This window comes from Halosegnis longus (genome assembly GCF_009663395.1).
In the GTDB taxonomy this organism is placed as follows: domain Archaea; phylum Halobacteriota; class Halobacteria; order Halobacteriales; family Haloarculaceae; genus Halosegnis; species Halosegnis longus.
On sequence record NZ_QKNW01000001.1, the window covers coordinates 1490668 to 1545051 of the forward strand.

Annotated in this window: 61 protein-coding genes, 1 tRNA gene and 1 pseudogene (2 of these 63 cut by a window edge); 33 read left to right on the plus strand and 30 right to left on the minus strand. The window is 67.0% G+C overall.

The features are described 5' to 3' along the window. Positions 1 to 416, plus strand: the end of a protein-coding gene (locus DM818_RS08080) for an MBL fold metallo-hydrolase (RefSeq protein ID WP_075937241.1). It extends 496 nt beyond the left edge of the window; the window shows 416 of its 912 coding nt (coding positions 497-912); its start codon lies beyond the left edge, outside the window; the stop codon is at positions 414 to 416. 58 nt (positions 417 to 474) lie between these two features. Beyond that, a complete protein-coding gene (locus DM818_RS08085; protein WP_172977334.1) occupies positions 475 to 2388 on the plus strand; it encodes a cation:proton antiporter domain-containing protein in 1914 nt (637 codons plus the stop codon). Here DM818_RS08085 and DM818_RS08090 read toward each other — a convergent pair. Then, on the minus strand, positions 2385 to 2825 hold the full coding sequence (locus DM818_RS08090) for a PaaI family thioesterase (RefSeq protein ID WP_075937239.1): 441 nt from the start codon (positions 2823 to 2825) through the stop codon (positions 2385 to 2387). The genes DM818_RS08085 and DM818_RS08090 overlap by 4 nt on opposite strands. Positions 2826 to 2904: 79 nt before the next feature. Here DM818_RS08090 and DM818_RS08095 point away from each other — a divergent pair, with 79 nt between their 5' ends. Beyond that, positions 2905 to 3264: a hypothetical protein gene (locus DM818_RS08095; RefSeq protein ID WP_075937238.1), complete on the plus strand. Its 360-nt coding sequence runs from the start codon at positions 2905 to 2907 to the stop codon at positions 3262 to 3264. Here the strand turns inward: DM818_RS08095 and DM818_RS08100 are convergent. Continuing rightward, positions 3261 to 4400, minus strand: a complete 1140-nt coding sequence (locus DM818_RS08100; RefSeq protein ID WP_075937237.1) for a thiolase family protein — start codon at positions 4398 to 4400, stop codon at positions 3261 to 3263. The two genes, DM818_RS08095 and DM818_RS08100, sit on opposite strands and share 4 nt — an antisense overlap. A gap of 152 nt (positions 4401 to 4552) precedes the next feature. Between DM818_RS08100 and DM818_RS08105 the strand changes: the two genes are divergently transcribed. Beyond that, positions 4553 to 5866: an ATP-binding protein gene (locus DM818_RS08105; protein WP_075937236.1), complete on the plus strand. Its 1314-nt coding sequence runs from the start codon at positions 4553 to 4555 to the stop codon at positions 5864 to 5866. Further along, the gene (locus DM818_RS08110; protein ID WP_075937235.1) at positions 5866 to 6684 is read left to right on the plus strand and encodes an MBL fold metallo-hydrolase; all 819 of its coding nucleotides are present in this window, start codon (positions 5866 to 5868) and stop codon (positions 6682 to 6684) included. The genes DM818_RS08105 and DM818_RS08110 overlap by 1 nt, the downstream gene beginning before the upstream one ends. On the opposite strand, the gene DM818_RS08115 is transcribed toward DM818_RS08110, so the two are convergent. After that, on the minus strand, positions 6675 to 7616 hold the full coding sequence (locus tag DM818_RS08115) for a DUF5787 family protein (protein WP_153952525.1): 942 nt from the start codon (positions 7614 to 7616) through the stop codon (positions 6675 to 6677). The genes DM818_RS08110 and DM818_RS08115 overlap by 10 nt on opposite strands. A gap of 153 nt (positions 7617 to 7769) precedes the next feature. Here DM818_RS08115 and DM818_RS08120 point away from each other — a divergent pair, with 153 nt between their 5' ends. Next, positions 7770 to 8240 carry a DUF7384 family protein gene (locus tag DM818_RS08120; protein ID WP_123124478.1) on the plus strand — a complete coding sequence of 157 codons (471 nt, stop codon included), beginning with the start codon at positions 7770 to 7772 and terminating at the stop codon, positions 8238 to 8240. Here DM818_RS08120 and DM818_RS08125 read toward each other — a convergent pair. The 11 genes from DM818_RS08125 to DM818_RS08175 form a co-directional block, all read right to left on the minus strand. Beyond that, the gene (locus DM818_RS08125) at positions 8232 to 8687 is read right to left on the minus strand and encodes a GNAT family N-acetyltransferase (protein WP_123124477.1); all 456 of its coding nucleotides are present in this window, start codon (positions 8685 to 8687) and stop codon (positions 8232 to 8234) included. The two genes, DM818_RS08120 and DM818_RS08125, sit on opposite strands and share 9 nt — an antisense overlap. 56 nt (positions 8688 to 8743) lie before the next feature. Next, positions 8744 to 9391 carry a non-canonical purine NTP pyrophosphatase gene (locus DM818_RS08130; protein WP_075937231.1) on the minus strand — a complete coding sequence of 216 codons (648 nt, stop codon included), beginning with the start codon at positions 9389 to 9391 and terminating at the stop codon, positions 8744 to 8746. A gap of 43 nt (positions 9392 to 9434) precedes the next feature. Continuing rightward, entirely contained in the window at positions 9435 to 9701 is a 267-nt protein-coding gene (locus DM818_RS08135; protein WP_075937230.1) for a DUF5808 domain-containing protein, read from the minus strand. A 39-nt stretch (positions 9702 to 9740) separates the two neighbouring features. After that, on the minus strand, positions 9741 to 11333 hold the full coding sequence (locus DM818_RS08140) for a bifunctional N(6)-L-threonylcarbamoyladenine synthase/serine/threonine protein kinase (RefSeq protein ID WP_123124476.1): 1593 nt from the start codon (positions 11331 to 11333) through the stop codon (positions 9741 to 9743). A 63-nt stretch (positions 11334 to 11396) separates the two neighbouring features. Beyond that, a complete protein-coding gene (locus DM818_RS08145) occupies positions 11397 to 11537 on the minus strand; it encodes a 30S ribosomal protein S27ae (protein WP_075937228.1) in 141 nt (46 codons plus the stop codon). Then, entirely contained in the window at positions 11537 to 11845 is a 309-nt protein-coding gene (locus DM818_RS08150; protein WP_075937227.1) for a 30S ribosomal protein S24e, read from the minus strand. Before DM818_RS08150 ends, DM818_RS08145 begins: the two co-directional genes overlap by 1 nt. 55 nt (positions 11846 to 11900) lie before the next feature. Continuing rightward, on the minus strand, positions 11901 to 12422 hold the full coding sequence (locus tag DM818_RS08155; RefSeq protein WP_172977335.1) for a GTP-dependent dephospho-CoA kinase family protein: 522 nt from the start codon (positions 12420 to 12422) through the stop codon (positions 11901 to 11903). Positions 12423 to 12430: 8 nt separating this feature from the next. Further along, positions 12431 to 12628, minus strand: a complete 198-nt coding sequence (gene spt4, locus DM818_RS08160; protein WP_075937225.1) for a transcription elongation factor subunit Spt4 — start codon at positions 12626 to 12628, stop codon at positions 12431 to 12433. Next, on the minus strand, positions 12629 to 13207 hold the full coding sequence (locus tag DM818_RS08165; RefSeq protein ID WP_075937224.1) for a DNA-directed RNA polymerase: 579 nt from the start codon (positions 13205 to 13207) through the stop codon (positions 12629 to 12631). Further along, positions 13207 to 13575: a PIN domain-containing protein gene (locus tag DM818_RS08170; protein ID WP_075937223.1), complete on the minus strand. Its 369-nt coding sequence runs from the start codon at positions 13573 to 13575 to the stop codon at positions 13207 to 13209. Before DM818_RS08170 ends, DM818_RS08165 begins: the two co-directional genes overlap by 1 nt. Next, on the minus strand, positions 13575 to 14789 hold the full coding sequence (locus tag DM818_RS08175) for a translation initiation factor IF-2 subunit gamma (protein WP_123124474.1): 1215 nt from the start codon (positions 14787 to 14789) through the stop codon (positions 13575 to 13577). Before DM818_RS08175 ends, DM818_RS08170 begins: the two co-directional genes overlap by 1 nt. A 107-nt stretch (positions 14790 to 14896) precedes the next feature. Here DM818_RS08175 and DM818_RS08180 point away from each other — a divergent pair, with 107 nt between their 5' ends. From DM818_RS08180 to DM818_RS08190, 3 genes are read left to right on the plus strand one after another with little or no spacing between them, the layout of a single operon-like run. Next, entirely contained in the window at positions 14897 to 15796 is a 900-nt protein-coding gene (locus tag DM818_RS08180) for a winged helix-turn-helix domain-containing protein (RefSeq protein ID WP_123124473.1), read from the plus strand. 38 nt (positions 15797 to 15834) lie between these two features. Then, positions 15835 to 16512, plus strand: a complete 678-nt coding sequence (locus DM818_RS08185) for a haloacid dehalogenase type II (protein ID WP_123124472.1) — start codon at positions 15835 to 15837, stop codon at positions 16510 to 16512. Positions 16513 to 16551: 39 nt separating this feature from the next. Beyond that, positions 16552 to 17868 (plus strand): aryl-sulfate sulfotransferase, encoded by a 1317-nt coding sequence (locus DM818_RS08190; protein ID WP_123124471.1) that lies wholly within the window; start codon positions 16552 to 16554, stop codon positions 17866 to 17868. 9 nt (positions 17869 to 17877) lie between these two features. On the opposite strand, the gene DM818_RS08195 is transcribed toward DM818_RS08190, so the two are convergent. Beyond that, positions 17878 to 18816, minus strand: coding sequence for an acyltransferase (locus DM818_RS08195; protein ID WP_153952526.1), 939 nt, complete (start codon positions 18814 to 18816; stop codon positions 17878 to 17880). 151 nt (positions 18817 to 18967) lie between these two features. Here DM818_RS08195 and DM818_RS08200 point away from each other — a divergent pair, with 151 nt between their 5' ends. Continuing rightward, complete coding sequence (locus DM818_RS08200) at positions 18968 to 20740, plus strand: site-2 protease family protein (protein WP_153952527.1); 1773 nt, start codon at positions 18968 to 18970, stop codon at positions 20738 to 20740. A gap of 14 nt (positions 20741 to 20754) precedes the next feature. Here the strand turns inward: DM818_RS08200 and DM818_RS08205 are convergent, their stop codons facing one another. Continuing rightward, a complete protein-coding gene (locus DM818_RS08205; protein WP_153952528.1) occupies positions 20755 to 21282 on the minus strand; it encodes a GNAT family N-acetyltransferase in 528 nt (175 codons plus the stop codon). 83 nt (positions 21283 to 21365) lie between these two features. Between DM818_RS08205 and DM818_RS08210 the strand changes: the two genes are divergently transcribed. After that, a complete protein-coding gene (locus DM818_RS08210; RefSeq protein ID WP_153952529.1) occupies positions 21366 to 23285 on the plus strand; it encodes a heme-binding protein in 1920 nt (639 codons plus the stop codon). A 23-nt stretch (positions 23286 to 23308) separates the two neighbouring features. Here DM818_RS08210 and DM818_RS08215 read toward each other — a convergent pair whose 3' ends face one another. Both DM818_RS08215 and DM818_RS15370 read right to left on the minus strand, forming a co-directional pair. Continuing rightward, positions 23309 to 24076: a glycosyltransferase gene (locus DM818_RS08215; RefSeq protein WP_153952530.1), complete on the minus strand. Its 768-nt coding sequence runs from the start codon at positions 24074 to 24076 to the stop codon at positions 23309 to 23311. Beyond that, positions 24049 to 24663, minus strand: a pseudogene (locus DM818_RS15370) (glycosyltransferase); the annotation flags it as partial. The pseudogene DM818_RS15370 and the gene DM818_RS08215, both read right to left, overlap by 28 nt. A gap of 103 nt (positions 24664 to 24766) precedes the next feature. On the opposite strand from DM818_RS15370, the gene DM818_RS08225 reads away from it, so the two are divergent. Further along, the gene (locus tag DM818_RS08225; RefSeq protein ID WP_172977302.1) at positions 24767 to 26287 is read left to right on the plus strand and encodes a glycosyltransferase family 39 protein; all 1521 of its coding nucleotides are present in this window, start codon (positions 24767 to 24769) and stop codon (positions 26285 to 26287) included. Here DM818_RS08225 and DM818_RS08230 read toward each other — a convergent pair. The 3 genes from DM818_RS08230 to pyrH are packed head-to-tail and all read right to left on the minus strand — an operon-like array spanning position 26284 to position 29703. Further along, complete coding sequence (locus tag DM818_RS08230) at positions 26284 to 27339, minus strand: aldo/keto reductase (RefSeq protein ID WP_075937212.1); 1056 nt, start codon at positions 27337 to 27339, stop codon at positions 26284 to 26286. The genes DM818_RS08225 and DM818_RS08230 overlap by 4 nt on opposite strands. 37 nt (positions 27340 to 27376) lie before the next feature. Continuing rightward, a complete protein-coding gene (gene lysS / locus DM818_RS08235) occupies positions 27377 to 29008 on the minus strand; it encodes a lysine--tRNA ligase (RefSeq protein WP_153952532.1) in 1632 nt (543 codons plus the stop codon). Continuing rightward, on the minus strand, positions 29005 to 29703 hold the full coding sequence (gene pyrH / locus DM818_RS08240; RefSeq protein WP_075937210.1) for a UMP kinase: 699 nt from the start codon (positions 29701 to 29703) through the stop codon (positions 29005 to 29007). Before pyrH ends, lysS begins: the two co-directional genes overlap by 4 nt. 420 nt (positions 29704 to 30123) lie before the next feature. Here pyrH and DM818_RS08245 point away from each other — a divergent pair, with 420 nt between their 5' ends. Next, the gene (locus DM818_RS08245) at positions 30124 to 30372 is read left to right on the plus strand and encodes a DUF7123 family protein (RefSeq protein WP_075937209.1); all 249 of its coding nucleotides are present in this window, start codon (positions 30124 to 30126) and stop codon (positions 30370 to 30372) included. A 66-nt stretch (positions 30373 to 30438) separates the two neighbouring features. Then, positions 30439 to 31605 carry a site-2 protease family protein gene (locus DM818_RS08250; RefSeq protein WP_075937208.1) on the plus strand — a complete coding sequence of 389 codons (1167 nt, stop codon included), beginning with the start codon at positions 30439 to 30441 and terminating at the stop codon, positions 31603 to 31605. Here the strand turns inward: DM818_RS08250 and thiL are convergent. Next, positions 31602 to 32462, minus strand: coding sequence for a thiamine-phosphate kinase (thiL, locus tag DM818_RS08255; RefSeq protein WP_153952533.1), 861 nt, complete (start codon positions 32460 to 32462; stop codon positions 31602 to 31604). The two genes, DM818_RS08250 and thiL, sit on opposite strands and share 4 nt — an antisense overlap. An 83-nt stretch (positions 32463 to 32545) precedes the next feature. Here thiL and DM818_RS08260 point away from each other — a divergent pair, with 83 nt between their 5' ends. From DM818_RS08260 to DM818_RS08285, 6 genes are all read left to right on the plus strand, one after another. Further along, on the plus strand, positions 32546 to 33568 hold the full coding sequence (locus DM818_RS08260; RefSeq protein WP_153952534.1) for a lysylphosphatidylglycerol synthase transmembrane domain-containing protein: 1023 nt from the start codon (positions 32546 to 32548) through the stop codon (positions 33566 to 33568). 231 nt (positions 33569 to 33799) lie between these two features. Next, positions 33800 to 34255, plus strand: coding sequence for a 30S ribosomal protein S19e (locus DM818_RS08265; protein WP_075937205.1), 456 nt, complete (start codon positions 33800 to 33802; stop codon positions 34253 to 34255). Positions 34256 to 34297: 42 nt separating this feature from the next. Beyond that, entirely contained in the window at positions 34298 to 34642 is a 345-nt protein-coding gene (locus DM818_RS08270; protein ID WP_075937204.1) for a DNA-binding protein, read from the plus strand. Continuing rightward, positions 34643 to 35236, plus strand: a complete 594-nt coding sequence (locus DM818_RS08275) for a DUF7411 family protein (protein WP_075937203.1) — start codon at positions 34643 to 34645, stop codon at positions 35234 to 35236. Next, positions 35233 to 35952 carry an Nmad3 family putative nucleotide modification protein gene (locus DM818_RS08280; RefSeq protein ID WP_075937202.1) on the plus strand — a complete coding sequence of 240 codons (720 nt, stop codon included), beginning with the start codon at positions 35233 to 35235 and terminating at the stop codon, positions 35950 to 35952. Before DM818_RS08275 ends, DM818_RS08280 begins: the two co-directional genes overlap by 4 nt. Positions 35953 to 35989: 37 nt before the next feature. Further along, a complete protein-coding gene (locus DM818_RS08285) occupies positions 35990 to 36352 on the plus strand; it encodes a cupin domain-containing protein (RefSeq protein WP_075937201.1) in 363 nt (120 codons plus the stop codon). Positions 36353 to 36382: 30 nt separating this feature from the next. Here the strand turns inward: DM818_RS08285 and DM818_RS08290 are convergent. Further along, positions 36383 to 36453, minus strand: a tRNA-Gly gene (locus DM818_RS08290). Positions 36454 to 36629: 176 nt separating this feature from the next. Here DM818_RS08290 and DM818_RS08295 point away from each other — a divergent pair. The 8 genes from DM818_RS08295 to pan2 are packed head-to-tail and all read left to right on the plus strand — an operon-like array spanning position 36630 to position 45028. Continuing rightward, the gene (locus DM818_RS08295) at positions 36630 to 37460 is read left to right on the plus strand and encodes an NAD+ synthase (RefSeq protein ID WP_075937200.1); all 831 of its coding nucleotides are present in this window, start codon (positions 36630 to 36632) and stop codon (positions 37458 to 37460) included. Positions 37461 to 37499: 39 nt separating this feature from the next. Continuing rightward, positions 37500 to 38786, plus strand: a complete 1287-nt coding sequence (locus DM818_RS08300; protein ID WP_153952535.1) for a glucose-6-phosphate isomerase — start codon at positions 37500 to 37502, stop codon at positions 38784 to 38786. Positions 38787 to 38830: 44 nt separating this feature from the next. After that, complete coding sequence (locus DM818_RS08305; protein WP_153952536.1) at positions 38831 to 39583, plus strand: CPBP family intramembrane glutamic endopeptidase; 753 nt, start codon at positions 38831 to 38833, stop codon at positions 39581 to 39583. 57 nt (positions 39584 to 39640) lie between these two features. After that, positions 39641 to 39793, plus strand: a complete 153-nt coding sequence (locus tag DM818_RS08310; protein ID WP_123124454.1) for a CopG family transcriptional regulator — start codon at positions 39641 to 39643, stop codon at positions 39791 to 39793. 45 nt (positions 39794 to 39838) lie between these two features. Continuing rightward, complete coding sequence (gene hisS / locus DM818_RS08315; protein WP_153952537.1) at positions 39839 to 41113, plus strand: histidine--tRNA ligase; 1275 nt, start codon at positions 39839 to 39841, stop codon at positions 41111 to 41113. Beyond that, a complete protein-coding gene (gene truA, locus DM818_RS08320) occupies positions 41114 to 41914 on the plus strand; it encodes a tRNA pseudouridine(38-40) synthase TruA (RefSeq protein WP_153952538.1) in 801 nt (266 codons plus the stop codon). It abuts the gene before it with no gap. A 48-nt stretch (positions 41915 to 41962) separates the two neighbouring features. Further along, complete coding sequence (gene pepF / locus DM818_RS08325; protein WP_153952539.1) at positions 41963 to 43753, plus strand: oligoendopeptidase F; 1791 nt, start codon at positions 41963 to 41965, stop codon at positions 43751 to 43753. A 57-nt stretch (positions 43754 to 43810) separates the two neighbouring features. Next, the gene (gene pan2 / locus DM818_RS08330; RefSeq protein WP_153952540.1) at positions 43811 to 45028 is read left to right on the plus strand and encodes a proteasome-activating nucleotidase Pan2; all 1218 of its coding nucleotides are present in this window, start codon (positions 43811 to 43813) and stop codon (positions 45026 to 45028) included. A 117-nt stretch (positions 45029 to 45145) separates the two neighbouring features. Here pan2 and DM818_RS08335 read toward each other — a convergent pair whose 3' ends face one another. After that, on the minus strand, positions 45146 to 45880 hold the full coding sequence (locus DM818_RS08335; protein WP_123124452.1) for a TMEM165/GDT1 family protein: 735 nt from the start codon (positions 45878 to 45880) through the stop codon (positions 45146 to 45148). Between the two features lie 118 nt (positions 45881 to 45998). Here DM818_RS08335 and DM818_RS08340 point away from each other — a divergent pair, with 118 nt between their 5' ends. Further along, complete coding sequence (locus tag DM818_RS08340; protein WP_123124451.1) at positions 45999 to 46925, plus strand: lamin tail domain-containing protein; 927 nt, start codon at positions 45999 to 46001, stop codon at positions 46923 to 46925. Here DM818_RS08340 and DM818_RS08345 read toward each other — a convergent pair. Together DM818_RS08345 and DM818_RS08350 are read right to left on the minus strand one after the other, a co-directional pair. Then, positions 46919 to 47380, minus strand: a complete 462-nt coding sequence (locus DM818_RS08345) for an NOB1 family endonuclease (protein ID WP_075937191.1) — start codon at positions 47378 to 47380, stop codon at positions 46919 to 46921. The genes DM818_RS08340 and DM818_RS08345 overlap by 7 nt on opposite strands. Next, complete coding sequence (locus tag DM818_RS08350; RefSeq protein WP_075937190.1) at positions 47381 to 47617, minus strand: PRC-barrel domain-containing protein; 237 nt, start codon at positions 47615 to 47617, stop codon at positions 47381 to 47383. Between the two features lie 116 nt (positions 47618 to 47733). On the opposite strand from DM818_RS08350, the gene DM818_RS08355 reads away from it, so the two are divergent. Together DM818_RS08355 and infB are read left to right on the plus strand one after the other, a co-directional pair. Continuing rightward, positions 47734 to 48261, plus strand: coding sequence for a plastocyanin/azurin family copper-binding protein (locus DM818_RS08355; protein WP_075937189.1), 528 nt, complete (start codon positions 47734 to 47736; stop codon positions 48259 to 48261). Between the two features lie 54 nt (positions 48262 to 48315). Next, the gene (gene infB / locus DM818_RS08360) at positions 48316 to 50121 is read left to right on the plus strand and encodes a translation initiation factor IF-2 (protein WP_075937188.1); all 1806 of its coding nucleotides are present in this window, start codon (positions 48316 to 48318) and stop codon (positions 50119 to 50121) included. A 1-nt stretch (position 50122) separates the two neighbouring features. Here the strand turns inward: infB and DM818_RS08365 are convergent, their stop codons facing one another. Then, entirely contained in the window at positions 50123 to 50446 is a 324-nt protein-coding gene (locus DM818_RS08365; RefSeq protein WP_075937187.1) for a DUF5811 family protein, read from the minus strand. 55 nt (positions 50447 to 50501) lie between these two features. After that, positions 50502 to 50981 (minus strand): pyruvoyl-dependent arginine decarboxylase, encoded by a 480-nt coding sequence (locus DM818_RS08370; RefSeq protein ID WP_075937186.1) that lies wholly within the window; start codon positions 50979 to 50981, stop codon positions 50502 to 50504. Between the two features lie 94 nt (positions 50982 to 51075). On the opposite strand from DM818_RS08370, the gene DM818_RS08375 reads away from it, so the two are divergent. Further along, the gene (locus tag DM818_RS08375; RefSeq protein ID WP_075937185.1) at positions 51076 to 51378 is read left to right on the plus strand and encodes a hypothetical protein; all 303 of its coding nucleotides are present in this window, start codon (positions 51076 to 51078) and stop codon (positions 51376 to 51378) included. 23 nt (positions 51379 to 51401) lie between these two features. On the opposite strand, the gene aceB is transcribed toward DM818_RS08375, so the two are convergent. Further along, positions 51402 to 52700 (minus strand): malate synthase AceB, encoded by a 1299-nt coding sequence (gene aceB / locus DM818_RS08380; RefSeq protein WP_075937184.1) that lies wholly within the window; start codon positions 52698 to 52700, stop codon positions 51402 to 51404. Between the two features lie 221 nt (positions 52701 to 52921). Further along, entirely contained in the window at positions 52922 to 53935 is a 1014-nt protein-coding gene (locus DM818_RS08385) for an isocitrate lyase/PEP mutase family protein (protein ID WP_075938420.1), read from the minus strand. A gap of 239 nt (positions 53936 to 54174) precedes the next feature. On the opposite strand from DM818_RS08385, the gene DM818_RS08390 reads away from it, so the two are divergent. Continuing rightward, positions 54175 to 54384, plus strand: the start of a protein-coding gene (locus DM818_RS08390; RefSeq protein WP_153952541.1) for an NAD-dependent epimerase/dehydratase family protein. 669 nt of this gene lie beyond the right edge of the window; only the first 210 of its 879 coding nucleotides appear in the window; the start codon lies at positions 54175 to 54177; its stop codon lies off the right edge, out of view.

The window sequence follows — 54384 nt, forward strand, 5'->3', positions numbered from 1 at the left end:
ACCAGTGTCTCTTCCACAGTCCGGCCGACGACGCTGTCTTCACCGCTGATGCCGCCGGCCTGTACGTGCGTCGGACGGGGGAGATTCGCCCCACATCGCCGCCGTCGAACTTCGATTTCGAGCAGTGTCTCGACGATATCGACACGATTCGCGATATCGACCCCGCCGTCCTGCTGTATCCGCACTTCGGCCCGGCCGAGACGGGCGACAATCTCGACACCTACGAGCGTGTCCTCACGGAGTGGGTTGAACGGGTCGAACAGGCCCGCGCCGAATACGATGACGACGCGGCGGTCGTGGAGGCGGTCGCCGCACGCGTCGAAGGGACGGAGCCGTGGCCCGACGAGAAGGTGTACAACGAGGCGGCGATGAACGTCCGCGGCGTCTTGGGGTATCTCGACGCCCGTGAGGAGTAACACCACCATGTCGGGGATTAATACGTAGCCCGCCGAACTGAGAGATGATGAAGGGTCTCTGATGGCTGGCGGTTCGAGTGTACTTATCGCGACCGTCGCGGCCATTATCGGGTTGGGGGTTGGCGCACAGATACTCGCAGACCGATTCCAACTGCCGAGTATCATCTTCCTTATCGCCGCCGGTCTCGCGTTGGGACCCGGTTCCGGACTCGTACTTGAGTCCGCGCTCGTGACGCGTGACTCCTTCGGGAGCGCGCTCCCGGCGATTGTCGGGCTCTCGGTTGCGATTATCGTCTTCGAGGGGGCCTTCCATCTCCACCTTGACGACCTCCGAGAGGCACCGGCCGAGAACGTCCGACTCGTCACCGTCGGCGCGCTCATCGCGCTGCTGGCGACGACCGCCGTGACGAAGTTCACCTTCGACGTGGCGTGGGATATCTCCTTCCTCATCGGAGCCTTGCTCGTCGCCACGGGACCGACGGTTATCGCACCCATCGTTCAGGTGGTGCCCGTCCGAGACCGGGTTGAGGCGGCACTCGAAACGGAGGGGATTGTCAACGACGTGACCGCGGCCATCGCCGCTGTCGCCGTCTTCAAACTCATCATGAACCCCAACGAGGGTGATTTCCTCACGCTGTTCGTCGAACGGCTCGGTATCGGCGTGGTCGTCGGTATCACGGTCGCGGCGGTGACGTGGTATCTGCTCCGCTACATCGACCTCTCGCCGGGGAACGCACCGCAGAACTCCCGGCTCCTCGTGCTTGCGGGCGCGCTCGTCGCGTACGCGGTGGCGAACTACCTCGCCGCCGAGGCGGGCGTCGCCGCGGTCGCGACCGCCGGGGTCGTCCTCGGCAACATGGACCTTCCCTACGAGGAGAACATCTCGGAGTTCAAAGGCGACGTGACGCTCGTTGTCTTATCGTTCGTCTTCATCGCGCTCGCGGCGCTGCTTGATTTCGGCCAACTCATCAGTCTCGGCTACCGGGGTGTCATCGTCGTTGTCGCCGTTGCCCTCGTCATCCGGCCGGTGCTCGTGTTCGTCTCCACCATCGGTGACCGGTTCACCACCGAGGAGAAGGTGTTCATGAGTCTGGTCGGGCCCCGCGGCATCATTCCGGCGTCGGTCGCGACGCTGTTTGCCGTCGAGATGCAGGCACGGGCGACGGAACTCCGGGAGGCGGGCATGATTGCACAGGCGGACCAACTGGCACAGGGCGCGACGCTGTTGGTCAGTGTCGTCTTCCTCGTCATCCTCGCGACGGTCGTATTCGAGGGCGGCCTCGCGCGGTATCTCGCGAACTACCTCGGGGTAATTCCAATGCGTGTACTTGTTATCGGAGGCGGACGGGTGGGTCGGACGCTCGCCGGTCGCCTCGAAGAGAGAGGAGAGAACGTCGTCATCATCGAGAACGACGAAACACAGATCGAAATTGCTCGCAACGAGGGGCACACCGTCCACATCGGTGACGGGACCGACACGGAGGTGCTCAAGAGCGCCGGCGCGGACAACGCACGAATCGTCGCCGCTGCCACCGGCGACGACGACGCGAACCTGCTTGTCGCACAGCTCGCTTCCTCGGAGTTCGGCGTGGAGACGGTCATCGCTCGCGCAAACAACCCAGACAACGTCGGTGCCTTCGAGGATTTGGGTGTCCGGACCATCTCCTCGACGCTCGCTACCGCACAGGCGCTCGACAACGCCATCGAACGGCCGGCGCTGGCCGACTGGATGGGCGAAATCGGTCGCTCCGGCGACGTACAGGAGGTGGAGGTGACGAACGAGGACCTCATCGGGCGGCCGCTGCGTGAGGTCGGCCCGGAACTGCCGTCCGGAACGCTCATCACGCTGGTCGCGCGCGACGGCGAGACGCAGGTGCCGAGCGCCGACTTCGTGCTCGAAGCGGGCGACCGCATCACCCTCATCGGGCAGAAAGAAGACGTTCGCGAGGCGATGGAGTACTGTAGCCCCTAGCTGTCGTACGGAATCTCCTCGCCGTCTCGCCACGCGTTCCCGCCTTCGCCGCCACCGGTTTTGTAGACCCCGCGAGCCTCGGCCAATTGTCGCCCCTCGCCGTCGGTGACGGTCACGTCCGCGACGGCGACGCTGCTGCCGAACCGGACGAGGTCCGCGGTCGCCTCCAGCCGGTCCCCGTCGCCGGGCGCGAGATAGTCGATGCGCATGTCGATGGTCGGGGTCGGCTTGCCGGCCCGAGAGATGACCGCGGCCCCGCCGACCGTATCCGCCAGCGTGTACGCCACGCCGCCGTGGGCGACGCCGTTGTCTGGCGAGGAGGTGTGTTCATCGCCCAATTCGATGTGGCCGGCCGCGTGGCCGTCCTCGGCGGCCGTCATCTCGATACCGACGTGTTGTGCGAAGGGCATCTGTTCGAACAGCGTCGCAACGTCCATACCCGGCGAACGGTCTACCGTGTGAGAAAGATTACGCGTCGCCCCGTGTGTTGAAGCCAACTCCGTTCGTCGCCCCGGTATGGTCGAACCTACGACGATTGCGGCGGCCGTCGGCGGACTGGTCGTGCTCGCGGGTATCGCCGCCCTGTTGGGAGGGAACGGCGACGACAAGTACGACGACCCGGAGGCACAGGCCGCCCACGAGCAGGCACAGCAACGCGACCCCAGCGACGTTGCGCCGGTCGGCAGCGAACACACGACCGTCGTCCAGGAACTCGTCGACGGCGGCGAGACCGCCCGCGTCTCGATTCAGGGGCTGTACGTCTTCGTCGAGGACATTCCGAGCGACGTTTCGAAAAACGACACCATCGATATCAAAATCACCGACCACGGTCCGGACGGCACCTCCGGCCGGGCGACGTTCCTCGGTCGGGATTAGTTCGGCAGCGAGAACTCGATTGCCGCGCCCTGTCCGAAGCCGACACACTCGGTTGCGATACCGTTCTCGGCGTCGCGCTTGTGCATCTCGTGGATGAGCGTAACGGGGAGCCGCGCGCCAGAGGCACCCAGCGGGTGCCCGAGCGCGATTGCGCCGCCGTTCACGTTGTAGATGTCCTCGTCGAAGCCGAGCTGCTGGCGACAGTACTCACACTGGGAGGCGAACGCCTCGTTCAACTCGACGAGGTCGTAATCCTCCGCGGAGGTCCCCGAGCGCTCGAACAGCTGCTCGCAGGCCGGAATCGGGCCGATACCCATAACCTCGGGGTCGACGCCGGCGACGGCGTTGTTGCCGACCTCGGCCAGAATCTCGAGGTCGTGCTCCTCGGCGAACGCGCGCGAGGTGACGAGCGTCGCGGCCGCGCCGTCCGTAATCTGGGAGGCGTTGCCCGGCGTGACGGTTCCCTCGGACTTGAACACGGTCGGCAGCTCCGAGAGCTTGTCGCGGTCGATGTCGTGGCGAATCCCTTCGTCGGTGTCCACGACGCCGTCGTCGGTCTCGATGGGAACGATTTCGTCGTCGAAGCGGCCCTCCTCGGTCGCCTCGCTGGCGCGGACGTGGCTGCGGTACGCGTAATCGTCCTGCGTTTCGCGGGACACGTCGTAGCGCTCGGCGACGGCCTCGGCGGTCATCCCCATCGAGAGGGCCGCGACGTTGTAATCGTCGTTGAGACCGGGGTGCATCTCGTTGTTCGCGCCCATCTTGACGCGGGACATGGACTCGACGCCGCCGGCGATGATGGCGTCGCGCTGGCCGGCACGAATCGCGTCCGACGCGGAGATGATCGTCTGGGCCGAGGATGCACACCACCGGTTGACGGTCGTCGCGGGGACCGACTCGCCCAGCTCGGAGAGCAGCGCGATGATGCGCGCCATGTTGTTGCCCTGCTCGGAGCGCTGCTGTGCACAGCCCCACATCAGGTCGTCGATGGTCTCGCCGTCGAGGCCGGTCTCGTCGAGTATCTCGTCGATGAGCGCCACGGAGAGGTCCTCCGGGCGCGTGTCGGCGAAGACGCCGTCCTCTTTGCCGAACGGGGTTCGGACCGCCTGCACGATGACCGGATCGCTGTCACTCATTGTACGCTAGGCGTGTGTCGCTGGCGTGGTAAAGCTATCCCGACCGTGCGACAACAACTGTAAGCGCGTCGTCGGCTGTTGTTTCCAACGGAAACAGATTCGCGCCCCGAGGACGATGCGCTTAACTGCCAGCCCGTCGTTAGTTCCGTGAGATGACCAGCCCCGAGGTCGATATCGTCGAGTTTCTTCTCACGACCCGACTGTACAACGAGCACAGCGAACTAGACGAACGCGACCTCCCTCCCAGCTACCGGCGCGTCTTCTGGTCGGAGGGTGAACTCGAGCGCCCGCTGTCGGCGACGAGCAACAACGCCGCCGCCGCGACCAACGTCGACCGCCCGTGGGAGGCCGTCTCCGGGCTGATGTTCACCGACCGCGACGATTTCTCCGGCTCCATCAGCTTCACCGACGAGGGGATGGCCGAGACGTGGCTGCTCGACCGCATCGAACCCGAGGACGTGGCCGCGAATCCGACCCTCGCGTACGTCTTCGGCGACCAGTTCGGCGTGGAGTACGAGGAGAGCCGCCAGTCGAACCGCCCGATTCACGCCGACCGCGTCTGGATCGACTCCCTGCTCGATGAGATGTTCGACGAGGACGAAGAGGAGATGCTCGACCTCGTCGACATCCGCGCGCCCGAGGAGATCGAGATGCAACTCGACGACCTCGTGTTGACCGAAGACCAGGAAGGCGAGATAGAGAAGGTCGTCAAGGCCATCGAACACCGCGATTATCTCGCCCGTATCGGGCTGCGCGAAATCGGGAAGCTGCTGTTCGTCGGTCCGCCGGGCACCGGGAAGACGAGCGTCGCCCGCGCGCTCGCTCACCAGCTCGATCTCCCGTTCGTCGAGGTGAAGCTGTCGATGATTACGAGCCAGTATCTCGGCGAGACGGCCAAAAACGTCGACAAGACGTTCGAGGTCGCAAAGCGGCTCTCGCCGTGTATCCTCTTCATGGACGAGTTCGACTTCGTCGCGAAGACGCGCTCGTCGGACGAGCACGCGGCTATCAAACGCGCCGTCAACACCCTGCTGAAATCAATCGACGAGATCTCGCTGATTCAGGACGAGGTGCTGCTCATCGGTGCGACGAACCACCCCGACCAACTCGACTCGGCGGCGTGGCGACGCTTCGACGAAATCGTCAACTTCCCGAAGCCGGACTCCGGGATGCGACGCGACATCCTCATGCTCATCACCCGAAGCATGGATATCGACGAGTTCGACCCGCAGGCAATCGCCGACATCACACAGGGGCTCACGGGAAGCGACCTCCGGCTCGTGATGCGCGAGGCCGTCCTCGATGCGCTTACCGAGGAACGCATGACGCTCACACAGGATGATCTCGAACGGGCTGTCGAAGGGTTCGAGGAGCGTGACAACCTCAAGAACATGGACATGATGTCCGACGAGACCGCGCCCGTCGCCGGCGACGGGGGCGACCACGACCACGATCACGACCACTGATGCAGGTGACCTTGCTCGGGACGGGCGACACGACGGGAACGCCGACCCCGGGCTGTGACTGTGACACCTGCGAGCGCGCCCGCGAGTTGGGCGTCGAGCGGACCCGGTTTTCGGTGCACGTCCACAACGAGGCGACCGACGAGTCGCTGCTGGTCGATATCTCGCCCGACTTCCGCCACCAGATGCTCACCAACGAGGTGGCGCTGCCGGATGCTGCCCTCGTCACCCACATCCACTTCGACCACCTCCACGGGCTGGGCAACGCCTACCGGCTGCTGTCGAGTCTCCCCGTCCACGCCGCCGCCGAGACCGACCCCGAGACGGGGGAGTCGGTCGCCGAGACCGTCGCCAGCGAGTACGACTACCTCGACGCGGTGACCGTCACCGGCCACGACACGCACGACTCCTTCGAGGTGTGTGGCTTCGAGGTGACTTTCGTCCCCGTCGTCCACCCGCCGCTGGTGTGTTACGGCGTCCGCATCGACCACGGCGACGCCTCGCTGGCTATCACCGGCGACACCAACTTCGGAATCGCGGACGCCTCACGCGAGGTGCTCCGGGGCGCGGACCTGCTGCTCGCGGACGGTATCACCCCCGCCTCGCGGTGTCAGTACCACCCGCTCGGCGGCGACCACCACGACGACGAGGGGGTCCCCCGCACGTTCGGGACGAAACACATGACAATCGAGGGCGCACGCGACCTCGCGGCGGAACTCGACGCCGACCGCTACCGCGTGCTCCACGTCTCACACTTCACGCAGGCCGAGCAAGCCTTCGAGGACCCGCTCGCCGTCGACGGCGAGCAGTATCACCTGTAGCGGTCCAAGCCGACCTGTCTGTCTCTCGCGCCCGCCGGGTCGCGAATCCACGGCGAGTGTTCTGCCCTTCGCGCGTCGATATCCACCTCGGGACCCGCACCCTCGCTCTCGCAGGCCTCCGCCGGCCGGACGAACCGCGCTTGATTGGTGCAGTAGGCCAGCCCGTCGACGCCGGCAATCGCTCGCTCCTCGACGTGCGGGCAGTCCGGGAATGGGACGCGCCACCCCTTCCCGTAGGCGCGCTCGGCGATGCGGCGGCGATACTGCTGTTTCTCCTCACTTCCGACTGGCCGAATCTCGGTGTGGCCCGGATACTGTTCTAGAATCTCGATACCCCCGCGCTTCGGGTCCAGCGGCGTCGCCTCCCGTATCGTCGCCCGGTCGCCCGTCTCGGGGTCGACGCGCCAGACGCCCACCTCCTCGGGGATGCGATTCAGGTGCGCGCCGGTGACGTGGCTGGCGGTCGCGAGCCACACCTCGTCGAAGAGGGCGAGTGACACGTCCTTGCGCAGTTGGAGTTCCAACTCGCCCGGCCGGTCGAGATCCGGCTTGTTCTCGATGCCGACGAGTCCGTCGAACCACCGGTCGGGGTAGCGTGTCGTCGCCCGGACGTACTCCTGGCCGCCGCGCCGCTCACGAGTGAGATAGCCGCAGTCGATACCCGCCTCGATTGCGCCGCGCGCGTAGCCCGACCCGCCGACGGTGTTCTGGGGTCGCTTTGCCGTCCCGGGACCGATGTCGGCCTCGAGCAGTCGGGGCGGAATCGTCTCGCTCGTGAGCCGGCGGCGGTCGTCGAACTCGGCTCCCGGCTCCACGACGACCGTATCAATCACGCGCGAGCCGTGGATGCCGCCGGCGAGCTGGCGGGCGACGAGCTTGCCGTCGCGCTCTAGCCCGGCACAGACGGCAACCTCGAAGTCGAACTCGCGCACGGTCGAGATTGGCCGCTCGCGAGCAAAAGCCCGACGGCTAAACCCCTCGCGCTCCTCGCCCGGGTATGGACTGGAGTGAGTTGTTCGCCCGCGCCGAACAGTACGATGTGACCGCCCCCGACATCGAGACGCATCTCGCCGAGCTTCGCGACGATGAGTGACGAGCCGGACCTGACGCGCATCGTCGTCGACGCCGACGTGCTCGCAGCCGACCTGCTCGTCGGCGGACACGCCCGGCTGGTCCTCGATACGATTCGGGGCCACTCGTGGCTCACGCTCGTCGTCTCCGAGCCGCTGCTGGATGACACGGAGCGACTGGTCGCGGACCTCGCGGACGCCGACCTCGCGGCCGACCACCGCGCGAAGCTCGAATCCCTCGCCGAAATCGTCGAGCATCCGGAGGGGGACCATCCCGGACTGGCTGCGGCCTATCGCGGCGAGGCGGCGCATCTCGTCACCTTCGACGACAAGCTGGCGAGCGTTGAGGCCGGCGCGGTGTTGAAACAGCACGTCACCGTGAGCGTCCGCCCTCCGAGCGCGTTCGCCCGGCTGTTCGACCCCGAAGCCCTGTGGCCCGAGGTTGGCGACGGGGAGTACCCCGGCCCGGACCGCGAGCTACAGTGATTTCTCCATCCCGACGACCTCGATGCCGCCGGGACTCGCCTCGGTCGCGCCCGCCTCGTAGCCGGCGGCCTCGTAGAACCCGACAGCGTTGAGCGACGACTGGAGAGACAGGGAGTCGACTCCCTGACCGCGTGCGTACCCCTCCAAGTGTGCGAGCAGTGCGGTCCCGACGCCGCGGCGTTCACAGTCGGGATGAACGTACACCGCTCGAATCTCGCCGGCCTCGGGAACGACTTCGCCGAAGCCACAGACGCGGTCGGTGACGGCGACGACGAAGTGACTCGCTGGGTCATCGACGGGGTAATCGTCGGGACCTCGCTCGCCGCGCTTCGCCCACGCCGCGGTCGTCGCCTCGTCGTACGCGCGCCGGCCACCGGCTTCGGCCGCGGCGGTGTGGAGTTCGGCGACCGCCGACAGCTCTGTCGGGGTCGGTGGACGCACCTGCATACCTGGTGTTTGGTCGCCGAGCGCAAAGAAAACTCGAACGCGCAGATACGACTGCGCTACCGGTCGGCGTACCAGTCCGCGAACGTCGCGAGCGCGCGGCCGCGGTGTGAGATGGCGTTCTTCTGGTCTGCGCCCATCTCCGCGAACGTCTGGCCGTCGTGTTCGAAGATGGGGTCGTAGCCGAAGCCGTCGTCGCCACGCGGCTCGACGATTCGTCCCGGGACCGAGCCGACGAACAGCTTGACCGGAAGCTCCCCCTCGGCGACGGTATCGTCGGTCGCGGCGCGGTCGCGGTCGTCGGCGGCGAGGTCCTGTCCGCGGCGCTCGCCGCGGTCCACGGGTTCGGGCGTCGCGGCGAACGGCTCGCCGTCGCAGTAGGCGAGCACACACCGGAACGCCGCCCGCGTCGCGTCCGCGTCGCGGGCAACCTCGCCGACGCGCTCGACGCCGAGCGTGTCCTCGACGTACGCCGAGTACGGTCCCGGGAAGCCGTCGAGCCCCTCGATGAACAGCCCGGCGTCGTCCACGATGACCGGCTCGCCGGCCACGCGGTAGGCCTCTCGTGCACCGGCTGCGGCGATGGGTTCGAGCTCGTCGGCCTGCGGCTCGGCGTAGTCGTAATCGAGCTGGGTCACGTCGTCGTCGAGATACGACAGCGCTTCCCGAATCTTCCCCTCGTTCGTCGTGACGTAGCGGAGGCTCACGGACGTACTGCGTCCGAAGCGAGTAAAGTCGCGTCGAACTCCGTTACTCGTCGACCAGCACTTCGACCGGCTCCTCGTCGTCGGTCTCCTCGCCGCCGCGTTCCTGCTGGTAAAACAGCGCGCCGACGAGTCCGACGACGAGCCACGACCGCCAGTTGGCCAGGTTCAGCGTGTACCCCACGCCGAACGGCTTCTCGACGAGCATTCCCTCGCCCGGCTGCCAGTAGGCCGACAGCATCCGGCCGAGCGACGGCCGCTCGAAGTTGTACGGGATTCCAAGCAGTTCGCCCGACTCAGGTGTGTCGCTCATAGTCGGCGTTCGACGCGCCGACAAAAGGAGTTACCGGTCTCACTGGTAGCGACCGCGTCCCTCCACCTCGCGCAGTTGCGCGATGACCGCGGCGTCGCCCCGCGACTCGTACCCGGCCTCGAAGGCCTCGGTCAGCCGGTCGGCGTCGTCGCTCGTCCCGGCGAGTGACCCCTCGAAGACGTGGAGGTCCATCGCGTAATCCTCGACGTGTTTCGTGTGGTAGCCGAGACCGAAGTCGATGAGGAAGACTCGCTCCTCCCCGACGCGCGCGTTCCGCGGCGTCGGGTCGCCGTGGACGAAGCCCGCATCGTGACACGCGGCGAGGTGTCGACCAACGGCCCGGACGTTCGGCTCGGTCAGCGCCTCGCGCAAATCCCGGTCGCCGACGCGCTCGAATTCGAGCACGTGGTCGGTGTCGTCCACGTCGAAGACGACGGGGGTCGGGACGCCTTCGCGGCGCGCGAGATTCGTCAGTCGCGCCTCCTGTCGCGTGCGCTCGCTCCGCAGCCGCTCGTCCAGCGTCGGGTGACGATACGCCTTGCCGACGCGTTCCTTCCTGACGCGCTCGCCCATCGTGACGACCGCCTCCGCGCCGCGAATCTCGTTCGTCGCCGGGCGCGCGACGGACACGTCGCCACCGGCGTCCCACGTCACGTTCACCTGATTCGGGCGGAAATCCGAGTCGATGGCCGACTCCGAGACCGGAATCGTGTCGCCGGCCTCGTACATCCGCGCGCCGAGGACGGCAATCATCCCAGCGTTATCCCGCAGAAATCGGGACTCGGGAGCGTGGAACGTCGCCCCTCGCGTCTCACACATCGTCGCGAGCATCTCACGCAGGCGGGCGTTCTGTCCGACGCCCCCGCCTAAGACGAGTTCCTCCGCGCCGGTCAGCGACAGCGCCCGCTCGGACACCTCCGTCAACATCGCGAAGATGGTCTCCTGCAACGAGAAACACACGTCCTCGACCGGCACGCCGTCGTCGACGGCCTGTTTCGCCGCGCTCATGATTCCCGAAAAGGAGAAATCCATCCCCTTCACGACGTACGGGAGCGGGACGTACTCGCCTGCTTTGGCTCGCTCTTCCACCTTCGGCCCGCCCGGATGCGACCAGCCGAGATGGCGGGTGAACTTGTCGATGGCGTTGCCGACGCCGGTGTCCATCGTCTCCCCGAGGATGCGGTAGCGGCCGCCCCGATAGCCGAGCAGGTGGGCGTTCGCGCCGCTGGCGTTCAGACAGACGGGCGACCGGAAGCCGGACTCGTGGCGGCCGATTTCGAGGTGGGCGATCATGTGGTTGACGCCGACGAGCGGCACGTCGAGCGAGAGCGAGAGCGCCCGCGCCGCGGTCGCGACGATACGGAGACACGGGCCGAGTCCCGGTCCCCGCGAGAAGGCGACGGCGTCGATAGCGGGCTCGCCGTCGCTAGCCATCCGTTCGGCCTGTTCGCGTGCCGTCCGGACGACGCGTGGAATCGCCTCGCGCATGTGTTCGGCGGCCTCGCGCGGGTGAATACCGCCGCTGTCTGGTTCGTAGGCGTCGGACTCGATGACGGTCTCGTCGGTCGCGGTGTCGTGGACGGCGGCGCTTGCACACCACGCGGTGCCTTCGATGCCGAGGATGCGGCTCACGGTCTCCCCGTCCGTGGACGCAGACGAGCGGAAAACGAAACGTCGGTCATGCCCGGACGGGCGTTACTCGTCGGTGTACTCGGTGTAACCGCACTTCCCACAGTGGAGTCGGTCGCCGTGGTCACCGAGGAAGGTGTCACCACACCGCGGACACTGCTGTTTGTCCGTGGTGCCGTCGTCGTTGTAGTACTCGTGGCGGGCCATCAGGCCTCGACCTCCTCGCCGTCCTCCTCGTCTTCGATTTTGTTGCGGTCGAGCATGTACTCCTGTTCGACTTCGGTGGCGACGTCCGCGTTGTCGTACACCTTCGCGTAGCCGACGGTCGTCCGCATCCCGTACTTGGTGTCGAGATTGTGGATGACGACCTCGTCGGCGTCCTTGTTGAGCGTGGCGGCGAGCGAATCACGCACGGAGAGCCGCGACGGGCTGGCCTCCTCGTGAGTCACCTCGAACCGCACGTCCGTCCGGTGCAACATGGGGTTCTCGTCTTCGGAGATAACGTCGATTTCCATGGTTCGTTGCCCGTATATCCCGCCGAAATGCGTAAAAGGATTTCGAGTCGCCGACTCAGACGCCCAGAATCTCGTACGCTCGCTCGTGGTTTCCGACGAACGAGTCGAGTAGCTCTCGCACCTGCTCGCGCAACTCCGGCGTCACCGTCGCCAGCACCATCCCCTCGTCGGGCTGGCCGTAGACGACGCTCGCCCTGTCGGGCAGGACGAGCACCGCCGGCAGCGCAGCGAGGTCCTCCTCGCCGAGCACCTCCACCAGCGTCGGGCCGTCGCGCTCGGCGGTGAGCACCTCCAGTATCGCTTCCGACAGCGCGCCGGCGGGCGATTCGAGTTCGATTCGCGCGTCGAAGCCGGTCGTCGCCTCGCGCACCGACTCGCGGACGCGTTCGCGTTTCGTCTTCCCGTCAACGAGCGCGAGCGCCGGGTAGTAGCCCGCCTCCAGCAGGTGGTAGGTGACGATGTCGCCGACCGCGACGACCGGCTCGCCGGCCGCCGCGAGCAGTTCGTCGGCGTCCTGATAGATGGGACCCAGGGGGTCTTTGAGTTCGCTGCGAAGGTCGGCCGGCAGTTCGAGCAGCACGCCCATTACCGGACTTTCAGCGCGTACTTGCCCGGCTCGGTAATCTCCATCTCGGTCGCAATCTGTGATTCTTCCGGGTGGGTGATGACGACGTAGCCCGCCCAGTCTTCCGTCAGGGAGTTCGAGCCGCAGGCCGGACACTGCTCGCCGTCCTCGACGTCGAGCACGCGGTGACAGTCACGACAGACGAGTCGTTGGGCCATCTAGTTCCCCTCTGCCCGCTCTTTGCGGTTCTCTTCGAGCCACTCGTGTTTGCCGAGTCCGACCTGCTTTGCGGTCAGCCCGATCTTCGAGTCGCGGGGGTTGCGCTCGTCGATGCTCTTGGTGACGATCCGCGTCCGAACCGCGTCGCCGACACCGAGAATGCGCCCGGAGTCGCGAGAGGCGAGCTGTTCGTTCTCGCCGTCGAAGGCGAGATACTCGTCGGAAATCTGAGAGACGTGGAGCAGCCCGTCGACCGGGCCGATGCCGACGAACGCGCCGAAGTTGACCGCCTCGACGACTTCGCCGTCGACGACCTCCTGCATCTGTGGGTCGTAGGTGATGGCCTCGAAGGTGGCCTCGTAGTAGACGCTGGGCTGGTTCGGGACGACCGCGCCGGTGCCGATGTTCGTCACGTCCGTGACGGTGACGACGGAGCCGACCTGCTCGTCCATCTTCCCCTCCAGCTTCTGCTGGAGCAGCTGTTTGATTAGTTCCGACGGTACATCCGGGGAGGAGCGGTCCGGCAGAAACTCCGGGGGCACCTCCACCGTATCCTTGAGTGTGACCTTCTTGTACATTAGTTCGTTATCGCGAGTTTATGCTCCCCGCGTAAACAGATTACGGGAACGCCAGCGTCCGCGAGCCGCTGTCGCAGTGGTTTGTCGTTCGTTACGGCGTATGCACACTCTTCTCCGAGTGCGAGCACCGCGTCGTCAGCGTACGTCTCGTCGGTAGCCACGACGGTACACCGGTCGACGAGGTCACGGCCGACGGAGGCGGCGACCCCCTCCTGTCCGTTCCCCTCGGCCAGCTTGTCGAGTTCCGCGACGACCGTCTCCGGGACGACCAGCTCGTAGTCGTCAAGCAGCCGGTCGAGCTCGTCGAACAGCCGCACGTCGCACTCGACGGGCATCATCAACGCGTTCGTGTCTACCGCGACCCGCATTATTCGAGCGTCCCGACGCCGATGAGTCGCCAGCGCGCGCCGACCCGGCGGCTGATGGCAATCTTCGCGCCCGACTCCGCACAGACGGGCCGCTGGAGCGTGACCTCGGCCTCGTCGTCGCGCGCGGAGGTGACCGAGCCGACCGTCGTGGCCGTCCCGACCGTCAACATCAGCGGCTCGTTCGTCGATATCGGCTCGATTTCGTCGTCGTCGGCGCTCACGACGCGGTCCAGCAGCTCCACGTCCATCGTGAAGCTGTCGTGGACCGGCGGCAGCGAGTCGGCCGGCCCGGCGACCTGCCCGGCCAGTCCGTCACCCTTCGTCAGCGACGGGTCCAGTCCCGTGCCGACGCCGATGAGACCGCCGGGCGTGGCGGAGTCGACGGTCGACCCGCCCGCCTGCAGCGAGCGCACCGTCGTCGCCACCGGGTCGTAGTCGCCGTCGTCCTCGCGGCCGGGGCGAATCTCGATATCCGTGTCAACGTCGAGGGTCCCCTGCGTGAGCGAGCCGCCGATGACGCCGCCGGTGAGCGTATCGAACGTCGTGCCCGGACGGTTGATGTCGAAGGAGCGAGCGACGAGCAGCCGCGGGTCCGCGTCGGGGTCGCGGTCCGGCGTCGGAATCGTCTCCTCGATGGCGTCGATGAGCACGTCGATGTTGATTTCCTGTTCTGCCGAAATCGGGACGACCGGCGCGTCCTCCGCGACGGTGCCCTCCACGAACTCCTGAATCTGCTCGTAGTTCTCGCGGGCCTGCTCGCTGTCCACGAGGTCGATCTTGTTCTGGGCGATGACGACGTTCTCGATGCCGATGATGTCGAGCGCCATCAGGTGCTCTTCGGTCTGTGCCTGTGGCACCTCCTCGTTTGCCCCCACGACGAGGACGGCCCCGTCCATAATCGAGGCACCAGAGAGCATCGTCGCCATCAGCGTCTCGTGGCCGGGCGCGTCCACGAAGGAGACGGTGCGGACGTGCTCGGTCTCGACGCCGTCCACCTCGTTCGCGACGGTGTAGCAGTCGGGAGCGTCGACGTCCGGTCGCCGCCGGAACGTCGCGTCCGCGTAGCCGAGCCGGATGGAGATTCCGCGCTTCATCTCCTCGGAGTGCTGGTCGGTCCATTCGCCGGACAGCGCCTGTACGAGCGTCGTCTTCCCGTGGTCGACGTGACCCACCAGTCCGATGTTCACCTCCGGTTGTTGATGATTTGCAGTCATTGCGTAATTGCGTAGATTTGGCTCCGTGCGACTGATAAAGCTACCGTGTCGCAGAAAGCAGCCGCGACGCAGCGAACGGTTTAGTGGCTCTCTCCCGAAGTGGACGTATGAGCGATGCCCCACCGAGCGACACGGAGTCGCTGCTCGCCTGCGAGGAGTGTCTCGCCCCCTCCGAGGCCTTTGCCGTCGTCGGCAACGAGACCCGACTCTCCATCCTCGAAGCCCTCTGGACGCTCAACCGCCCCGCCGCCTTCTCCGACATTCGCCGCGAGGTCGGCATGTCCGACTCCGCGCAGTTCAACTATCACCTCTCGAAGCTCCGCGGCCAGTTCATCCACAAGACCGAGGGCGGCTACGAGTTCCGCGCCGCCGGCCGGTCGGTCATCGCAGCCGTGCTCTCGGGCACGCTGAATCAGGACCCGACGCTGGAGCCGTTCACCGTCGCCGGCTCCTGTCTCTCGTGTGACGGCCCGCTCGAGGCCGTCTACGAGGACGAGCGCATCGAAATCCGGTGTCGCGACTGCGAGCGCAGCCACGGCGGCTACGCCTTCCCGCCCGGCGGCATCGAGGACCGCACCCGCGAGGAGCTGATGGCCGCGTTCAATCAGCGCGCCCGCCATCTCTCCTGTCTCTCGGCCGACGGCGTCTGTCCCGACTGCTCCGGGCGCATGGAGACGCATCTGACCGACGTGCGCGACACCGACGACCCCGAGCGCGTGCGCGTCGAACACGAGTGTCAGCGGTGTCACCACACCATCCGGTCGTCGGTCGGACTCGTCTTGCTCGATGACGCCCGCATCGTCTCCTTCTATCAGGCCCACGACATCGACCTGAACAGCGTCCCCTTCTGGACGCTCGACTGGTGTGTCTCCGACCGCCACACGACCGTCGAGCGCAGCGGCGACCCGTGGCGGCTCACCCTCTCGATTCCACTCGAGGACGAACAGCTCGTCTTGGACCTCGACGGCGACCTCTCCGTGCTCGCCGCCGAGCGCCGTCCCGTCTGACCCCCCACGGCTAAACCGTCGCCGGACGTCCTTGGAGTATGCTCGACACCGACCGCATCACGACGCTCACCTTCGATTCGTACAGCACCATCGTCGACGTCGGCTCCGCGGTCGACGCGCTCGACGAGTACGTCCCCAACCCCGAGCAGGTGGCAGAGCGGTGGCGCTCGCAGTCGCTCATGTACTCGGTCGTCGTCAACGACGTGGACAGCTACGAGCCGTTTTACGAGCTGAATCGCCGCGCGCTCACCTACGCGCTCGACACCGCGGGCGCGGACGTGACCGACGACGAGCGCGAGGAGATTCTGTCGGTGTACATGGACCTCCACGTCTTCTCGGACGTGCGCGCGGGCCTCGACCGGCTCACCGACGCGTACGACTGCTGGGTCGTCTCGAACGGGAATCCGGAGATGCTCGACCGGATGTTCGAGGTGGCGGACCTCCACGACCGCGTCGAGGGGTACGTCAGCGCCGACGAGGTGGAGACGTTCAAGCCGGACGGCGAACTGTACCGCCACGCCGCCGGCCGTATCGACACCCCGATCGAGGAGATCGCCCACGTCACCGCCGGCTGGTTCGACGTGGCGGGCGCGGAGGCGGCCGGGATGCAGGGCGTGTGGGTGAACCGCGACGACGGTCCCTACCCGAACGTCGGCCCGGACCCGTCGCTGGCGGTGGACTCCTTCACCGCGCTGGCCGACGAACTCGGACTGTAGAACCACCACGACTATACGTTATTCTGCGAATATCGCGGCATGGATACAGGACGCACCACCGTGCTCGTGTTGGTGGTACTGCTCTCCACGTCCCTGTTAGCAGGTGTGGCCTACAGCAGCGGGTCGGTCCAGGAGACGACGACGACCGACGAACGGTACACTCTCTTCGGCGTGCAGGCAGACGGCTGGTTCGGCTACAACAACGGTTACGCGGCCGTCGTGGACGAGTCCGGCAACACGGTCTGGAACTGGTCGGTCCCCAACTCACGGGTGTTCGACACCGAGCAGTTGGAGAACGGCAACATCCTCATCAGCGTCGCCGTCTCCGTTCCGCAGTCGGAGTGTCCCACCCACTACCAGGAGGACCAGTACGACCGGCCGTGCGTCCAGAACCGCGTCGTCGAGGTGGATTACGAGAGTAAAGACGTGGTGTGGGAGTACTCGTGGTTCGACGCCTTCCCGAACCACCACGAGGTGCACGACGCCGACCGACTCGACAGCGGCGAGACGGCCATCGCCGACATGGGGAACCACCGCGCGTTCACCGTCGACCAGTCGGGGACCATCACCTGGGAGTGGAACGCCAGCGACCACATCAGCCGCGGCACGGAGTGGTTCGACGAACACGTCCCCGAGGGGAGCGAGGAGGAGTTCGCCCGCAACGGTCCCGAGTCCGACTGGACGCACCTCAACGACATCGACCACTTGGAGAACGGGAACTTCCTGCTGTCCGTTCGCAACTACGACGTGACACTGGAGGTCGCGCGCAACGAGAGCATCGTCGAGACGTACGGCGAACCGGGCAACCACTCGATTATGAACGAACAGCACAACCCGAACCTGCTGGAGAACGCCGGGACGCTCGTGGTCGCTGACTCGGGCAACGACCGCATCGTCGAAATCAACGCGTCGACCCAGGAGGTCATCTCCGAGTACGGCTCCGTGCCCCCCGGCTCGAACGTCGGTGACCCGTCGCTCCGGTGGCCCCGCGACGCCGACCGCCTCCCGAACGGCAACACCCTCATCACGGACTCGCGGCGGTTCCGCATCCTCGAGGTCGCGCCCAACGGCACGGTCGTCTGGTCACACCTCCGCCAGGAGGAGCGCTCGCTCGTCTACGAGGCCGACCGCATCCGGCTCGACGGCGAGTATCTCCCCGAGGAGCCGTCCGTCGCGGACACCGACGGGACGCTCGTCACGCGGACGAACCGGCCGCTGACCGACCTCTACGCGACGCTCGACTCGTATCTCGCGTTCGTGCCGTTCCTGCCGACGTGGCTCGGCCCGCTCCCGCTGCTGGTCGCTATCGGTGACCTCGGCGCAGGACTGCTGCTCGTTCGGGAACTCCGGCGGTAACAGCGGTACTCAGCGTTCGCGGTGGCGGCGCGTCGGCTTCGACAGTTCTGGTGGCCGCTCGAACTCGTCGAAGGAGACGAACCCCTCCGGCAAGGTGTAATCGAGTTCGCGCGCCTCGCTGTTGTCGGTGAGCGACCCTTCCTCGAAGGTCACGTCGTCCTCGAAGCCCGGCTTCACGCGCACGGCCTTCGCCGGCTGGCCGACCGCGACGTGGTGGGCCGGGATGTCGCCCGTGACAGTCGAGCGCGCGCCAGCGACGCTGTTTTCGCCAATCTTGACGCCGGCGGTCACCATCACGTCGTAGGTGATGCGGGCGTCGTCCTCGATGACGGTGTGGTAGTTTCGGACCTCGGTCTGGTCGACGATGTCGTGGTCGTGGCTGTACACGTGCGCCCGGTCGGAGATGGAGACGCGGTCGCCGATGGTGAGTTTTCCGCGGTCGTCCAGGTGGACGTCGTCGTGGACGACCACGTTGTCGCCCATCGTGATGTTGTGGCCGTACGAGAAGGTGACGCCCTTGAAGATGCGGACGTTCTCGCCCACCTCGTCGAACAGGTGGTTCGCGAGCATCTCCCGAAAGCGGAGCGCGAAGGCGATGTTGTCGGCCATCGGCGTGGCGTCGAACTGCCGCCAGAGCCACTGGAGATGCTTCGACCGCTCGAACCGCTCTTCGTCTTTTTCGGCGTAGTACTCGCTTTCAAGCGTGGAGTTGCACGGGTCGTACCCCTGCAGGCGGACGCGCTCTGCGGCCGACACCGACTTCCCCGACTCCCAGCGCTCGTACGCCTCGCGGTCCCCGTGGAGGTCCACGAGTACGTCTTGGACGACCTCGCAGGTGCTCTCGCCGCCGTCGGTGCGCGCGGCGGTCAGCCGCTCGTCGACCTCGGTGACGAGCGCTTCGAGTCCGGCCTCGGCGTCGGGCGGGAGTCGAACGTGTCGCTTTGTCATACTCGCTCGTACCCCCGCGGTGCGTATCAGCGTTTCCGTCGGCGAACCGTTACCTCGCGGTAACCGCCCGCAGGCGACCGCTCCGGGCGGTCGCGGGTCCGCGAGCGAGAGAGCCGGAACCCTCTTGCGCCGGGCGGCCGTCCCTGAGATAATGGTGGATACGCTGACGCTCGTGCTCGCCGCCGTGCTCGGTTTCATGCTGGCCGGGTTGGGTGCGAAATCGCGCGGCCTGCTGCCGGACTGGATTCGGCTCTCCGGGCCGATCGTGACGCTCCACACCGACCGTGGGAAGGCCTTCCTCGACTGGCTCGCCCGCCCGAAGCGGTTCTGGCGCGCGTGGGGGAACCTCGGGGTCGGCGTCGCGCTCGTCGTGATGGCCGGCTCGTTCGTCCTCGTCTTGCTCGGCGGGCTTCAGGCGATTGCCAACCCGCAGCCGACACAGCTGACACAGCCGCGGAACGTCCTCGCGATTCCGGGCGTGAACGACTTCCTCCCCCTGTCTGCCGCACCCGAAATCGTCGCCGCCCTCCTCGTCGGGCTCGTCGTCCACGAGGGCGGCCACGGGCTGCTCTCTCGCGTGGAGGACATCGAGGTGGACTCGATGGGACTGGCGCTGTTCACGTTCATCCCCGTCGGCGCGTTCGTTGAACCGGACGACGAACAGCGCCGACAGTCGAGCCGCGGCGCACAGACCCGGATGTTCGCGGCCGGGGTCACAAACAACTTCGCCGTCGCCATCGTCGCCTTCGCACTCCTGTTCGGTCCGGTCGCCGGCTCCATCGCCGTCGTCTCGGGCGCACCAATCGCCGGCGCACTCCCCGGTGGCGCCGCCGCACAGGGCGGTGTCGACCGCGGCGACGTAATCACGAGCGTCGACGGGACGCCGGTGGCGAACGCCTCCGAGTTCGAAGCGCTCCTCGACGAGACCGACCGCCGAACCGTCTCCATCGCGCTCGAATCGGGTGAGACGGCGACGGTCGACCGCTCGCTCACCGTCGTCGGCGCGGCACCCACAGCACCCTTCGACATCAACACGACCATCACCGAGGTGAACGGGACGGCCGTCTACACCGAACCCGGCTTGAACGCGGCGCTTCGGGACCGAGAGGTCGCGACGCTGGCGAGTTCGACCGGCGAGACGGTCACCACCCCGATTGGCGCGTACACGAACGTTTCCGCGCCGAGCGACCCCGGGCCGTCGCCGCTTGCCGACGTGTCCGGACTCGGCGGCGAGGCGTTCATCATCACCGCCATCGACGGTGAGCGCGTCCTCGACAGCGACACCCTCGGAGCGATTCTCGACGAGACGAGCGCCGGGCAGTCGGTCTCAGTCGTCGGCTATCACGAGGGCGAGCGGCGCACCTTCGACGTGGAGCTCGCCGACCACCCGCGCGAGGACACCGGCTTCATCGGCGTCACCATCCAGCCCGGCACCACCGGGATGAGCGTGGACGACTTCGGCGTCGAGGGGTATCCGGCCGAGTTCTTCCTGACCGCAATCGGCGGCGGGAGCGGCGACGGTCTCAACGGCATCCAGCGGGCGGCGTTCACCATCAGTCTCCCCTTCGCGGCCGTGACGCTGCCGAGCATCGACCAGCCGTTCCCCGGCTTCGTCGGCATCTACGAGAACTTCTACGTCGTCGGCGACGGCCCGCTGGCGTTCCTCGGCACCGGGCCCCTCCTGCTGTTCGGGACGCTGCTGTTCTGGGTTGCGTGGATAAACGTCATCCTCGGACAGTTCAACTGCGTGCCGGCGTTCCCGCTCGACGGCGGCCACATCCTCCGCACCTCGACGCAGGCGGTCGTCTCGCGGCTCCCGCTGTCTGACAAACACGCAGCGACCCGTGCTGTCACCGTCACGATTGGGCTGGCGATGCTCGCGTCGCTGCTCGCGACCATCTTCGCGCCACAGCTCCTCGGGTAAGTGCCGTTTCGCGGCTACGACGTGAGCCACTCGTCGCTCAACAGGTCGTACCGGACCATATCCTGGTAGTCGCCCCGCTGGAAGACGGCGTCGCGGGCGACGCCCACCTTCGTGAAGCCGAGCGAGCGGAGCGTTCCGCGCGAGGGTTCGTTGTCCGCGAGTGCCTTCGCGTGAATCCGGTGGAGACCGAGGGCCGAGAAGCCGTGGTCGATGAGCAGGCTCGACGCCGCGTGGCCGTACCCCTCACCGTGGTATTCGGGAAACAGCCACGCGGCCAACTCGGCGCTGTGACGGGAGATGTCGAACAGGACGACCATCCCCGCCGGCTCGCCGTCGACACAGACGACGAGGTTCACGTTTCCGTCGCCGAGCACCGTCGACTCGTAGAAGGATTCGATATCGTCCATCGCCGACGGCGTCTCGAAGGTGAGCCACGAGCGAATCGCGGGGTTGTTGCGCGACCGGTGGAGGAGGTCGAGGTCGTCGCGTTCGAGCGTCCGCAGCGTCACGTCGTCGCCGTCGATGAACACGGGACCGGGCATACGCCTCGTGAGGGTGGTCGGTGGAAAACGATTTCGCGACGACCAACCGAACAGTCCATGAAACCCCGGACCGAATGGGAGGTATGACCCGACGTGATGCTCCCGCGACAGAGGAAGGGTGGTACGCGCTCCACGACTTCCGCCGTATCGACTGGGACGCGTGGCGCGAGGCCCCCGACCACGAACGCGACCGCGCGCTCGCCGAGGGCGTCGAGTTCCTGCGTGCCCGCGAGAACCTCTCCGACGCCGAGCAGGGCGGCTCCGCGGTGTTCACCGTCGCCGGCCACGAGGCCGACATCATGGTGTTGCATCTCCGCCCGGAGACCGAACAGCTCGACCGCATCGAGCGCGCCTTCGAACACACCGCGCTCGCCGGCTTCACCGAGCGCACCGACTCGTACGTCTCCGTCACCGAAATCTCCGGCTACGTCACCGAAGAACTGGAGGACGGCATCGAGAACATCGAGGACGACGGGACGCGCAACTACATGCTCCAGCGGCTCTACCCGTCGATTCCGGACGCCGAACACGTCTGCTTCTACCCGATGGACAAGCGCCGCGACGCCGAGTACAACTGGTATGACCTCCCGTTCGACGAGCGGGCGGACCTCATCTCTGGCCACGGCGACATCGGCCGGGAGTACGCCGGCAAGGTGACCCAGATCATCACCGGCTCGATGGGCTTCGACGACCACGAGTGGGGGGTCACCCTCTTTGCCGACGACCCGACGGAAATCAAGCACCTGCTTGCCGACATGCGGTTCGACCCCTCCTCCTCGCGGTACGCGGAGTTCGGCCGCTTCCGGTTCGGCCGCCGGTTCGCCCCCGAACATCTCCCCGAGCTGTTCGCCGGCGAGCCGCTGCCGGCGTACGGCTCCGGTGACGTGGAGACGCCGACGCCAGATGCCGAGGAATCCGACTCCGCCGCCGACACCGCGTCGACCGACGATGCAGACGACGCCGAGGACACAGACGACGCCGGCGGCCGACCCGACCCCGGCGCACCGCCACACGACGCCGCGACGACCGAGGAACTGGAAGAGGAGCTCCGCCGTCTCGGCGTCGACGCGAGCGAACACCCCGAGGCCGGCTTCGGCCTCGTCTTCTACAGCGACGAGAACGCCGAGGCGCTGGTCGACGAGGTGGACGGACTGCGAAGCAACTTCGAGCACTACGACACCCACGTCCTCACTTCCGTGCGCGCCCACGCGGGCCGGACCGCGGTCGTCTCGCTGTGGAAAAACGAGCGGGCCGCCAACACCGCCTCGGGCTTCCTCGGTGACCTCGCCGGCGTCGACGGCGACGGCATCGGCGGACAGCTGGCCGACCGCGACGCATCCGAGCGCGCCGACACGGCGGCCGCAGACGACGGCGGCGACACGACCCCGCCCGAGGTCGAGGGCACCGACGACGAGGCGGACGACGACATCCGGGGTGAACTCTCCGAGCTCGACATCTACGCGGGCAAGCCCCACGGCGAGGACGTGTACGCGATGGTGCTCTACTCCGCGGCCGACCTCGACGAGCTTCGCGAGGAGGTCGAGTCGCTTTCGGGTGGCTTCGACCGCTACGACACCCACGTCGGCACGTCGCTGTACGAGGGGACCGGAACCGACCGCGCGGCCGTCGTCTCGCTGTGGGAGACGCGCGACGCCGCCGACACCGCCGGCGACTACCTGTCTGACCTGCCGGACATCGTCGGGCGCGCCGGCGAGGAGTCCACCTTCGGCACGATGGGGATGTTCTACACCGTGAAGCCGGAACACCGCGAGGACTTCGTCGACCACTTCGGCACCGTCGGCGAGATGCTCGGCGACATGGACGGCCACATCGAGACGGACCTGATGGTGAACGTCGACGACGAGAACGACATGTTCATCGCCAGCCAGTGGGAGGACCGCGAGGACGCGATGGGCTTCTTCCGCTCTGACGCGTTCCGCGACACGGTCCAGTGGGGTCGCGACATCCTCGCAGACCGGCCGCGGCACGTCTTCTTAGCGTAACTGCGAGCGAAGCGAGCAGCTCCTCAGTCGTCTGCCGGCGCGTCGGCGCGTGTCGTCGTCACGTAGACGCTCTCGCGGTTGAAGACGAACTCGTCGAGGAACGCCGTCACGTAGACGACTCCCTGACAGAACAGGTAGCCCCACAGGGTGATCGCGGCGAGCAGTTCGGTCGGGTGGTGGCTGTAGCCGTGGCGGTGGTCGCGCACGAAGATGAGCAGCGAGGTGATGAACGGCGCGACTCCAACGAGTGTCCACAACAGCCAGTCGTACGGGAGGAAGGTTCCGCCGGTGAGCACCGTCCGGTCGAGCAACAACATCGGCGCGGCGACAATAGTGATGACGGGGACGAGCGCGTAGACGAAGGTGTACGCGGCGTCGAGACGCGCGCGCCGCGACAGCGCCGCGTCGAACGGGAGCCGCGGCAGATACCGGACGGCGACCTGCATCCAGCCGCGCGCCCACCGGGTGCGCTGGCTCCACCACGCCGACAGCGTCGCGGGGTTCTCCTCGTAGGTGACCACGTCGGGGTCGACGCGGAGGCGTTTCCCCGCCGCGTGAATCCGTGCGGACATGTCGATATCCTCGACGAGAATCTCCTCGTCGAACGCGCCGAGTTCGTCGAACAGCTCCCGGCGGAAGAAGGCCTGGCCGCCCCCGAAGATGGTGAAGCCGCCGAGCACCTCGCGGCCGAACAGTCGGCGAGTTCGGCGATGTGGCGCTCGACGGTGGCGTGGAGCGCGAGCAGCGAGTCGGTCGGGTTCGAGCCGTAACAGCGCCCCTTGACGCACCACGTGTCCTCGTCGGCGACGAAGTAGCGGACGGCGCGCTCGACGGCGTCGGGCGCGAACTCGTGGTCGGCGTCGATGCTGGCGATGACCTCACCCGTCGCGCGCTGGAGCGCGTAGTTGACGGCCTTCGCCTTCCCGCCGCCCTCCTCGTCGCGCTCGAGGGCGACGACTTCCTCGTGTTCCGCGGCGTAGCGTTCAATAATCTCCTCGGTGTCGTCGGTGGAGGCGGCCTCGTAACAGGCGACGATTTCGAGCTTCTCGGCGGGGTACTCGACGGCGAGGGCCGCATCGAGCGTGTCGGCGATGACCGGCCCCTCGTTGTACGCCGGGATGACGACGCTCACCGTCGGCGGGTCGGTGAGGTCCACGTCGGGCGGCGACGACGAGCGGAACGCGAGCAGTGCGCCCAGATGGGTGCGCCCGACCAACCCCACGAGCAGGACGAGCAACACCGTCCGGAGGGTCGTGGCGTACGTCCCCGAGACGAGCGCGGGGGCGGTGACGAGCGCGAGTCCGAGCACGGTGACCGTCCCGTACCACGCGACCGTCCGGAACGAGACCCCCGTCTCGTCTGCCGTCTTCACTTTCATTGACTCGTCTTTGCCGTTGCTGTTGAAAGTTGTGTCGGCATCGTCCGCGCGTGTCACGCCCTCTCGGGAGGTGTTTTACGCCTGCTCGCCGTCACTTCCGACAGTGGCTCGTCCCCGTCGGCTGCTCGCGCTCGTCGTCGCGCTCGCAGCGGCGCTGCGGTGGTTCGGTCTCGGCGCGGAGTCGCTGTGGATCGACGAGATAATCACCGTCCGCTTTCTCGCCGCCTACGCCCCGCTCGAACTCCTCACGGCGATTCCGAGCCAGCAGCCTCACCTCCCGACCTACTACGTCGGACTCGACCTGTGGCGCGGGCTGGTCGGCTCCGGGCCCGCAACGCTCCGCGTTCCCGCGGCGGTCGCCGGCACGCTCGCCGTCCCGGTCGCGTATCTGCTCGTCCGGCGGCTCTACGGCTCGTCCGCCGGTCTGCTCGCGGCCGCGACGCTCGCCGTCTCTCGGTATCACGTCGCCGACGCACGGGAGGTTCGGATGTACGCGTTCGTCACGCTCGGCGTGCTCGCCTCGACGTATCTGTTCGCCCGCCTCGACGAGGGGCGTCGCGCCGCCGTCGCGTATCTGGCTGTGACGCTGCTCGCGCTCTCGTTGCACCCTCTCGCCGTGTTTCTCCCCCTCGTCCACGCGACGTTTCTCGTCGTCGAACGGGTCGCCTCCACACCGTGCAGCGGATGGACCGCGCCGCGAACGTGGTGGCCGGTCGCGCTCCTCGCTCTTCCCGTCCTCGCCGTCGGCGGCTTCGGGCTCGCGAGTTTCCTCGACGGTGCGCGGCTCACCTTCGTCGCGACCCCCGGCGCGCGAGAGGTGGCCGTCGTGCTCGGCTCCTTCCTCGGTAGATGGTCGTGGCCGTGGAACGCCCTCGTCGGCGTCGGCTGTGGCCTGCTCGCCCTGTTCGGACTGTGGCGCGGCCGCCGCGAACCGGCGACCAGACTGCTCGCCTGCTGGCTCGCCGTCCCGCTCGCCGGCCTGCTCGCGGTCTCGTATCTCGCGACGCCGGTCCTGTTCGACCGGTACGCAATCGTCGCCGCGCCGGCGCTTCCCTTCCTCGTGGTTCGTGGCGTCCTCGCGCTCGACGTGCCAGACGCGACCGATACGCCCGATACGCGTCTCGCGACCGCGCGCGGACTCCGGATTGCCGTCGCCGGCTGTCTCCTCCTCGCGCTGGCGAGCTCCGGGGTCGCGCTCCACACCACGACCGACAACGAGGAGTGGGACAGCGCGGTCGCGACCGTCGAATCCCGTGCGGACGCCGGCGCGCTCGTCGTCGTCAGCGACTGTATCACCCGGCGCGCGTACACCTACTACGCCGACCGGTCGGACCTCACCGTTGTCGGCTCCGTCGGTCCCGAGTCAGGAACTCCCCACGACCGGACTCCAGCCGCGGCGCTCGAACCGCGGTTTGCGGCCCACCAGGAGGTGTGGCTCGTCTTCTCACACGTTGCAGACAGAGAGGAACGGCGGCTCGAACGGCTGGCCGACGAGCGCCACGAGCAACAGTTCGAACGGCAGTTCGTCGGTATCACGGTCGTCAGCTACGAACAGCCGGACGGGGAATCGACTTCACCCGGTGAGCTCCCCTCGACCGGCTGCGACGTGCGAATCGGCGATTAGTCGGCGTTGAGGATGCCGGCAGCCCGGAGGTCGTCGCCGTCGACGCTGGTGCGGTACTCCTCCTTTTCCATCCCGTCGAAGCGGTCGATGCCGAAGTCGTCGGCGTACAGTTCCTCGACCTTGGTGCGCTCCTCGTCGGACAGCGCCGGCGTCTCGGGCGCGCTCGCCCACTCGTCGATATCGGCCTTCGACCGGAACGTCGGGGTGACGCTCGCGACCGAATCGTACGAGAGCAGCCACTGGATGGCGGCCTGGCCCATCGTGCGCTCGCCGTCGCGCTCTAAGAACCGGAGGGTGTCCACCTTCTCGAAGCCGGTGTCGTACCACTCGTCCGGGCGGAAGCCGCGGTGGTCGCCCGCCTCCAGTTCGGTCTCGGGCGTGACCTGCTCGTTCAACAGCCCCGAGGAGTGGGGGACGCGGGGGATGAGCGACGTGCTCGCGCCCTCACGCTCGACCGTCTCGACGAAGTGGCGGTGGACGTCCTGTTCGAGCATGTTGCCGACGTACTGGACGCCGTCGAACTCCCGTTCGATGGCGAAATCCCCCTCGGCGAGCCAGCCGATGGAGGGGCCGAGCGCGACGCCGATGGCGTCGGCCACGTCCTCCTCGCGGAGTTCGTCCAGCAGCTCCAACACCTCGGTGTCCATCTCCGCCACGTCGGGGTTGTGGAGCTGGAGATACTCGACGTGGTCCGTGCCGAGCCGGTCGAGCGACTTCTCGACGGCCTCGCGCAGATACTCGGCGTCGTACTCCTTCGGGAGTTCGCCGTGGCCCGCCTGTGGGTTGTTGTAGAAGTCGTAGCCGACCTTCGTGGCGACGACCATCTCGTCGCCCCGCTCGTCGAGCACCTCGCCGAGCAGTTCCTCCGAGCGGCCGTGGCCGTACACGTCGCTGGTGTCGAAGTAGTTGATGCCGGCGTCGAGCGCGTACTCGACCATCTCCAAAGCGTCGGACTCGTCGCGGTCACCCCACCAGTCGGTGCCGATGACCCACGCACCGAAGCCGACCTCGCTCACGTCGATGCCAGAGTCGCCGAGTTCCCGATGTTGCATACTCGGGCTTGGTGATTCGGCTACTTAGCGGAAACGGTTACCCACGTAGCCGGAGCCGTTCGGTGACGAACGTCCGGTCTAACGCGGCGAGGAACGGGCCGAGCCGCGGTCCCTGCTCCTCGTCGAGGAAGAGTCGATAGCCCGCGGTGAAGAACTCCCCGACGTCGACCTCGTGGTCGCGGGCGGTCTCGAAGATCTCCTCGTGGAGCGTCTCGCCGTCCGGCTGTTCGGTTTCGATGTACTCTGCGAGGTCGGCGAGCGCGTTCGTCGTCGCGTCGTCGAAGGCGACCTCGGGCAGCTCCTCGGCCAGCCGGTAGTTGTACTCGTTGTCCGTGCGCACGGCCCACGCGCGGGCCTTCTCGACGCGGGCGAGGGCGCGCTCCACCTGCTCGTCGCTCGCGTCCTCGGGGAGGTGGCCGGAGCGGCGGGCCATCGTCGCCCGAAGCTCGTCGTCGTCGGTCATCCCGAGCACGGCCGCGAAGGTGTACGGAATGCGGATGCGCTCTTCGTCAGGGTCGGTGACGAACGGGTACGCCCGCTCGGCGCGTGCGGTCTCGGTCTCGCCGCCGTCCGCCTCGCCGAAGTAGAGCCGTTCGAAGCGGTCGAACTCGTCGACGAGCTGGTCGAGCCGCTCGATGGAGAAGTCCCGCGCGCGTTTGGGGTCTTTCGTGAAGAAGTAGCGAACCACCTCGGGTTCGAGCAGCTCCAGCACCTCCGAGACCATGACGACGTTGCCGGCAGACGAGGAGAACGCCTCTCCGTCGAGAGTGAACCACTCGTACACCATCGGGACGGGCGGCTCGTTGCCGAGCAGGTCGCGGGCGATGTGCTCGCCGGAGGGCCACGACCCCTCGGCGTGGTCCTTCCCGAACGGCTCGAAATCCACGTCGAGCGTCTGCCACTGGGCGGGCCACTCGAAGCGCCACGGCAGCTTCCCATCTCGCAGCGTCGCGGTCCCCTCGTGGCCACACCCCTCGATGGTCTGGCCGCCGGCCTCAATGTCCGTACACCGGTACTCGACGGTGCCGGCCGCGGCGTCGATGCTCGTGACGGTCTCGGTCACCGTCCCGCACTCCGCACAAATCGGGTTGAAGGGGACGTACGACTCGTCGACCTTGTCCTGGTATTCGGCCAGAATCTCGCGGGCCTCGTCGGCGTGTGCGAGAATGTGGCGGGTCACGTCCTCGAACCCCCCCGACTCGTAGAGGTCGGTGTTCGAGCGGATGTCGAGGTCGATGTCGAGCAGGGCGGCCGACTGGCGGATAATCTCCGAGAAGTGATCGCCGTAGGAGTCACAGCAGCCGAACGGGTCCGGGATGTCGGTGTACGGCTTCCCGAGGTTCGTGCCGAGCGCCGAGGCGTCCACCTCGCCCAGTCCGACGATATTCCCGTCGAGGTCGGCGAGCTTCCGGGGGAGCTTCCGGAGCGGGTCGCGGTCGTCGGTGGTGAACACCTGCCGAACCTCGTGGCCCCGCTCGCGGAGCACCTCGGCGACGAAGTGGCCCCGCATCAGTTCGTTCATATTGCCGAAGTGGGGGACGCCAGACGGCGAGATGCCGCCTTTGATGACGATTTCCTTCCCTGACTCGACGCGCTCCTCGACGGCGTCGGCGGCGGCGTCGGCCCAGAAGTCGTACTGGCGGTCGGCGAGCGTGTGCGGGGAACTCATGCTGTCTCCTCGTCGGGCACGATGCGCGTCCCGTCGAAGGAGTCGTGCTCGACGGCGTCGGTCACGCGGGTCGGGTCAGCGCCGTCGAGCACGACCGTCTCCAGCCCGGCCCGCTGGATGACCTTCGTCGCGAGCAGGTCGACGGGCGCGGACGCGCCGGCGGTCATCTCCATCGACGCGACGGTGTCGACTAACTCGCTCGCGGTGAGTTCGTCGTGGCGCTCGGCGTCCTCGACCTCGTTCGGGTCGGCGGTGAAGACGCCCGGGACGGAGGTGGCGAAGACGAGCCGGTCGGCGTCGACGTACTCGGCGAGGACGGCCGAGACCGCGTCGGTCGTCTGTGCCGGGACGACACCGCCCATGACTGTCACGTCGCCGCGCTGGACGTCGGTGCGTGCCTGTTCGTAGTTCTCAGGGACGACAGATGCGGTGATCGACTCGTCGAGCGCGGCGAGCAGCAACTTCGCGTTCAGCCGGGTGACGGCGATACCAAGCTGGTCGAGTTCGCTCTCGTTGGCTCCGACCTCGCGGGCCGCGCCGATGTACTCGCGGGCGACCCCGCCGCCGCCGACGACGATGGCGACCTCGTGGCCCGACTCCACCAGCCCCTCGATGACGGAGGCGTACTCGTCGACCCGGTTCGTGGCCGGGTCGGGGACGAGGACGCTCCCGCCGACAGAAACGACGACTCTCATTGTTCCAGATGTTCCGCGTTCGCCGCTTAAGACTTATCAAGCGCGTGGGCGAGCGCGACGCCCACGGCTCTCACCGTGTAATCGTGTGGCGCGCACACGCTGGATATCGCCCGGAAATGTAGCCCGACGCCGACGGCTACCCACCGCGCGGCATCGGTGACCGGGACCGATTCGGGCCACCTACCTGCAGTACTTGCTGTTTGTTTCTGGAGATTCCCGTCACTCGTCGCTGGTATCGTGCGTCGAAAATGGACGACTTAGAAACGTTCGTAAAATGTCTAAGCGATTTTGAGCCGTTCGTGAACGGTTCGTTTTACCCCGATTTGTGCCGATTTCCCCCGAACGGAGCCGAAGTGAGCCGAAGCGTCTCGTATTTATATACCCATGTGGCTCCCTGGTGGGAGTGAGGCGAGATACCCTATGAGCGCAACAACCCCCGCAACCGAGTCCGACTCCGAAAGCAAGGAAAGCCGACTGAAGAACTACCTCGCACGGAAGGCCGAGGACGGCGAGCTGTACTTCAAGTCGAAGTTCATCGCGGACGAGGTCGGCCTCTCCCCGAAGGAGATCGGCGCGCTGATGGTGAAGCTCCGTGATACCGCCACCGAAATCGACGTGGAAAAGTGGTCGTACACGAGCGCGACGACCTGGCGTATCACTCCCGCGTAACGACCGCAGCGTTCGGTCCCTTCCTCCACACGGGGGTTTATCCCCCTGTCCTCCCTTCGTCCGGTGATGAGTGACGACGAGGGATACGACTCCCTCCCGACGCCCGCAGCACTCGCGGACGTGTTTCACGTTGAGGAGCGGCGCGCCGAGGAGGACCGCGTCGTCTACGTCGGCGAGCCGCTGTTGCCGACCGAGACGCTCGAGCGGCAGGTGTGGCCGCTGTTCCGCGAGGCGGGCTACGACGTGCGGCTTCAGACGATTACCGACAGCGAAGCGGACCCAATTTCGGGGGTCGAACTCCGGTCGCGGCGACACGCACTCGTCGCCACGCCCGCGGGGAACAGCCTCGACGGCATCCCGTGGACGAACATCATCATGTTCGCGCTCACGGTCGTGACGACGCTGTTCGTCGGCTCGATCTGGTATCACGAACCCGCGTGGGGACCAGTCGAACTGGTCACCGGCGAGAACTGGAAGTTCAGCGCGGCCGTGTTGTCGGTGCTCGCCACCCACGAACTCGGCCACTACGTCTTCGCCCGCTATCACGACGTGAACGCCTCGCTCCCCTACTTCATCCCGTTCCCGACGCTCATCGGGACGATGGGCGCGGTCATCCGGATGAAGGGGCGACTGCCGAGCCGGAAGGCGCTGTTCGATATCGGCGTCGCCGGGCCGCTGGCCGGGTTGGTCGCGACCGTCGTCGTGACGATTATCGGACTGACCGCCGACCCGATCACGGTCCCACAGCGAATCATCGAGAGTTCGAATACCGTCGAGGTGCAGTTCGGCTATCCGCCGCTCATCCAACTGCTCGCCGAGTTGGTGGGCCAACCGCTGGAGTATCCGAACGACCCGACGCTCGCAGTCAGCCCCATCGTCTTCGGCGGGTGGACGGGAATGTTCATCACGTTCCTGAATCTGATTCCGGTCGGCCAACTCGACGGCGGCCACATCCTGCGTGCGATGGCCGGCGAGCGCGCCGAGTCCATCTCGAACGTCGTCCCCGGACTCCTCTTCGGGCTGGCGGCGTACCTGTTCTTCTTCACGAACAGCGGGCGGGCGGCGTTCCTCTGGGGGATTTGGGGCGGCATGGCGGTGCTCGCCGGCGCGGCCGGCTTCGCCGAACCCATCTACGATGAGCCACTCGACCGCGGCCGATTCGCACTCGGCGCGTTCACCTTCCTGCTCGGCGCGCTCTGTTTCGTCCCAGTGCCGTTCCAGCTGATGACCTAATGCGTGTAACCGCGGTCCGGAAGCGGGTCGCCGTCCATCTCGACACCGGTCTCGGTCACCTCACCGACCACGCTCACGGGGACCGGACTCGCCGCCCGGACGCGCTCGGGGTCGTCTGTCGTGAACACCAACTCGAAGTCCTCGCCGAAGTGCACGGCTAACTCTCTCGCGTCCGTCTCGTCCGTCGCAACTGTCTCGACGCTCTCGTGTACCGGCAGCCGGTCGTACTCGACGGCGAAGCCGCAGTCCGATGCCTCGCTCAGTTGATGCAGCGAGCGCGCTACCCCGTCGCTCGAATCCATCATCGCGCTCGCGTGGGGTGCGACCGCCCGCCCGGCCGCGACACGCGGCTCGAACCGGAACAGCTCGTTCGCGCGCTCGGGGTCAGACTCGAACAGTCGGAAGCCGCCCGCAGACCGGCCGAGTCGGCCGGTGACACAGACCGCCTCGCCGGGACTCGCGCCGTCGCGCGCGACCGGAGCGTCGGTCTCACCGAGCGCCGTCGTCGCGACGGTGAACTCCTCGTGGCCGTCGAGGTCACCGCCCACGTAGCGTGCGCCCGTCGCCTCGCACACCTCGCGTGCTCCACGGAGGAAGTCGCGAAGCTCCTGTTCCTCGAAGCTCGGTGCGCCGTAGACAGCGACTGCGGCGGTCGCCTCGGCTCCCATCGCGGCTACGTCCGACAGCGACGCGCCGACGCTGCGCCAGCCGGCGGTGTAGCGGGTGGTCCCCGGCGGGAAGTCGGTCGTCTCGTGGAGCATATCCGTCGTAACGACGGTCGACCCAACGACGGCGCAGTCGTCGCCCGCGTCCGGCAGCGCGTCGCCGATGAGTCCGAGGGCGGCCCGTTCGTCCATACTCGCCCCCGAACTGGCTGGCGGAAAGCCGTGTCGGTGGCGAGACCGAACGCGCTAAACGCCCGGCCCGTGAAGCCGTGGCCATGGATATCGACCTGCGGGCGTCCGTCGTCGGCTTCGCGCTGGCGGGTGTCGTCCTCGCGGGCCTGCTGTGGGCCGTCGGGCCGGCGGACGTGGCAGACGCCATCCGCCGCGCTGACCCGGCAGTGCTCGCCGCCGTCCTCGCCGTCGCCGTCTGCTGGCTCTCCGCGTGGGGGCTCGCGCTGTGGACTGTCCTCTCGGGACTCGGCAGTTCAATCCGCGCTCACGTCGCCGTCCTCGTCTTCGCCGCCGCGACGTTCGCGAACAACGTCACGCCGTTCGGCCAGGCGGGCGGCGAACCCGTCGCTGCCTTGTTCATCTCCCGGAGCGCCGGCACCGAGTACGAGACCGGCCTGGCGGCGATTGCCTCCGTCGACTCGATTAACTTCGTCCCCTCCATCGGACTCGCGTCCGTCGGCATCGCCTACTTCTCCACGCAGGTCTCCTTCGGTTCGCGGCTCCAGTTCGCCTCCTACGCCGTTGCCGCCCTCGCTATCGCCGTTCCCATCCTCGCCGTGGTCGGGTGGAACTACCGCTACCGCGTCGAGGCCGCCGCCGTTCGCGTCGTCACTCCCGTCGCGAGACTCCTCGGTCGAATCGTCCCGCGGCGGTCACCGCCGACCGGCGACGCGATTCGCGCCCGCGTCGAGGGGTTCTTCCACGCCATCGAGCGCGTGAGCGGGAACCGCCGCGGGCTGGCGCTCACGTTCGGATTCGCGCTCGTCGGCTGGCTCTGTCTGGCCACCTCGCTGTGGCTCTCGCTGTTCGCCCTCGGCCAGACGGTCGCGTACCCCGTCGCGCTCGTGGTCGTCCCCGTCGGTGCAATCGCCGGCGCGACCCCGCTTCCGGGTGGACTCGGCGGCGTCGAGGCCGTGCTCATCACGCTGCTCGTCGCGCTCGGTGTGCCGAACGGGGCCGCCGCAGCGGCCGTCATCATCCACCGCACCGCCACCTACGTCTTCCCGACCGTCATCGGCGGCGGTATCGCCGGCGTGCTCGGCTCCGACAGCTTCACGAGCGCGTGACCTCGTTGTAGAGTCACAGCCTCGCTACGCTCGGCGCTGACTCCCTGCTCGCGTGTCGTCGCTTCGCTCCTCCCGCTCGCCGTTCGGTGCTGTTCATTCCACTCACAGCACCTGTTCGCGTGTCACCGTTTCACGGTTCCCGCTCACCGTTCGGAGTCACAGCCTCGCTACGCTCGGCGCTGACTCCCGTCTAACGTCAGAGTTAAACAATCCCGACGGGAACAGAACGCAATGGCAACACTCTACGACGCTCCGACCGAGGAGCTCATCGAGGCGACCGCAGCTAAGCTCGAAGACGAACTCGACCGGCCCGACTGGGCCGAGTTCACCAAGACCGGCGTGGCGAAGGAACTCCCCCCACAGCAGGAGAACTTCTGGGCGCTTCGTGGCGCATCGCTCCTCCGGAAGGTCGCCGTCGACGGACCCGTCGGCGTCGAGCGGCTCTCCACGGCCTACGGCGACAAGAAGCAGGGGTCGACCCGCTACCGCGTCCGCCCGAACCGCAAGACCGACGGCTCGAAGAACGTCATCCGCACGCTGCTCCAGCAGCTCGACGACGCCGGCTACATCAACACCAACGAGAAGCGCGGTCGCGAGGTCACCGGCGACGGCAAGCAGCTGCTCGATGAGACCGCCACCGAGGTCATCGAGGACCTCGACCGCCCGGAGCTCGAACGCTACGTCTAACGCGGCGAAACCGTTTTTCATCGCGCGCAAGTACACGCTGATATGAGTCAGGACGACGAGGAGCTTGACGAACTTCGACAGGAACGGCTCGAACAGCTGAAAGAGCAACAGCAGGGCGAGGGCGCGAGCGAGGCGCGCGAACAACAGCGCCAGCAGGCCGAAGCCCAGAAGAAGGCCGCACTGCGCAAGACGCTCACCGACAGCGCCCGCCAGCGGCTCAACTCGGTGAAGATGTCGAAACCCGAGTTCGCAGAGCAGGTCGAACAGCAGGTCGTCGCGCTGTCGCGGTCCGGCCGCGTGAACGGCAAAATCGACGACGAGCAGATGAAGTCGCTGCTCTCGGAGCTCCAGCCCGACAAACAGGAGTTCAACATCAAACGCCGGTAGATGGAGGCCGGCGTGCTGTTCTCCGGGGGGAAGGACTCGTCGCTCGCCGCGCTCTTACTCGATGAGTTCTACGACGTGACGCTCGTCCACGTCGGGTTCGGCGTCGGCGACGCGGCGACCCACGCCGAGGCGACCGCCGACGAACTCGGGTTTCCGTTCGCCGAGCGCGAGCTCGACGCCGAGGTCGGCGACGAGGTCGTCGCCCAACTCCGCGAGGACGGCTTCCAGCGCAACGGGCTCCAGATGCTCCACGAGCGCGCGCTCGACGCCGTCGCCGGGGACGGCTACGACGCCGTCGCCGACGGCACCCGGCGCGACGACCGCGTCCCGAGCGTCTCCCGCGCGTGGGCGCAGTCGCTGGAAGAGCGCCACGACGTCGATTATCTCTCGCCGCTGGCCGGCTTCGGTCGCCGCGCCGTCGACCGGCTCGCCGAGGAGACGCTCGAAGTGGAGGAGGCCCCCGCTGCCGACCTCGAAAAGGGCGATTACGAGGGCGAGCTCCGCGAACTCGTCCGCGAGGCCGGCGGCGACGAGGCCGTCGAGGAGGTCTTTCCCGAACACATGCAGACCCGCGTCACCGGGCGGCGGGCGTGACACGCGCCGTCGCCGTCAACGTCGGCGCGAACACGAACCAGCCGGGCGTCCGCGCGCCCGTCTACGCCGACGGCACGTTCGACTTCCTGCCGATTCCCGAGACCGAGCAGACGCGCGAGCCTGTCCCGACGTACGGCGACCTCGCGTCTGGCCTTCGGATGGAGCTACCCGACGAGATTCGGAACACGCCCGTGCATCTCGACCCGGAGTTCGCCGGCTACCCCGAGTGTGAGCGACACACCTACGGCGACCCACACGGCGTGAAGGCGCGGCCGCTCTCCGACCTCGAAGCCGGCGACTGGGCACTCTTCTACGCGACGCTCGACACCGGCGACACGGACGACCGTCCCGACTGGCAACCGCCGTCGTGGGGCGCATATCTCGTCGGCGGGCTCCGACTCGCCCGCGACCCCGTCACCGACTGGGAGGCGCTTCCCGAATCGGAGCGAGCCGTCTTCGCCAACAACGCCCACGTCAAGCGCGCCGAGATGGACGCCGCCGTCCTGCTCGCCGGCGACGACGCGTCGGGACTGTTCGACCGCGCGATACCGCTGTCGGCTCCCTCTGGCGGCGTCGACGCGAACGCGCTCGTCACGGAGCTGTCGGCCGACTCCGGGAAGGGACCGTGGTGGCGACGCCCGCTTCGGTACGACGCCGACGCGACCGACCGGCTGCTGTCGGTCATCGACACCCGCGAGTTCGCCCCGTGGCTGTGACCGACACATCCGTACTCGTTCACGCGTTACCTCCGGTATGGTCGTTGACCTGAACGACGCCTACGAACAGATTGACTCCTACTGGGACCCACACGTCGCCGGCGAACTGAACGGTCAACACGTCAAGCTCGCCCGCATCGAGGGGGAGTTCGACTGGCACCACCACGACGAGAGCGACGAACTGTTTTTCGTCCACGAGGGCGAGCTAACGATTCGGTTCCGCGACCGGGAGGACGTGACGCTCACCGCCGGTCAGTTCCACGTCGTCCCCGCCGGCGTCGACCACCAGCCCGTCGCCGAGTCGGAGTGTCGAATCATGCTGTTCGAACCGGCAGACACGCTCAACACGGGGAACGTCGAGAGCGAGAAGACCATCCAAGAGGAGAAGCGAATCGAGTAGCGAGCCGTCGCTCGCGGGCGTTCGAGACCATGTGCCGTCCGGGAATTGAACCCGGGCTATTAGCTTGGGAAGCTAATGTCCTACCACTGGACCAACGGCACTCTCTTCGGTTACACGGTGGCGCGCGGGCGTCGCCCGCTCGCCACCGGCACTCCCCGAATCACTCACGAGTACCTGACCGCTCTACTTGAACGTAGCGTTTCCACAGAACTCCACACGCGTCCACGAATGGGGCGGCCACAGCACCTATTTGTCGCTCGCTCCCGTACGTACTTCCATGTCACAGTCAGTGCCGCTGGTGGAGGGAGACGCAATCACGCTCGACCTCTCGGCGGAGGAGCTTGAGGCACAGCGCGACCACATCACGAGCTTCATCCAGGCGGTCGTCGACGACGCCGGCGCTGACGGCGCGGTCATCGGCCTGTCGGGGGGCATCGACTCGACGCTCACGGCCACGCTCGCCGTCGAAGCGCTCGGTGCCGACGCCGTCCACGGGCTGGTGATGCCCTCGGACGTGAACACCGACCAGAACATGAGCGACGCCGAACGCGTCGCCCAGTGGCTCGAAATCGAGTACGACGTACTCGACATCAACCCAATCGTGGACGCCTTCTTCGACGCCTATCCGGAGGGCGTCGACGACCAGATGGCCGCGGGCAACGTCCGCGTCCGAACCCGGGCCGTCCTCAACTACTTCGTCGCCAACGCCGAGTCGGGTATCGTCCTCGGTACGGGCAACCGCTCGGAGGCGATGACCGGCTACTTCACGAAGTACGGCGACCAGGCCGTCGACTGCAACCCAATCGGCAACCTCTACAAGCGACAGGTGCGCCAGCTCGCCTCCCACGTCGGCGTCGCCGACGATCTCGTCGAGAAGGCTCCGAGCGCGGAGATGTGGGAGGGCCAGACCGACGAGGAGGAGATGGGCCTCGACTACGACACGCTCGACGCGATTCTCGCGCTCCACGTCGACGGCCCGTTCTCCAAGTCGGCGACCATCGAGTCGCTCGGCGTTCCCGAGTCCGCGGTCGACCGCGTCGTCGACCTCGTGGAACAGAGCGCGCACAAGCGGTCGATGCCGCCCGCGCCCGCCGCGCTCCACCGCTGAGACCGAACGCCTATCTCTCCGGCCGTCGGGCGTTGGCGTATGCAACTGGATATCGGGAACGCCCTCGATAGCGTCGCCACGCCCGGCGTCTCGACCGACGCGCTCGACCGGCTCGACGACGCGGTGGCCGACGCCCATGAGACCATCGCGGCGGGCATGTCCAACGCCCGCTTCGGCTACGCGAGTCTGAACCTCCCGGAGACGACCAGCGCGGCCGGCATCGAGCGCGCCGTCGACTCCATCGACGCCGACGCCGTGCTCACGGTCGGCATCGGCGGCTCCGCGCTCGGCGCGAAGACCATCACCGCCGCGCTCGGCGAGGCAAATCACTACCTCCTCGACAACGTCGACCCCGAGGCGACCAATCGCCTGCTCAACGCCCTCGACTTCGAGTCGACGGCGATCAACGTCGTCTCGAAGTCCGGTACGACCGCCGAGACGCTGGCGAACTTCCTCGTCGTCCGGGACGCCTACGAGGCGGCCGGCGTCGACTGGACCGAGCGCACGGTCGTCACGACGGGCGAGTCCGGCCCGCTCGCCGAACTCGCTGCCGAGGAAGAGCTTCCGAAGCTCGCCGTCCCGGACGGCGTGCCGGGTCGCTTCTCTGCGCTCTCTGCTGTCGGTCTCGTCGCGCCGGCCATCCTCGGCTACGACATCGAGGCCGTCCTCGACGGTGGACGCGAGGCGCGCGATTCCCTCACCGGGAGCATCGACGACTGTCCCGCCTACGCGTACGGCGCGCTCGCGGTCGCGCTCGAACGCCGCGGCGTCCACACCAACGCATTCATGCCCTACGCCGAGGCGCTGGAACCCTTCGCCGAGTGGTTCGCCCAGTTGTGGGGCGAGTCGCTCGGAAAGGACGGACAGGGCCAGACGCCCGCTCGCGCGCTCGGCGCGACGGACCAACACTCCCAACTCCAACTGTACCGCGCGGGTCGCCACGACACGATGGTCACGCTCGTCCGCCCAACCGCCCGCGACGACAGGGAAATCCCGGCCGTCGACGTGGAGGGACTCGCCTACCTCGGCGACGCGACGCTCGGTGACCTGCTCGATGCGGAGTTCGAGGCGACGGAAGCGAGTCTCGCGGCCGCCGACAAACCCTCCGTCCGCGTCGAACTCGACCGCGTGGACGAACACGGCATCGGTGACCTGCTCGTCTCCTTCGAGGCCGCCTGCATCATGGCCGGCGAGCTGATGGGCGTGGAGACGTTCACCCAGCCGGCCGTCGAGTGGGGGAAAAACGCCGCGCGCGGGCTGCTCGGCGGCGAGGAGACAGCAGAGGCTGCGGCCGTGCGCGACAAGCGCGAGTACCGAATCGAGTAGGTGAGTTGAGTAAGAGGTAACCTCACGCGCCTGCTATCGCGGGTGTGTCACACGATACGTCAGGGATGGGGTCGCCCACAGAGCGGCTCCGTGCGGTCGGGGCCGGGCTGTTGCTCGCTATCGTCGCCTTCCTCGTCGGCATCGTCGCGTCCGTGCTCGCGTTGGGGCTGCTCCAGGGAGTCGGCGTCGTCCTCACCCAGGACGACTGGCGGCTCTACGCGCTCCAGACCGTCGGGCTTCAGGGGGTCGGCTTCGGACTCACCTCGCTGCTCTTCTTGAAACTGCAGGAGCGCTTCGAGATGATCAACATTCGGGTCCCGACGCGCAACGACGTGAAACTCGCCGTGTTGGGCGTCTTCGGACTGCTCGCGGTCGTGTTGGCGCTCAGTGCGCTGTACACCCAGTTCGACGTGCAGCTGCCCGAGACGACGCTGCCGGGCGTTATCGAGCGCCAGCCCGACATCGCCCTGTATCTGATTCCGTTCACCATCCTCTTTGTCGCACCCGGCGAGGAACTGCTCGCGCGCGGCGTGATTCAGGGCCGACTGAAGGACGCGTACCCACCCATCGCGGCTATCGTGCTCGCGTCGGTTGTCTTCACACTCGGTCACGCCGGAAACCTCGTCGCGACGCCGCTCGGACGCGCGCTCCCGTACTTCGGACAGCTGTTCGTGTTGAGTCTCGTGCTCGGGTGGCTCTACGAGCGAAGCGAGAATCTGCTCGTCGTCGTCTTCGTCCACGCGGTGTACAACTGCATCACGTTCCTCTCACAGTACGCGGCCGCGACCGCCGCCTGACGGGTGGCTGACGGATGTCTGACTGACACTTATGCGTGTGTGTTCCGCTGTCACGGTATGGAGCGATTCGAGTACCTGGCCTCCCAGTCGACCGCGCGTGAGATACGAGCCCTCGCCCGCGAGTACGGACTGACGGAGAGTGAGGTACTCGACCAGCTCGTCGAACTCGGTCTCGAAGAGATAGAGGACGGCCGGCGCGTCGAACCCTGACACCCGACCGTAGGACGTTTACGGCCGCCCGCGGAACCGAGGCGTATGTACGACCGGCTGAAGGGCTTTCGCGACTTCTACCCCGAGGAGATGGCCGCTCGCCGCGAGATTATCGACACCGTCGAGGAGGCGTGTCGCCGCTACGGCTTCCGCGAGACGGCGAGTCCCCACCTCGAACGCGCCGAGATGTGGACCGACAAGTCCGGCGAGGACATCGTCGAAGAGCTGTACGCCTTCGAGGACAAGGGTGACCGCCACGTCACTCTCACGCCCGAACTCACTCCGACCGTCGCCCGCATGGTCGCGGCCAAACAACAGGAGCTGTCGAAGCCAATCAAGTGGTTCTCGACGCGGCCGTTCTGGCGGTACGAGCAGGTCCAGCAGGGGCGATTCCGGGAGTTCTACCAGACCAACATCGACATCTTCGGCACCGACGACCCGCGTGCCGACGCCGAGGTCATCGCGCTCGGTGCCCAGCTGCTCGTGGACTTGGGGCTCGACGCCGACGACTTCGAGTTCCGCGTCTCCCACCGCGACATCCTCGGGGCCGTGTTGCGGAGCTTCGACGCCGACGTGGACGTGCGCGAGGCCGTCCGCGCCGTCGACAAGAGCGACAAGCTCGACGAGAACGAATACTACGACCTCCTCGTGGACGCCGGTCTGAGCTACGACCAGGCCGCGACGTTCGACGAGCGACTCTCCGCGACGACCGTCGAGACGCTCGATGAGCTCGCAGCGTTCGCCGGCACCGAGGCGGCCCGCGACGCCATCGACAATCTCGTCGCCGTGCTCGATGCAGTCGAGGAGTTCGGCGCGAGCGAGTACTGCGAACTCTCACTCGAGACCGCCCGCGGCTTCGACTACTACACCGGCGTCGTCTTCGAGTGTTTCGACGCGACGGGTGAGGTGTCGCGCTCCGTCTTCGGCGGCGGGCGCTACGACGACCTCATCGAGTCCTTCGGCGGCGAGCCGACGCCTGCCGTCGGATTCGCGCCCGGCTACGCGACGCTTCCGCTCCTCCTCGAACGCGCCGGCGTCGCTCCCGAGGAGTCGCTCTCGACCGACTACTACGTCCTGCAGGTGGGCGACACCGAATCCGAGGCCGCGAGCGTCACCCGCGAACTGCGGGCACAGGGGTACGTCGTCGAGACGGACATCTCCGACCGGAGCTTCGGCGCGCAGCTCGGCTACGCCGACTCCATCAACGCCGAAACGGTCGTCATCGTCGGCGAAAACGACCTCGCGGACGGCAACTACACGCTGCGAGACATGGAGACCGGCGACCAGGAGACGGTCCCTGTCTCCGAGTTTCCCGAGTAGATGCGCCGCGCCTTCCGGGTCGCGTACGACGGGACCGCGTACCGGGGGTTCCAGCGCCAGCCCCACGCCGAGACCGTCGAGAACGACCTCTTTCGGGCGCTCGCCGCGCTCGGCGTCACGTCGGAGCCGCAGGTCCCGCCGGACGGCTACGCGGCCGCTGGTCGAACTGACGCCGGGGTCTCCGCCCGCGCACAGACCGTCTCCTTCGACTGTCCGGCGTGGCTCTCGCCCGTCGCGCTCAACAGCGAACTTCCGGCCGACGTGCGGGCGTGGGCCAGCGCCGACGTGGCCGAGTCGTTCCACGCCCAGTACGACGCCCGGTCGCGCCGGTATCGCTACTTCCTCCACGCGCCCGACGCCGCCGACGAACGAGTCCGAGACGCGCTCGCCCGTCTCGCCGGCAGCCACGACTTCTACAACCTCACGCCCGACGAGACGGGGACGGAACGCGACCTCCGGACCGGATTCGAGCGCGACGGCGAGTTCCTGATCTGTACCTTCGAGGCCGGCGGCTTCCCGCGGTCGTTCGTCCGGCGGGCCGTCCGACTCGTGGAGTGGGTCGCGTCGGGCGAGCGCGACCCCGAGTTCGTGGACCGCGCACTCGGTCCCGACCCGGTGACCGGAGCCGACAGTTTCGGGGCTGCTCCCCCCGAACCGCTCGTCCTCGATTCGGTCGCCTACCCGGTTCGGTTCGAGCGCGACGAGCAGGCGGTCGAGTCGCTGGCGTCGGTGTTCGGACGGCGGCGGGTCGAACGACAGACCGGTGCCCGCGTCGCGAGCCGGCTCACTCGCACCGACTGAGTTCGCGTACCGGTGGGTTTAGGCGACTCGCGGGCGCAATTTCTGCCGATGAGTTCGGTCCCAGAACGCGGCGATATCGACGAGGAGTTCACGTGGGCACTAGAGGAGATGTTCGTCTCCGACGAGGAGTGGGAGGAGGCCTACGAGACGGTCGAGTCCCGACTCGACGAGCTGAGCGCGTACGAGGGGCGGGTCACCGAGGACGCCGAGACGCTGCACGAGGTGTTACAGCTGCGCGAGGAGCTGATGCGGACCGTCGCGAACGTCACGTCCTACGCCCGGATGCGGTCGGATGAGGACACCAGAAATCAGGAGTATCAGGCCCTGAAGGCCCGCGCACAGTCGCTCGCGAGTGACGCCTCCAGCGCGGCGTCGTTCATCGAGCCGGAACTCCAGCGGGCGTCCCGCGAGGAGCTGGAGGCGTTCGTGGACAGCGAGCCGGCGCTCGAACAGTACGACCACTATCTCGACGACGTGCTCCGGATGAAACCCCACACCCGCTCGCCGGAGGTCGAGGAGGTGCTCGCCGACCTCTCGGAGGTGACGAGTGCGCCGTCCGACATCTACGGCATGCTGTCGAACGCGGACATGTCGTTCCCGGTCGTCGAAGGCCCTGACGGCGACGACGTCGAAATCACGCAGTCGAACTTCACCACCCACCTCAAGAACGAGGACCGCGCCTTCCGCCGGCGCGTCTACGAGGGGTACATGGGCGAGTGGGGGAACGTCCGGAACACGGTCGCCTCCTCGCTGAAGAACGGCGTCACGGCCGACGTGAAGACGGCCCGCGCCCGCAACTACGAGACGGCCCGCGAGGCCGCGCTCGACGACACGAACGTTCCGCCGGCCGTCTACGACAACCTCGTCGAGACGGTGCGGGACAACGTGGACGTGCTCCAGCGACACGTCGACCTCAAGCGCGACCGGCTGGGCGTCGACACGCTGGAGATGTACGACCTCTACGCGCCGCTGACCGACGAGGAACCGCCCGAAGTCCCGTACGAACAGGCGAAGGAGTGGGTCATCGAGGCCGTCGCTCCCCTCGGTGAAGCGTATCAGTCCCGGATGGCCGAGGGGCTCGACTCGCGGTGGGTCGACGTGTACGAGAACAAGGGCAAGCGGTCGGGTGCCTACTCGGCTGGCACGTACGACAGCCAGCCGTACATCCTGATGAACTACCAGGACGACGCCACCTCGATGTTCACGCTGGCACACGAGCTCGGCCACTCGATGCACTCGGAGCTGACGAGCGAGGAACAGCCGTACGTCTACTCCAACTACGAAATCTTCGTGGCCGAGGTCGCGAGCACCGTCAACGAGGCACTGCTCACCCACCACCTGCTCGACACCGTCGAGGACGAGACGCTCCGGCGACACATCCTCGATGAGTATCTCGAGCGGTTCCGGTCGACGCTGTTCCGCCAGACCCTGTTTGCGGACTTCGAACACCAGATTCACTCGGTGGTGGAGGAGGGCGGCGCGCTCACGCCGGACGCGATGGACGAGATGTACGGCGACCTCAAGCGGGAGTTCTACGCGAACGCCAACGTCGACGACCACATCGAGCGCGAGTGGATGCGCATTCCGCACTTCTACTACAACTACTACGTCTACCAGTACGCGACCGGCATCTCGGCGGCCAACGCCATCGTCGACCGCATCCTCGACGAGGGCGAACCGGCCGCACAGGATTATCTCGACTTCCTGCGGCTCGGCTCGCGGGAGTATCCGCTCGACCTCCTGGCGGGCGCGGGCGTCGACATGCGTTCGCCCGACGTGGTCGAATCGGCAATCGAGGCGTACGACAGCTACGTCGCCGAGTTCGAACAGCTCTCCTAGCTGTCACCGGCTCGGGGACCCAAAGACACATTTACGTCTCGCACCTATCTTCAGGAAATGTCTCGCAGTCCATCGCTCCCCGAACGACCAACGCTGGACTTAGACCCCGAGATGTCGCGAGAGGAGCGGCTCGCCGCCCTGCGCGAGCACTTCGCCGACATCATGGGCGTTCACGACCAGCTCGCTACCCAACTCGAAGACGCCCGGAGTCGACAGGACGACCTCCGCGATGAGGTCGAACAGCTCCAGCGCGAGAACGAGACGCTGAAAACCTCCTCGCTGTACATCGCGACCGTCGAGGAGGTCAACGACGACGAGGTCGTGCTCAAACAGCACGGCAACAACCAGGAGGTCTTGACGAACCTCTCGCCGCGGCTCTCCGAGACGCTGGAAGCCGGCGACCGCGTCGCCATCAACGACTCGTTCACCATCCAGCGCGTGCTCGACGACGAGACCGACGCCCGCGCACAGGCGATGCAGGTCACCGAGCAGCCGACCGTCGAGTACAGCGACATCGGCGGCATCGACGAGCAGGTCCAGGAAGTGCGCGAGGCCGTCGAGGACCCGCTCACCAACCCCGAGCAGTTCACCGAGGTCGGCATCGAGCCGCCGACGGGCGTCCTGCTCCACGGCCCGCCGGGGACGGGGAAGACGATGCTCGCGAAGGCCGTCGCCAACGAGACCGACGCCACCTTCATCAAGATGGCCGGCTCCGAGCTGGTCCAGAAGTTCATCGGCGAGGGCGCCCGACTCGTGCGTGACCTGTTCGAACTCGCCGCCGAGAACGAACCCGCCATCATCTTCATCGACGAAATCGACGCCATCGCCTCCAAGCGCACGGAGTCGAAAACGTCGGGCGACGCCGAGGTCCAGCGCACGATGATGCAGCTGCTCTCGGAGATGGACGGCTTCGAGGCTCGCGGCGACATCTCGATTATCGCCGCGACCAACCGCTTCGACATGCTCGACCGCGCCATCCTCCGGCCGGGTCGCTTCGACCGGCTCATCGAGGTGCCGGAGCCGAGCATCGAGGGACGCGAGAAGATTCTCGCCATCCACACGCGCGATATGAACCTCGCCGACGAGGTGGACTTCGCCGACCTCGCGGGCAAGACCGAGGGGTTCTCCGGCGCGGAGCTGGAGTCGCTGTGTACCGAGGCCGGGATGTTCGCGATTCGCGACGAGCGGACCGAAGTTCGGACAGCGGACTTCGAGGAGGCGCTCGAGAAGATCGACCGCGACGACTCGCCCGGGACGCCGATTGCCTTCCACTGAACCTTTTCCAGCCTCGGGTGCGCGTAGCGCACCACTCGGCTGCAAAACGTTCATGAAAAGCCGCAGCCGTCGCTCACCTTGTTCGCGACGGTGAACCGCTCGCTCCGCGAGCGGATGCTACAGGACGGTGGTGACAGCAGTCGAGACCGTGTTCACGACGGTCTCCCAGACGGAAACGTCGGTCACGAGCGACTGCAGCGTGTCGACGCCGAAGAAGGCGAACAGGGTCGCGCCGGCGAAGTGGGCCTTTCTGGCGTCGAACCGGTGGCTGAAACGGTAGAAGACGAAGGCGTTGAGTAGACTCACCGGGATGATGGCGGCCATCTCGCCGACCCAGATTGCCGTGCCGTGGACGTACTGGGCCGCGAGCCCGATGGTGACGAGCTGTGTCTTGTCGCCGAACTCGCCGACGGCCATCAGCGCGAAGACGGGGAGAAAGCCGCCAAACAGGTTCGGCACGCGCCAGCCGACGACCGGGACGCGCACGTCGAGTTCGCCGCCGTCGGTGAGATTCGCCCGCTCGCTGTCTATCTCCTCGTCCGTCTCGCCGCCCATCACGGCGGGGTCGCTCCCGGGCGAGGGTGCACTCCGGAACAGCGCCAGCGCGAAGCCGAGGAACAACAGTCCCGTCGCCGCGTCGAGATAGTAGCCCGGAATCGCGGCCTGCAGCGCGCTGCCGAGGTGGACTTCGAGGGCGGTCCAGCCAGCGAAGGCGGTCCCCGCCGCGGAGACCACCAGCAGCGGATGAAACTGCGTCGACAGTCCCGCGATGATGAACTGCACCTTCTCGCCGGGCAACACGGTTAGCTGTGCGACGAACGCGATAATCGCGACTTCCAGCCACGGCGTCACGGCAGCCGCACCTCCCGAAGCGAGTTCACCATTCCACTACGAAATGTTAGACGCGTCTAATCACTAAACCGCTGGGGTATCGGGAGATGTTATACGCGTCCTCGCCGTGGAGTCGGGTATGCGACGGCTCGCGGTGGTCTGTCTCGTCCTGCTCGCCGGTTGTGTCGGCATGCCGGCGGTAGATACTGCCGGACCGACGCCACCGGCGAACGCGACGACGACAGCAACCCCCGCGCTGCCGGACACCTCTCTGACCGTCACCGTCACCCGGGTCGTGGACGGTGACACCCTCGATATCGAGTACGCCAACGGGACGGCGGACACGCTCAGACTCGTCGGCGTCGACACGCCCGAGGTGTACGGCGAGAACGACCCGGCGGAGTTCGAGGGCGTCCCCGAGACACAGGCCGGCCGCGACTGTCTCCGCCAGTGGGGTGAGCGCGCGAGCGACCGGATAGGCCGGCTCGACGGCGAGACGGTCCGGCTCGCCTTCGACGAGAACCTCGACACGCGGGGCTACTACGACCGCCTGCTCGTCTACGTCGTCCACGACGGCAGCAACGTCAACTACGGGCTGGTCGCGAACGGCTACGCCCGCGTCTACGACTCCGACTTCTCCCGCGGGGACGAGTTCTACGCCGCCGAGTCACAGGCGATGACCCGCGGGACGGGACTGTGGACCTGTGCAAGCGACGAGGGAGCGACCGACGCGGCGAGCGATGGACCGCTCGCTATCGAGGCACACGCCGACGCGGCGGGCAACGACAACGAGAATCTGAACGACGAGTACGTTGACTTCACGAACACCGGCGACGACCCGCTCGTGCTCGACGGCTGGACGGTTGCCGACGCCGCGAATCACGAGTACACGTTCGAGCGGCTGACGCTCGCCTCGGGCGCGACGGTGCGGCTCCACACCGGGAGCGGGACGGACCGGGAGGGCCACCGTTACTGGGGCGCGTCGGGGGCAATCTGGAACAACGGCGGCGACACGGTGACCGTCACCGCCGAGAACGGGACGGTCGTCGCCGAGACGAGCTACTGAGGATTCTTCCGTTCGAGGTCGCTCCCGCAGATTTCACACCGCTCGCGGTGTGAATCGTAGACGCGGCCACAGCCCTGACACTGGTAGTCCCAGTCGCGCCGCTCCTCGATACCGTCCTTCGAGACGCCCTCGGTCGCCACGTCGAGCTCGTCGGCGACGTTCTGCATGGCGTAGTCGTCGGTGACGAGCACGGCGTCGAGTTCGAACGCGGCTGCGAGCAGTCGGAGGTCTACGTCTGAGAGCTCGGTGAAATCGCCGGTCGTGCGGGCGGCCCGCTCCACCTGTGTCTGTGGGCCGTTACCGGGAACGTGGAGTCGCATCCCCGCGCCCTCGAGGGCGTCGAACCGGTAGCCAGAGGCGTCGTCGGTGAGCTCCTCGCGCACGGCCGGGACCGTCACCATCTCGTCGTCGGTGGTGTAGTCGTCGATGAACGCTGAGGCGTCGAGTACGCGCATCTAGCGGGCGACGACGATGTGGTCCTTGACTGCCTGCACGCTGGAGACGGGAATCTCGATGCGCCCGCGGTCGTTGACGTTGTGGCCGGTGCCGACACCCTCCAGCGGGTCGATGAGGAGGTGCTGGAGCGAGCCGTTCTTGAAGTTCATCGTGACGTTGTACAGCGTGCCGATTTCGGAGCCGTCGCTTCCGACGACGCGCTTGTCCGAGAGGTTCTCCGCGAGTATCTCCGTCATACCTGCTCGTATGCACGCCAGTACATAAACGACAGGGGGGCGTCGGACGCGCGTCAGCCACCAATCTGCCGGCCGTCCTGCAGTGGATGTATGACGCGGGAACCCCAACGACAGGTATGCAGCGCCGCGGATTCCTCAGTCGAATCGCACCGCTCGGACTCCTCGCGCTCGCGGGCTGTAGCGGCGACGAGTCTGCCGCGACGGCAACCGAGACAGCGACGGAGACCCCAACAGCCACCGAGACGCCGACCCAAACGGCGACCGACACCCCAACCCCCACGAGCGCTGACGACGGGGGCGGCGGTTACGGCGGCTACGGGGACGAGGACACGGCAACCGCCACACAGACCGCGACCGCGACAGACGTTGCACAGACCGTGACGGTTGCACCGGACGGCTCCCTCGAGTTCAGTCCGGCGTCGTTCACGATTGCGGCCGGCGACACCGTCCGCTGGGTGTGGGACGACTCGGGCCACAACGTCTCGCCGGGGTCGGTTCCGTCCGGCGCTGAGTGGGATGGTCGCGACAGCGACGTGTACCCGTCGGGGACGACTTATGAGCACACCTTCGAGACCACCGGCGAGTACGAGTACCACTGTGACCCACACGAAGGGGTGATGGGCGGCTCCTTCACCGTCGAGTAGCGCGTTCTGAAAGAGTTATCTGTCGGCGGCGGCGAGCGTACGCAAGAACGTCTCATGTCTGATTCTGACGCTACAGTGGCTGACGCGACGGGGCTGCGGACGCCCATCGTCGCCGTCCTCGGCCACGTCGACCACGGGAAGACCACGCTCCTCGACAAGGTGCGTGGGTCCGCAGTGCAGGAGGGGGAAGCCGGTGCGATTACCCAACACATCGGCGCGACGGCCGTCCCGCTCGAGACCATCGGCGAGATGGCGGGTGAACTCGTCGACCCCGACGACTTCGATTTGCCGGGCCTGCTGTTCATCGACACCCCCGGCCACCACTCCTTCTCGACGCTGCGCTCGCGGGGCGGTGCCCTCGCCGACATCGCCATCCTCGTCGTGGACGTGAACGACGGCTTCCAGCCGCAGACGCTCGAAGCGCTCGACATCCTCAAGCGCACCCAGACGCCGTTCGTCGTCGCCGCCAACAAGGTGGACACGATTCCTGGCTGGAAACCGCAGGAGGGGCTCCCGATTCAGCAGTCGCTCGACCACCAGTCCGACCGCGCCGAGGACCGCCTCAACGAGAAACTGTACGAGGTCATCGGCCAGATGTCCGACAACGGCTTCTCGGCCGACATGTACTGGCGGGTCCAGGACTTCCGGTCGAACATCGGCGTCGTCCCCGTCTCCGCGATGACCGGCGAGGGGATTCCCGACCTGCTCACCGTGATGATGGGACTGTCCCAGCGATACCTGAAGGAGGACATGTCCATCGACGTGACCGGTCCCGGCGCGGGGACCGTCCTCGAAGTCAAAGACGAACAGGGGTTCGGGACGACAGTGGACATCGTGCTCTACGACGGGACGGTCACCGGCGACGACACCATCGTCGTCGGGGGGAAGAACGGTCCCATCGTGACCGACGTGCGCGCGCTGCTCCATCCGCGCCCGCTCGCGGAGATTCGCACCGAGAAACACTTCGAGAAGGTGGACTCCGTCTCCGCCGCGACCGGCATCAAGATTGCCGCGCCCGACCTCGACGACGCGATGGCCGGCGCGCCGGTCCGGGTCGTCCGCGACCGCGACGTGGACGACGTCATCGCGGAGGTCGAGGCGGAGCTCTCGGATTTGAGCGTCGAGACCGAGGAGAACGGCGTCGTCGTGAAGGCCGACACGCTCGGCTCGCTCGAAGCCATCGCCAACACGCTGGCCGAGGAGGAGATTCCCATCGTCCGCGCCGAGGTGGGCGACGTGGCCCCACGCGACGTGGCCGTCGCCTCCACCGCCGACGAGGAGACCAACGAGGTCATCCTCGCGTTCAACGTCGACGTGTTGCCCGACGCCGAGGAGCAGGCCACCCAAGACGGCGTGCGCATCTTCGAGGACGACGTCATCTACCAGCTCATCGAGGAGTACGAGGCGTTCGTCACCGAAATCGAGGAGGCCCAACAGGAGCAGGTGCTCGACAAGATCGCCCGGCCGTGTCGCTTCCAGATTCTGAACGACCACACCTTCCGGCAGTCTAACCCTGCGGTCGTCGGCGTCGAGGTGCTCGCGGGCACGCTCAAGCGCAACTCCCGCGTCGAGAAGTGGGAAGACGGCGAGGCCGTCCGCGTGGGACAGCTCAAATCCCTCCAGGACGACGGCGAAGACGTGGACGAGGCCCGCGCCGGCGACCGCGTCGCCGCCTCCATCGACGGCCCGACCGTCGGCCGGCAGATCAAGGAAGGCGACACGCTGTGGTCACAACTGCCCGAAAAGCACGCGAAGATCCTCGAACAGGAAGTGACCGAGGAACTCCCGACAGACGAGCGTGAGGCTCTCCAGATGTACCTGGAGCAGAAACGCAACCGCGACCCCTTCTGGGGCAAGTAAGCTACTGGCCGGTCGGCTGGTGGCGGGAGGGATTCGACATCGCCTCCAGCGCCGCGCCCGCTGCGATCTGTTGTGCGATATCGTCGGTGTCGCCGTCGTCGGCGAGTTCAGACAGCTGGAACCCGGCCGAGACGACGGTGCCGTTCGGCGGCTGGACCGCGACCGCGGCCTGCACGCCGTCGTGGCTGTCCACCAACTCCGTCCCGACGACGAACTCCCGCGAGAGGAGCTCGCGCGTCCGGGCGGCGACGGCGGTTCCACCGGCGCGCAGCTGCCGGCGCTCGTCCGTCGTCAGTTCCGTCGTTTCGTCGTGGTTACCGTGCATTCGACTCTCCTAGCCGGCTTGCTCGCAAAAATCCACCGCTTTCTATGGTACCGTCTCACAAGATTGGCTCGCTCTCGCCGTAGACGGCGACGGCGACCGCCGACGTGTACGCCTCGGCGTCGGGGTCGGCGACGGCGAGTCGGTGGGTCTGGTCGGTGAAGGTCCAGTCGCGCAGCGAGCGGCCGCTGGTGATTCCCTCCGTGACCGCACCACGGACCGTGCTCTCGTCGCGACCCGACGCCTCGTAGAACAGGCCCCGCCCCGAATCGGTCGTCGCCCACGCCAGTCCGGCACAGGCGGGGTCGCGGTCGCCGACCGGGACGGTTTCGTGTGCCTGGACGACCGTGAGTCGGTTCCCGACCGGGCCGAGGTCCGGCGCGGTCCCGGTCTCCTCGACGGTCGCGCCGTCGGGAATCACCGACGAGACGGCGACGAGATTGTAGTTCTCGATGCCGGCCGCCGCGAGCGCCGCGTCGTAGGCGGCCATCTCCGTCGCCGCACGCCCGGTCCCCCAGACGACGCGAATCGGCTCCATACAGTGGGTGGGGGAGTCGTCGGTATCCCGATTACGATTCGGCGAGGACTCCCGGGACCGAAATCCCCTACATCCCCGCCGTCCATCTACCCGTATGAGCGACTTCGAAGCCGACCTGACGCCGGTGTTCACCGAACAGTACGGAGCAGACAGCGCGACCGCACAGACGGCCGCCGCCAACGTCGCGGAGTTCCACGAGAACTACGCCGAGGACCTCACGACCGAGCGGTTCCTCGATACGCTCGAATCCGCCGACGTGTACGAGGATTTCGCCCACCGGTTCGATCTCGCTATCGGCGAACTCGCCGCCGAACACGACGACTGCACCGACTCGCGACCGTTCCGGCTGGCCGGCTTCGACTCCTTCGCCGCAGACGAGTCTATCGGCGCAGAATAAAATAAAAAGAGCGCGCGTAGCGCTTAGTTGCCGACGCTCGCTGCCCGCTCGACCACGTCCTCGCTGTACAGTTCTGCGAGATCGTCGTGCTGGTCCGGACGGTGCTCGTACACGTCCTGGAACAGCGTAATCGGGGTTTTCGCGGCCTGATACGTCGCCTCGTCCCACATCCGGTCGGTGGCGATGTCCACCTCGACGCCGTCGATTTCGAGCGTCGCGGAGCGGGTGATGGCGATTGCGCCGGTGCCGGCGTCGCGGGCCGCCTCGAACTCCTCCATCGAGTCGACGATGTCGTCCATGCTCGGGACGTAGGAGGTGAGGCCGAGCAGTTCGTCGGTGAGTTCCTCCTCGTCGAGCGTCTGCTCGTCGCCGCCGACCGAGAGGGTGTACTCGTCGCCGTCCTCGGCGAGGCTGATGCGGTCGCCGTTGTAGACGAAAACGCCGTCGTCCTCGGTGAGTTCGACCTCGCGGCCGTCGGCGTCGAGGAGCCAGCTCCCGGTCGCCGGCGGGAGCGGGTTCGTGTTCGCCTCCACGACCTGTCCGGGCGTGAGCGACCAGATACCGAGCATGCCCTTCGCCTGATTGTCGGTCATGCGCTCGTTGTAGCCGTCCACGTCGCGGATGTCGTCGTAGGGACCGTCCACGGCGATACAGCCCGCCGCGCTCGCGCCGCGCGAGGTGTTGTGACGGAGCTCCGGCCACTCCGGCAGCCCGCCCGTCGGCGTAATCGCGCGCATGTCCTTCGTGTAGTCAACCTCACCGTCCACGAGCAGGAACATGCGTTCGAGGTTGTTGTCCGGCTTGCCCATCTCGTCGCGGAGCTTGCGCATCGCGAGTTCGGCCGCACCCGACTCGATGATGACGGACATCGCGAGCGACCCCTCTTCGAGGCCGTGCTCGTGTTCGACGATGGTGAAGAACTCGTCTGCCTTCTTCCAGTCGTCGATGCCGCCGACCTCCGGGATGACGAAGCCGTCGAGGTTGTCGATGGCACCGTTGTCCGGGTCGGCGATTTCGAGCATGTGTTTGAATCCCTGATGACGGGTAGTCGGGCTGTCGCGGTGCCAGACGACGCGCGGGTGGACCTCACCCGGGAATCCGTCGCCGTTCTCGGCGAGCACGTCGATGATGTTCTGTGCGCCCTCGTCGCGCATCGACGGGGCCGTGGCGTCCTCGTTGTCGGGGACCCACACGTCCGGCGCCTCCATCCCGCGGAGGTCTGCCGCACGGTTGAGCATCTTCGCCGAGTCCTCTTCTCCTTCCAGTGCCGTCGGCGTCGTGAAAAACGTCCGAACGAACTTGCGTGTGTGTCGTCGTTCCATATGTTGGTGTCTCAGTTGGTACCCGCTCGTCACAAATAATCGACGGATGCGGCCAACGCGGGTCGGCCACAACGCGTCAACGCGCCCGTCGTGCGTCCGCGGCTGCTGGACGCGTCAGTGCGCCCGCGCGTTCGCGGTCGACGGACGCGTCAGCCCTCGCCGTGCGTTCGCGGTCGGCGAGCGCTTCAGCCTCCGTCGTGCGTCCGCGGTCGACGGAAGCGTCAGTCGTCGTCGTCCTGTTCGCTCGACAGCACGGCCTCGCCCTCCTCGGTGAAGCCCGCGGAGTCTTCCATCCGGGACTGTGCCTCGGGGTCGAACTGCGCCTCGACGTCCTGGAACCGCGGGACGAAGGAAAGCTGGTGGTGGCTCTCCGTCTCGTGGCCGAGGTAGCGGTCTTCGAGGTCCCACTGGGCCTGCTCGTCGTTCTCCGAGATGTTCTTCATGTCCTCGTACACCGAGTGTGCACCGGAGTGGAGCGCGTACAGCGTGATGAACTGGTAGACGTACCCCAGGTCGCCGAGCTCCTGGAACGTGAGCGGGTCCTCCTCTTCGGACCACGCGAACGACGAGGAGTAGTTGAAGGCGAGGTCGAGGTCCGGGTGCGTCTCGTGGATGGTCTCCGCGTAGTTGACGGCGTCCTCACGCGACGGGTCCGGCATCTCGGGCCAGACGAGGTCGACGCCGGCGTCGGCGTAGATGCGGCCGCGTTCGAGGTGTTCCTCCCAGTCGCCGTTGGCGGAGCCGTACGCGTCCGTGCGGGCGATGATGATGGTGTCTTCGCTCTGCTTGGCGTCGACGGCTGCCTCGAACCGCGAGCGCGCCTCGTCTCGCGAGACAATCTGCTTGCCGGCGATGTGGCCACACCGCTTCGGCGAGGTCTGGTCCTCGATGTGGATGGCGGCGACGCCGGCCTTCTCGTACTCGCGGACGGCGCGGCGAACGTTGTGGACGCCACCGTAGCCGGTGTCGGCGTCGGCGACGACCGGGAGGTTCGTCGCTTCGACGATGCGCTTTGCGTTCTCGACCATCTCGGTCATCGTGACCATCTCCAGGTCCGGGAAGCCGAACTGACCCAGCACCGTCGAGTAGCCCGACATGTACGCCGCGTCGAGATCGGCCATCTCGGCCAGCCGCGCGTCCAGCGCGTGGTACAGGCCCGGCGCGAACACGTAGTCCTGCTCCTCGAACTTCTGTCGCAGCTCGCGGGCCGCGTGGTTGTCAACGTCTCGAATCATGGCGTCCGTGTCGCGGACGTTCTCTGCAACGGGGTCCGAATCCTTCTCGTGTGCCATCTGTACCTCCTTTTCTCGGGAGCCGACATAAGAGTGTTGTGAACAATAATGATAATATTTCTTAATCACCTTCATGCTCCGGTGAGTGTGGTGATTCTTAATATGTGTGTTGTTGCCACGGTCGACCCACCGACACGTGCCGCTGTCGGTGGGACTTAGCCCACCCCGCGTCTCCCGCCGGTATGGAGCTACTCGTCACCGGCGGTCGCGGGCAGTCGGGCCGGTGGGTCCTCGACCGGCTCGCCGCCGCCCACGACGTGACCTGTCTCGACCGGACGAACCCCGACCCCGGCGCGGGCCACCCGGACGTGGCGTATCGCGCCCTCGACTTGACGGACGCCGGCAGCGTCCTCGACGTCGTCACCGAACTCGACCCCGACGCCGTCGTCCAC

Excerpts from the sequence above, each read along its gene's own strand:
- DM818_RS08090 (WP_075937239.1), bottom strand. The coding sequence starts at position 2,825 with ATGGACGTTGCGACGCTGTTCGAACAGATGCCCTTCGCACAACACGTC.
- DM818_RS08095 (WP_075937238.1), top strand. The coding sequence starts at position 2,905 with ATGGTCGAACCTACGACGATTGCGGCGGCCGTCGGCGGACTGGTCGTG.
- DM818_RS08100 (WP_075937237.1), bottom strand. The coding sequence starts at position 4,400 with ATGAGTGACAGCGATCCGGTCATCGTGCAGGCGGTCCGAACCCCGTTC.
- DM818_RS08105 (WP_075937236.1), top strand. The coding sequence starts at position 4,553 with ATGACCAGCCCCGAGGTCGATATCGTCGAGTTTCTTCTCACGACCCGA.
- DM818_RS08110 (WP_075937235.1), top strand. The coding sequence starts at position 5,866 with ATGCAGGTGACCTTGCTCGGGACGGGCGACACGACGGGAACGCCGACC.
- DM818_RS08120 (WP_123124478.1), top strand. The coding sequence starts at position 7,770 with ATGAGTGACGAGCCGGACCTGACGCGCATCGTCGTCGACGCCGACGTG.
- DM818_RS08125 (WP_123124477.1), bottom strand. The coding sequence starts at position 8,687 with ATGCAGGTGCGTCCACCGACCCCGACAGAGCTGTCGGCGGTCGCCGAA.
- DM818_RS08135 (WP_075937230.1), bottom strand. The coding sequence starts at position 9,701 with ATGAGCGACACACCTGAGTCGGGCGAACTGCTTGGAATCCCGTACAAC.
- DM818_RS08145 (WP_075937228.1), bottom strand. The coding sequence starts at position 11,537 with ATGGCCCGCCACGAGTACTACAACGACGACGGCACCACGGACAAACAG.
- DM818_RS08150 (WP_075937227.1), bottom strand. The coding sequence starts at position 11,845 with ATGGAAATCGACGTTATCTCCGAAGACGAGAACCCCATGTTGCACCGG.
- spt4 (WP_075937225.1), bottom strand. The coding sequence starts at position 12,628 with ATGGCCCAACGACTCGTCTGTCGTGACTGTCACCGCGTGCTCGACGTC.
- DM818_RS08165 (WP_075937224.1), bottom strand. The coding sequence starts at position 13,207 with ATGTACAAGAAGGTCACACTCAAGGATACGGTGGAGGTGCCCCCGGAG.
- DM818_RS08170 (WP_075937223.1), bottom strand. The coding sequence starts at position 13,575 with ATGCGGGTCGCGGTAGACACGAACGCGTTGATGATGCCCGTCGAGTGC.
- DM818_RS08175 (WP_123124474.1), bottom strand. The coding sequence starts at position 14,789 with ATGACTGCAAATCATCAACAACCGGAGGTGAACATCGGACTGGTGGGT.
- DM818_RS08180 (WP_123124473.1), top strand. The coding sequence starts at position 14,897 with ATGAGCGATGCCCCACCGAGCGACACGGAGTCGCTGCTCGCCTGCGAG.
- DM818_RS08185 (WP_123124472.1), top strand. The coding sequence starts at position 15,835 with ATGCTCGACACCGACCGCATCACGACGCTCACCTTCGATTCGTACAGC.
- DM818_RS08190 (WP_123124471.1), top strand. The coding sequence starts at position 16,552 with ATGGATACAGGACGCACCACCGTGCTCGTGTTGGTGGTACTGCTCTCC.
- DM818_RS08195 (WP_153952526.1), bottom strand. The coding sequence starts at position 18,816 with ATGACAAAGCGACACGTTCGACTCCCGCCCGACGCCGAGGCCGGACTC.
- DM818_RS08200 (WP_153952527.1), top strand. The coding sequence starts at position 18,968 with ATGGTGGATACGCTGACGCTCGTGCTCGCCGCCGTGCTCGGTTTCATG.
- DM818_RS08205 (WP_153952528.1), bottom strand. The coding sequence starts at position 21,282 with ATGCCCGGTCCCGTGTTCATCGACGGCGACGACGTGACGCTGCGGACG.
- DM818_RS08210 (WP_153952529.1), top strand. The coding sequence starts at position 21,366 with ATGACCCGACGTGATGCTCCCGCGACAGAGGAAGGGTGGTACGCGCTC.
- DM818_RS08230 (WP_075937212.1), bottom strand. The coding sequence starts at position 27,339 with ATGCAACATCGGGAACTCGGCGACTCTGGCATCGACGTGAGCGAGGTC.
- lysS (WP_153952532.1), bottom strand. The coding sequence starts at position 29,008 with ATGAGTTCCCCGCACACGCTCGCCGACCGCCAGTACGACTTCTGGGCC.
- pyrH (WP_075937210.1), bottom strand. The coding sequence starts at position 29,703 with ATGAGAGTCGTCGTTTCTGTCGGCGGGAGCGTCCTCGTCCCCGACCCG.
- DM818_RS08245 (WP_075937209.1), top strand. The coding sequence starts at position 30,124 with ATGAGCGCAACAACCCCCGCAACCGAGTCCGACTCCGAAAGCAAGGAA.
- DM818_RS08250 (WP_075937208.1), top strand. The coding sequence starts at position 30,439 with ATGAGTGACGACGAGGGATACGACTCCCTCCCGACGCCCGCAGCACTC.
- thiL (WP_153952533.1), bottom strand. The coding sequence starts at position 32,462 with ATGGACGAACGGGCCGCCCTCGGACTCATCGGCGACGCGCTGCCGGAC.
- DM818_RS08260 (WP_153952534.1), top strand. The coding sequence starts at position 32,546 with ATGGATATCGACCTGCGGGCGTCCGTCGTCGGCTTCGCGCTGGCGGGT.
- DM818_RS08265 (WP_075937205.1), top strand. The coding sequence starts at position 33,800 with ATGGCAACACTCTACGACGCTCCGACCGAGGAGCTCATCGAGGCGACC.
- DM818_RS08270 (WP_075937204.1), top strand. The coding sequence starts at position 34,298 with ATGAGTCAGGACGACGAGGAGCTTGACGAACTTCGACAGGAACGGCTC.
- DM818_RS08275 (WP_075937203.1), top strand. The coding sequence starts at position 34,643 with ATGGAGGCCGGCGTGCTGTTCTCCGGGGGGAAGGACTCGTCGCTCGCC.
- DM818_RS08285 (WP_075937201.1), top strand. The coding sequence starts at position 35,990 with ATGGTCGTTGACCTGAACGACGCCTACGAACAGATTGACTCCTACTGG.
- DM818_RS08295 (WP_075937200.1), top strand. The coding sequence starts at position 36,630 with ATGTCACAGTCAGTGCCGCTGGTGGAGGGAGACGCAATCACGCTCGAC.
- DM818_RS08300 (WP_153952535.1), top strand. The coding sequence starts at position 37,500 with ATGCAACTGGATATCGGGAACGCCCTCGATAGCGTCGCCACGCCCGGC.
- DM818_RS08310 (WP_123124454.1), top strand. The coding sequence starts at position 39,641 with ATGGAGCGATTCGAGTACCTGGCCTCCCAGTCGACCGCGCGTGAGATA.
- hisS (WP_153952537.1), top strand. The coding sequence starts at position 39,839 with ATGTACGACCGGCTGAAGGGCTTTCGCGACTTCTACCCCGAGGAGATG.
- truA (WP_153952538.1), top strand. The coding sequence starts at position 41,114 with ATGCGCCGCGCCTTCCGGGTCGCGTACGACGGGACCGCGTACCGGGGG.
- pepF (WP_153952539.1), top strand. The coding sequence starts at position 41,963 with ATGAGTTCGGTCCCAGAACGCGGCGATATCGACGAGGAGTTCACGTGG.
- pan2 (WP_153952540.1), top strand. The coding sequence starts at position 43,811 with ATGTCTCGCAGTCCATCGCTCCCCGAACGACCAACGCTGGACTTAGAC.
- DM818_RS08340 (WP_123124451.1), top strand. The coding sequence starts at position 45,999 with ATGCGACGGCTCGCGGTGGTCTGTCTCGTCCTGCTCGCCGGTTGTGTC.
- DM818_RS08345 (WP_075937191.1), bottom strand. The coding sequence starts at position 47,380 with ATGCGCGTACTCGACGCCTCAGCGTTCATCGACGACTACACCACCGAC.
- DM818_RS08350 (WP_075937190.1), bottom strand. The coding sequence starts at position 47,617 with ATGACGGAGATACTCGCGGAGAACCTCTCGGACAAGCGCGTCGTCGGA.
- DM818_RS08355 (WP_075937189.1), top strand. The coding sequence starts at position 47,734 with ATGCAGCGCCGCGGATTCCTCAGTCGAATCGCACCGCTCGGACTCCTC.
- infB (WP_075937188.1), top strand. The coding sequence starts at position 48,316 with ATGTCTGATTCTGACGCTACAGTGGCTGACGCGACGGGGCTGCGGACG.
- DM818_RS08365 (WP_075937187.1), bottom strand. The coding sequence starts at position 50,446 with ATGCACGGTAACCACGACGAAACGACGGAACTGACGACGGACGAGCGC.
- DM818_RS08370 (WP_075937186.1), bottom strand. The coding sequence starts at position 50,981 with ATGGAGCCGATTCGCGTCGTCTGGGGGACCGGGCGTGCGGCGACGGAG.
- DM818_RS08375 (WP_075937185.1), top strand. The coding sequence starts at position 51,076 with ATGAGCGACTTCGAAGCCGACCTGACGCCGGTGTTCACCGAACAGTAC.
- aceB (WP_075937184.1), bottom strand. The coding sequence starts at position 52,700 with ATGGAACGACGACACACACGCAAGTTCGTTCGGACGTTTTTCACGACG.
- DM818_RS08385 (WP_075938420.1), bottom strand. The coding sequence starts at position 53,935 with ATGATTCGAGACGTTGACAACCACGCGGCCCGCGAGCTGCGACAGAAG.